Annotated in this window: 46 protein-coding genes and 6 tRNA genes (1 of these 52 running past the window's edge); 14 read left to right on the plus strand and 38 right to left on the minus strand. The window is 36.3% G+C overall.

Features of this window, described 5'->3' with window-relative positions:
- The 4 genes from ACTIEI_RS08915 to ACTIEI_RS08930 form a co-directional block, all read right to left on the minus strand.
- On the minus strand, positions 1-1,292 hold the 5' portion of the coding sequence (locus ACTIEI_RS08915) for an exopolysaccharide transport family protein (protein ID WP_439505947.1). It extends 805 nt beyond the left edge of the window; the window shows 1,292 of its 2,097 coding nt (coding positions 1-1,292); its start codon is at positions 1,290-1,292; its stop codon lies off the left edge, out of view.
- Between the two features lie 63 nt (positions 1,293-1,355).
- Complete coding sequence (locus tag ACTIEI_RS08920) at positions 1,356-2,105, minus strand: TolC family protein (protein ID WP_439505948.1); 750 nt, start codon at positions 2,103-2,105, stop codon at positions 1,356-1,358.
- 104 nt (positions 2,106-2,209) lie between these two features.
- Entirely contained in the window at positions 2,210-3,406 is a 1,197-nt protein-coding gene (locus tag ACTIEI_RS08925) for a sugar transferase (protein ID WP_439505949.1), read from the minus strand.
- 18 nt (positions 3,407-3,424) lie between these two features.
- Positions 3,425-3,820: a response regulator transcription factor gene (locus ACTIEI_RS08930; protein WP_439505950.1), complete on the minus strand. Its 396-nt coding sequence runs from the start codon at positions 3,818-3,820 to the stop codon at positions 3,425-3,427.
- Between the two features lie 101 nt (positions 3,821-3,921).
- Here ACTIEI_RS08930 and ACTIEI_RS08935 point away from each other — a divergent pair, with 101 nt between their 5' ends.
- The 6 genes from ACTIEI_RS08935 (at position 3,922) to ACTIEI_RS08960 (ending at position 11,472) form a co-directional block, all read left to right on the plus strand.
- Positions 3,922-4,728 (plus strand): glycosyltransferase family 2 protein, encoded by an 807-nt coding sequence (locus tag ACTIEI_RS08935; protein ID WP_439505951.1) that lies wholly within the window; start codon positions 3,922-3,924, stop codon positions 4,726-4,728.
- A 32-nt stretch (positions 4,729-4,760) separates the two neighbouring features.
- Entirely contained in the window at positions 4,761-6,281 is a 1,521-nt protein-coding gene (locus ACTIEI_RS08940; protein ID WP_439505952.1) for a zinc-binding dehydrogenase, read from the plus strand.
- Between the two features lie 6 nt (positions 6,282-6,287).
- Positions 6,288-8,093 carry an acyl-CoA dehydrogenase gene (locus ACTIEI_RS08945; RefSeq protein WP_439505953.1) on the plus strand — a complete coding sequence of 602 codons (1,806 nt, stop codon included), beginning with the start codon at positions 6,288-6,290 and terminating at the stop codon, positions 8,091-8,093.
- A 59-nt stretch (positions 8,094-8,152) separates the two neighbouring features.
- Positions 8,153-9,127 carry a Gfo/Idh/MocA family protein gene (locus ACTIEI_RS08950; protein WP_439505954.1) on the plus strand — a complete coding sequence of 325 codons (975 nt, stop codon included), beginning with the start codon at positions 8,153-8,155 and terminating at the stop codon, positions 9,125-9,127.
- Complete coding sequence (locus ACTIEI_RS08955) at positions 9,127-10,551, plus strand: sugar transferase (RefSeq protein WP_439505955.1); 1,425 nt, start codon at positions 9,127-9,129, stop codon at positions 10,549-10,551. The genes ACTIEI_RS08950 and ACTIEI_RS08955 overlap by 1 nt, the downstream gene beginning before the upstream one ends.
- Before the next feature lie 63 nt (positions 10,552-10,614).
- Positions 10,615-11,472: a hypothetical protein gene (locus tag ACTIEI_RS08960; RefSeq protein ID WP_439505956.1), complete on the plus strand. Its 858-nt coding sequence runs from the start codon at positions 10,615-10,617 to the stop codon at positions 11,470-11,472.
- Here the strand turns inward: ACTIEI_RS08960 and ACTIEI_RS08965 are convergent.
- The 25 genes from ACTIEI_RS08965 to rpsU all read right to left on the minus strand — a co-directional run bounded on the left by ACTIEI_RS08965 (position 11,462) and on the right by rpsU (position 34,107).
- A complete protein-coding gene (locus ACTIEI_RS08965; protein WP_439505957.1) occupies positions 11,462-12,148 on the minus strand; it encodes a 2-C-methyl-D-erythritol 4-phosphate cytidylyltransferase in 687 nt (228 codons plus the stop codon). The two genes, ACTIEI_RS08960 and ACTIEI_RS08965, sit on opposite strands and share 11 nt — an antisense overlap.
- 9 nt (positions 12,149-12,157) lie before the next feature.
- On the minus strand, positions 12,158-13,105 hold the full coding sequence (locus ACTIEI_RS08970; protein ID WP_439505958.1) for an isoaspartyl peptidase/L-asparaginase family protein: 948 nt from the start codon (positions 13,103-13,105) through the stop codon (positions 12,158-12,160).
- Positions 13,106-13,215: 110 nt separating this feature from the next.
- Positions 13,216-14,208 carry a bifunctional heptose 7-phosphate kinase/heptose 1-phosphate adenyltransferase gene (locus tag ACTIEI_RS08975; RefSeq protein ID WP_439505959.1) on the minus strand — a complete coding sequence of 331 codons (993 nt, stop codon included), beginning with the start codon at positions 14,206-14,208 and terminating at the stop codon, positions 13,216-13,218.
- A 3-nt stretch (positions 14,209-14,211) separates the two neighbouring features.
- Positions 14,212-15,645 (minus strand): APC family permease, encoded by a 1,434-nt coding sequence (locus tag ACTIEI_RS08980; protein ID WP_439505960.1) that lies wholly within the window; start codon positions 15,643-15,645, stop codon positions 14,212-14,214.
- 58 nt (positions 15,646-15,703) lie between these two features.
- Positions 15,704-16,288: an OmpH family outer membrane protein gene (locus ACTIEI_RS08985; protein ID WP_439505961.1), complete on the minus strand. Its 585-nt coding sequence runs from the start codon at positions 16,286-16,288 to the stop codon at positions 15,704-15,706.
- A 107-nt stretch (positions 16,289-16,395) separates the two neighbouring features.
- The gene (gene rpoC, locus ACTIEI_RS08990) at positions 16,396-20,679 is read right to left on the minus strand and encodes a DNA-directed RNA polymerase subunit beta' (protein WP_439505962.1); all 4,284 of its coding nucleotides are present in this window, start codon (positions 20,677-20,679) and stop codon (positions 16,396-16,398) included.
- Between the two features lie 29 nt (positions 20,680-20,708).
- Positions 20,709-24,512: a DNA-directed RNA polymerase subunit beta gene (gene rpoB / locus ACTIEI_RS08995; protein WP_439505963.1), complete on the minus strand. Its 3,804-nt coding sequence runs from the start codon at positions 24,510-24,512 to the stop codon at positions 20,709-20,711.
- A gap of 270 nt (positions 24,513-24,782) precedes the next feature.
- Positions 24,783-25,157: a 50S ribosomal protein L7/L12 gene (gene rplL, locus ACTIEI_RS09000; protein ID WP_305535031.1), complete on the minus strand. Its 375-nt coding sequence runs from the start codon at positions 25,155-25,157 to the stop codon at positions 24,783-24,785.
- 98 nt (positions 25,158-25,255) lie between these two features.
- Positions 25,256-25,768 (minus strand): 50S ribosomal protein L10, encoded by a 513-nt coding sequence (gene rplJ, locus ACTIEI_RS09005; RefSeq protein WP_439505964.1) that lies wholly within the window; start codon positions 25,766-25,768, stop codon positions 25,256-25,258.
- Positions 25,769-25,821: 53 nt separating this feature from the next.
- On the minus strand, positions 25,822-26,514 hold the full coding sequence (rplA, locus tag ACTIEI_RS09010; protein ID WP_439505965.1) for a 50S ribosomal protein L1: 693 nt from the start codon (positions 26,512-26,514) through the stop codon (positions 25,822-25,824).
- Between the two features lie 26 nt (positions 26,515-26,540).
- Entirely contained in the window at positions 26,541-26,984 is a 444-nt protein-coding gene (gene rplK, locus ACTIEI_RS09015; RefSeq protein ID WP_439505966.1) for a 50S ribosomal protein L11, read from the minus strand.
- Positions 26,985-27,101: 117 nt separating this feature from the next.
- Complete coding sequence (locus ACTIEI_RS09020) at positions 27,102-28,190, minus strand: DegT/DnrJ/EryC1/StrS family aminotransferase (RefSeq protein WP_439505967.1); 1,089 nt, start codon at positions 28,188-28,190, stop codon at positions 27,102-27,104.
- Entirely contained in the window at positions 28,187-28,570 is a 384-nt protein-coding gene (locus tag ACTIEI_RS09025; protein WP_439505968.1) for a sugar 3,4-ketoisomerase, read from the minus strand. The genes ACTIEI_RS09020 and ACTIEI_RS09025 overlap by 4 nt, the downstream gene beginning before the upstream one ends.
- Positions 28,571-28,602: 32 nt before the next feature.
- Positions 28,603-29,451: a beta-1,6-N-acetylglucosaminyltransferase gene (locus ACTIEI_RS09030; RefSeq protein ID WP_439505969.1), complete on the minus strand. Its 849-nt coding sequence runs from the start codon at positions 29,449-29,451 to the stop codon at positions 28,603-28,605.
- 83 nt (positions 29,452-29,534) lie between these two features.
- On the minus strand, positions 29,535-30,134 hold the full coding sequence (gene nusG / locus ACTIEI_RS09035) for a transcription termination/antitermination protein NusG (protein ID WP_439505970.1): 600 nt from the start codon (positions 30,132-30,134) through the stop codon (positions 29,535-29,537).
- Between the two features lie 7 nt (positions 30,135-30,141).
- Entirely contained in the window at positions 30,142-30,336 is a 195-nt protein-coding gene (gene secE / locus ACTIEI_RS09040; RefSeq protein WP_295186117.1) for a preprotein translocase subunit SecE, read from the minus strand.
- Between the two features lie 38 nt (positions 30,337-30,374).
- A tRNA-Trp gene (locus tag ACTIEI_RS09045) sits at positions 30,375-30,445 on the minus strand.
- Between the two features lie 102 nt (positions 30,446-30,547).
- On the minus strand, positions 30,548-31,738 hold the full coding sequence (gene tuf / locus ACTIEI_RS09050) for an elongation factor Tu (RefSeq protein WP_295186118.1): 1,191 nt from the start codon (positions 31,736-31,738) through the stop codon (positions 30,548-30,550).
- Positions 31,739-31,917: 179 nt separating this feature from the next.
- Positions 31,918-31,989 (minus strand) — tRNA-Thr (locus ACTIEI_RS09055).
- Positions 31,990-32,004: 15 nt separating this feature from the next.
- Positions 32,005-32,080, minus strand: a tRNA-Gly gene (locus ACTIEI_RS09060).
- 39 nt (positions 32,081-32,119) lie between these two features.
- A tRNA-Tyr gene (locus ACTIEI_RS09065) sits at positions 32,120-32,202 on the minus strand.
- 50 nt (positions 32,203-32,252) lie between these two features.
- Positions 32,253-32,325 (minus strand) — tRNA-Thr (locus tag ACTIEI_RS09070).
- Positions 32,326-32,506: 181 nt separating this feature from the next.
- Complete coding sequence (gene hpf, locus ACTIEI_RS09075) at positions 32,507-32,806, minus strand: ribosome hibernation-promoting factor, HPF/YfiA family (protein WP_439505971.1); 300 nt, start codon at positions 32,804-32,806, stop codon at positions 32,507-32,509.
- A gap of 146 nt (positions 32,807-32,952) precedes the next feature.
- Complete coding sequence (locus ACTIEI_RS09080; protein WP_439505972.1) at positions 32,953-33,846, minus strand: tyrosine-type recombinase/integrase; 894 nt, start codon at positions 33,844-33,846, stop codon at positions 32,953-32,955.
- A gap of 63 nt (positions 33,847-33,909) precedes the next feature.
- Positions 33,910-34,107 carry a 30S ribosomal protein S21 gene (rpsU, locus tag ACTIEI_RS09085; RefSeq protein ID WP_026752269.1) on the minus strand — a complete coding sequence of 66 codons (198 nt, stop codon included), beginning with the start codon at positions 34,105-34,107 and terminating at the stop codon, positions 33,910-33,912.
- Between the two features lie 231 nt (positions 34,108-34,338).
- Between rpsU and ACTIEI_RS09090 the strand changes: the two genes are divergently transcribed.
- Positions 34,339-34,932, plus strand: a complete 594-nt coding sequence (locus tag ACTIEI_RS09090) for a riboflavin synthase (RefSeq protein WP_439505973.1) — start codon at positions 34,339-34,341, stop codon at positions 34,930-34,932.
- A gap of 2 nt (positions 34,933-34,934) precedes the next feature.
- Here the strand turns inward: ACTIEI_RS09090 and hscA are convergent, their stop codons facing one another.
- Positions 34,935-36,797: a Fe-S protein assembly chaperone HscA gene (hscA, locus tag ACTIEI_RS09095; RefSeq protein WP_439505974.1), complete on the minus strand. Its 1,863-nt coding sequence runs from the start codon at positions 36,795-36,797 to the stop codon at positions 34,935-34,937.
- 72 nt (positions 36,798-36,869) lie between these two features.
- Complete coding sequence (locus tag ACTIEI_RS09100; protein WP_439505975.1) at positions 36,870-37,316, minus strand: RDD family protein; 447 nt, start codon at positions 37,314-37,316, stop codon at positions 36,870-36,872.
- 22 nt (positions 37,317-37,338) lie between these two features.
- Here ACTIEI_RS09100 and tyrS point away from each other — a divergent pair, with 22 nt between their 5' ends.
- Complete coding sequence (tyrS, locus tag ACTIEI_RS09105; protein ID WP_439505976.1) at positions 37,339-38,622, plus strand: tyrosine--tRNA ligase; 1,284 nt, start codon at positions 37,339-37,341, stop codon at positions 38,620-38,622.
- Here the strand turns inward: tyrS and ACTIEI_RS09110 are convergent.
- Positions 38,615-39,292, minus strand: a complete 678-nt coding sequence (locus ACTIEI_RS09110; protein ID WP_439505977.1) for an SGNH/GDSL hydrolase family protein — start codon at positions 39,290-39,292, stop codon at positions 38,615-38,617. The genes tyrS and ACTIEI_RS09110 overlap by 8 nt on opposite strands.
- A 43-nt stretch (positions 39,293-39,335) precedes the next feature.
- Complete coding sequence (locus tag ACTIEI_RS09115) at positions 39,336-40,226, minus strand: cyanophycinase (RefSeq protein WP_439505978.1); 891 nt, start codon at positions 40,224-40,226, stop codon at positions 39,336-39,338.
- 95 nt (positions 40,227-40,321) lie between these two features.
- Here ACTIEI_RS09115 and cphA point away from each other — a divergent pair, with 95 nt between their 5' ends.
- Together cphA and ACTIEI_RS09125 are read left to right on the plus strand one after the other, a co-directional pair.
- The gene (gene cphA / locus ACTIEI_RS09120; RefSeq protein WP_439505979.1) at positions 40,322-42,940 is read left to right on the plus strand and encodes a cyanophycin synthetase; all 2,619 of its coding nucleotides are present in this window, start codon (positions 40,322-40,324) and stop codon (positions 42,938-42,940) included.
- 107 nt (positions 42,941-43,047) lie between these two features.
- A tRNA-Gln gene (locus ACTIEI_RS09125) sits at positions 43,048-43,118 on the plus strand.
- A 403-nt stretch (positions 43,119-43,521) separates the two neighbouring features.
- Here the strand turns inward: ACTIEI_RS09125 and ACTIEI_RS09130 are convergent.
- The 5 genes from ACTIEI_RS09130 to ACTIEI_RS09150 are packed head-to-tail and all read right to left on the minus strand — an operon-like array spanning position 43,522 to position 51,277.
- Positions 43,522-45,672: a chitobiase/beta-hexosaminidase C-terminal domain-containing protein gene (locus ACTIEI_RS09130; protein ID WP_439505980.1), complete on the minus strand. Its 2,151-nt coding sequence runs from the start codon at positions 45,670-45,672 to the stop codon at positions 43,522-43,524.
- A gap of 1 nt (position 45,673) precedes the next feature.
- Positions 45,674-46,462: an FN3 associated domain-containing protein gene (locus tag ACTIEI_RS09135; RefSeq protein ID WP_439505981.1), complete on the minus strand. Its 789-nt coding sequence runs from the start codon at positions 46,460-46,462 to the stop codon at positions 45,674-45,676.
- Positions 46,462-47,499 (minus strand): 6-bladed beta-propeller, encoded by a 1,038-nt coding sequence (locus ACTIEI_RS09140; RefSeq protein ID WP_439505982.1) that lies wholly within the window; start codon positions 47,497-47,499, stop codon positions 46,462-46,464. Before ACTIEI_RS09140 ends, ACTIEI_RS09135 begins: the two co-directional genes overlap by 1 nt.
- An 8-nt stretch (positions 47,500-47,507) precedes the next feature.
- Entirely contained in the window at positions 47,508-48,956 is a 1,449-nt protein-coding gene (locus ACTIEI_RS09145; protein WP_439505983.1) for a DUF1501 domain-containing protein, read from the minus strand.
- A 2-nt stretch (positions 48,957-48,958) separates the two neighbouring features.
- A complete protein-coding gene (locus ACTIEI_RS09150) occupies positions 48,959-51,277 on the minus strand; it encodes a PSD1 and planctomycete cytochrome C domain-containing protein (RefSeq protein ID WP_439505984.1) in 2,319 nt (772 codons plus the stop codon).
- 82 nt (positions 51,278-51,359) lie between these two features.
- Between ACTIEI_RS09150 and ACTIEI_RS09155 the strand changes: the two genes are divergently transcribed.
- The 4 genes from ACTIEI_RS09155 to ACTIEI_RS09170 all read left to right on the plus strand — a co-directional run bounded on the left by ACTIEI_RS09155 (position 51,360) and on the right by ACTIEI_RS09170 (position 57,646).
- The gene (locus tag ACTIEI_RS09155) at positions 51,360-52,274 is read left to right on the plus strand and encodes an MBL fold metallo-hydrolase (RefSeq protein WP_439505985.1); all 915 of its coding nucleotides are present in this window, start codon (positions 51,360-51,362) and stop codon (positions 52,272-52,274) included.
- 259 nt (positions 52,275-52,533) lie between these two features.
- On the plus strand, positions 52,534-52,806 hold the full coding sequence (locus ACTIEI_RS09160; RefSeq protein WP_439505986.1) for a hypothetical protein: 273 nt from the start codon (positions 52,534-52,536) through the stop codon (positions 52,804-52,806).
- Positions 52,807-53,092: 286 nt separating this feature from the next.
- Entirely contained in the window at positions 53,093-53,980 is an 888-nt protein-coding gene (locus ACTIEI_RS09165; protein ID WP_439505987.1) for an ABC transporter ATP-binding protein, read from the plus strand.
- Between the two features lie 21 nt (positions 53,981-54,001).
- On the plus strand, positions 54,002-57,646 hold the full coding sequence (locus tag ACTIEI_RS09170) for a M1 family aminopeptidase (protein WP_439505988.1): 3,645 nt from the start codon (positions 54,002-54,004) through the stop codon (positions 57,644-57,646).
- Positions 57,647-57,671 lie beyond the last annotated feature (25 nt).

The following is a 57,671-nucleotide window of genomic DNA, read 5'->3' on the forward strand; positions in this document are numbered from 1 at the left end:
TTCTTTGAAGGTTGAGCCGGACCAGGCATTGCTAATTCAATTTGCGTTAGCTGAACAGTCATGCTAGACTCTAGTGAAGTCTGATTAAACCTATTTTGGATGTCTAAATATTCTTTCCCAGCAACATCCACCGATCCTTCATAGCTTTGAATTAATGCTTCATGGGGAACAAGCATGTCAAACTTGTCATTCAGTCTTTTTAATTCATCACTTAATGGTAGTATGCTGCTTTTTGCCTGATCTAGCGCTATTTCTAAATTAAAACGTTGCTGTACCAACAACTGCTTGTTAGCCAATGGACTCACAAGCAATCTATCTGTAGATTCTAATATTTGCTTTTCTAAAATCGCTTTTAAAGAATCTTGTGTTTGTTTTATCCTTGGATCAAAATTGCTCTTGACCAATTCATTGGTAACCGTTCGCAATTTCTCTCTTGTAGACAACATAGATTGATTAATGTCTACTACTACACTTTCAAGGTATCTCCTATCCTGTGGACTAAATTTCTTATCAATCCCTTTAATTGCCCCTCCCAAAGATTCTACATCTTTCTCTGCTAACTGTAATTTTGATTCAAAGTCAGCAATTTGGGCATAAAGGCTTTTTGCTTGTTCATTCAAATTCAATACCCTATTTCTGATTTTATAATCACGCAACAGGCGCATTTTAGCAGTCATCGAATCGAATTTCTTTTTCATTAACAAATCCAAAAAAGTGACCGCTTTTTGTTGATTCCCCTTAATATAATTAGCATAGAAAGTGATAAACTCACTATTAATTGTATTCAATACAAATGCGGATAAAAATGGATTTTCAGACTCATATTCAAAATCAATAAAATCACTATTATTAACCCTATAAATAATTACCTTTTTTTGTAAAGTAGCCTCATCATAACCCATTGAAATCAATAATTGATTAATACCAAATTGGTCTTTATCAAATAAAGAAAGTGGTTGTTTAGACTTTATATGGTCTTTAAATACTTCCAACGCATGCGCTCTGGCTTCAGGACCAATTTCATTAAGTAGTTTACTGGGTGGCCTAAATGGTTTATCGCTGGTTAAATCGTGAACGATTAATTGAAAAGATAATTGGTCAAAAATTCGTTTCAACTTAATCATTTCAATTAAGTTACTGAACTGTTGAGATACTTTATTCTCATCTTGACTCTGGTTTTTTTCTAAAAACTGTTTAGACTGATCCACAAGACCTGTAGAGATTCTTGAGCGTGATTTATAAGTATCAGGAAGCTTTCTTACTAAAAAATAGGTTATAAACACTGCTATCATTGGAACAACGACCAGTATAAATTTCCTTTTGTATAGTAATAAAAAAAACTTTTGTAATTCCATTTATTTTATCTCTTCCAGTTTTTTCCCAACCAATTCTTCCAATGTGTTTTTAGCAATCAATACAGCACTTTCTGCGTCAATTAACTTTTGTTTTTGATCACCGTTTTGGACCATTAATTTGGTATAATTTTCAAGCGTTTCCTCTCCTCTTTCATACCTAAATTTTATTTGCTTATACAATGCTTCTATGTCAATCGCATTTTGATTTTGAACCCTCAATACACTTAACGTCTGCATGTACCTAAAATACCTATTCTTTACATCTGTTTCCAAAGTAATGGAATATTGATCTGCTGTTAATTGAGCAATTGCAAGTTCTTCCCGCGACTGTTTGATAACTGTGGGCTTTTGAATGATATTACTGAAATTAATAAATAGCCCAATTTGTATACCCGTTAACGTAGCATTGGTTAAAGTTACAGATGTGCTCGGGCTATAAAAGGCAGATAGCGTAAAGAAATCAAACCAAGAGAGTTTTGCTCTTTGTAAATTATAATTTGCAAAATTGACCCTTCTAAGATTGGCCTTCATTAAGGGATAATTTTGCTTAGCAGTAAAAATTAGTTTTTCTAAAAAAGGATAAGAGAGCTCTGGAATCATTGATTCCTGAGCTTGAACCTGAACCGAATTTCCTAGGATAAAAAGCGATAAAACCCCTACGAACCAGCTTTTTCTGATTCGCTGCAAAACCCCAACCAAACTAAGCTTGAGTAAAACCGGGATATTTATATCTAAACCAATGATTTTCATAAAGATTAAAGATAAATAATATAGTTATAACGAGGGGTATAGATATCCCCACTTTATCCAATAAATGGATAAAAAAAAATAAACACATTCAATTAAGGAAAAAATTATACAGATTCCTTTTGGAGGAGTGCAGGGATTGTTCTAAGAATGAGTTTTATATCATACCAAAAACTATGATTTTCGGCGTATTTATTATCTAACATTAACCTTTCCTCTTCAGACATTTCTCCTTTTCCCCTTTTCTCTACTTGCCATAATCCAGTAATTCCAGCAGGAGCCATAAAACGCATGGCATATTTATCGGTAGTTAACTTTTCAGCTTCATATAATGGGAGCGGTCGATTACCTACTATACTCATATCCCCTATGATTACATTCCACAATTGAGGTAATTCATCTATACTACTATTTCGTATAAACTTCCCAACCTTGGTGATTCTAGGATCATCCTTTAACTTAAAAAATGCAGATCCGGCTTTTGCCTTTCTATTTTCACTATACTGCTTTTCGCACCATTGAATAGTATCTGAATAAATGGGGAATTTACAGCCTGTCCCTGCAGCTTTACATTCATCACAAAGATACTCTTCTTCAATGTTGGAAGTAGTCGCTTCTTCTGAAGTAGGTGCATATTGGTTTAAATGTTTCAAGTCTTTCAAACGCTTATCTGCGTTGACATACATAGACCTAAACTTATAGAATTTAAACGTTCTATAACCAGACCCAACCCTTAAAGCATAATAAAAAATAGGTCCCCTAGACTCCAACTTCAATAAAATACAAATGGTAAGCAGTAAAGGAGATAAAAAAATCAAGGCCATTCCTGCAAAAAATATATCAAATACACGTTTGATGAAAGGGGTCTTGTATTTATGAAAATCAGAAACAGTATTTGCGTGTTTAAGATCATCCCATTTTTCAATTAAAAGGGGGAGTCTTATTTCTAAATTTTCCTTTTTTATCGGTAATTTGAATACATCAGACACCCCTGCTTTCAGTGTCATACGTATTGTGCTTTCACTTAATTGTTGACTCACTAAAAAAAAGGGAACAGCAATATTTTTCTTATTCACAAGTGTCTCTAACAAAGAAATTCCCCCAGTACCTAATACTTCACTTTGAGATACAATTGCCACTAAATTGAACTTGCTTTTCTCCCATTCGGAAAAGAAAAGTAACGGATTTGAAAACCGCCTTAATTGGCGTCCACCCAAATTTGCTTGAGAAAAAATTCCATAAATAAAGTCATCACAATTGAGCAATACAATCGTTTGTTCTTGGGCAGGTAATTTCGTATTCATTGGACCTATTTGATGAATTTATTTTCGAATTCTACGTAAAACCACTCTAAGTCTGGCTTCTAATTCTTTGGGATTAAATGGTTTAACTAGATAGTCATCCGCTCCTGCTTCTAAACACTGTATGATCATTTCAGAGCTTTCTTCCCCTGACAGTATGATGATGGGAATGGTATTAAAAAAATCACTTGCTCTAAGCTGTTTAGTTAGTTCTAATCCCCCCATAACTGGCGTATTCAAATCTGAGATAATTAAATCGGGGATATTACCTTGTTGCAAAAAAGCCAACGCGTCTACCCCATCTTTAAAGATTTCTACTTGGTATTGAGCGCTTAAATATTTTTTTAAAATCAACTGCATGGTCATCTCATCTTCAACAACCACGATTTTTAATGTATCTGAATTAGAGAACGCCATATTTTAAAATTTTGCTAATGTAAGAAATCTAAATACATTTAAATATATAACCAATGAAATAATATTGAATTTAATCATTTTGATGTTAATGTTCTAAAAATATGAGACCCATTTCAATACCCACTTATATTAATCAATTGTACAATACTAACCCAAGGGAAATTGCCACTACTGCTTTGATTAGAGAAAGGTACACCAAAATATCCCATGACGAGCCAGCTGTTTCAATTGTAATGCCTGCTTACAACGAGGAAGCAAATATTTTACAAACTTTACTCTCTTTGAGTAATAATATTACTAATTGGCCCGTAGAGATCATAGTGGTAAATAATAATTCAAAAGACAAAACCGAAGAAATGGTAATTGCTGCGGGTATACCTTGTATAAAAGAATTAAAACAAGGTATTACAAATGCAAGAAACGCTGGGCTAGCGGTTGCAAAAGGTAAGTATATTTTAAACGCTGACGCAGATACAATTTATCCTAAAGATTGGATTGAAGAAATGGTAAAACCATTGGCAGAAAATGATAAAGTTTGTTCCGTTTATGGAAGATTTTCCTTTATCCCGATTGGAACTACAGGTAGGTTTACGTACTTTTTTTATGAATATTTTGCTGATTTCATGCGTTGGATTAATAAAATATTTAGAGATGAAGCAATGAATGCATACGGATTTAACTCAGGCTTTAGAAGGGAGCAGGGTCTCAGTGTTGAAGGATTTAATCACCCTCCAGGAACTAACGAAGACGGATGGCTTGCTTTAAAGTTGAGGGAAAAAGGATATGGAAAATTATACTATATAACCAATATTAAAGCCCTGGTTTGGACAACTGATAGACGAATTCAAATTGACGGAGGCATATTGAAAGGAACATTCAAAAGATTAAAAAGAATGATAGGGCTTTAAAATGGCTGAATGGTTGTAATTTAACCATCCATATGAAAGCAATAATTTGTACCCAATACGGTAATCCAAACTTACTAGAATTTGCTGAAATCAGTTTGCCCCCTCTTGAAAGAGACCAGGTTTCTATTGATGTTTATTACTGTGGTGTTAATTTCCCGGATACTTTAATTATACAAAACAAATATCAATTTAAACCTACTTTACCTTTTTCCCCTGGAGGAGAAATCGCAGGAATTGTAAAGGCAATTGGATCTGATGTGACTCATTGCAAAGTAGGCGATCGTGTTATGGCATTATGTGGTTGGGGAGGGATGGCTGAAGTAGTCCATGTTAAAGCAAACACTGTTTTTGTAATACCAGAAAAGATAAGCTTACTTGATTCATCAATTTGTATGTATAGTTATGGTACTGCCTATTATGCGTTAAATAATAAAGCATTATTAAAAGAAGGACAAACCTTACTAGTATTGGGTGCAAGTGGTGGTGTTGGTTCTGCTGCAATTCAATTGGCCAAATTAATGGGAGCCAAAGTAATTGCAGCTGCATCATCAGACGAAAAATTAACTTATTGCCAATCAATAGGAGCCGATATACTTATTAATTATTCAACAGAGAATTTAAAATCAAGAATTAAAGAAATTACCCAAAACAAAGGTGTTGATATTGTATTTGATCCAATCGGAGGAAGCTTGGCAGAGGATGCGCTAAAGTCTATCGCATGGAATGGCCAATATTTAATCATTGGGTTTTCGTCGGGAGAAATTCCACCTATCCCCTTTAACATCCCTTTGTTAAAGGGCTGCAGCATTCATGGTGTGTTTTGGGGGGCATTTTCCGAAAAAGAACCCCAAAAAAACAAGCAAAATTTTATCCAAATAATTCAATGGATGATGAGTAGAAAGTTAACCCAACATATTCATCATTTATATGCACTCGAAGATGCGCCAAAAGCAATTTCCGATATGCTAAATCGACAAACGAAAGGGAAAGCCGTTATTCAAATCAAAGAAGAATTAATCACTCCTCCCTTAAAAGCAGTGCATACAAACCCTACTAATAACATTAATATAGAATTAAACTCTTCACCGCATTTTGAAAAGCTAATCATCAACGGCAAAGAAAGTGTTGTTAATTTTATTGGGAAACCGATTGGTCCTGGAAACTGGCTTACCGTCACACAAAAGATGATTAATGATTTTGCTGCAACAACGCAAGATTTACAATGGGTACATATTGATGAATTAAAAGCTAAAGAATATTTACCACAAGGAAGAACCCTAGCACATGGGTATCTTACAATGTCACTAGTATCCTTTTTATTAACAGAATTATTTGAACTAAAGAATGTAGTTTCTTACTATAACTATGGTTTAAATAAAGCTAGGTTTGTTCATCCAGTAAGAGTAAATGATCAAATAAGACTAAGCGCAAAAATTGACAATTTTGAAAATTTACTCAATGGCTCTGTGAAATTATTTATACAATGCAGCATAGAAATTAAAGGAGTTGAAAAACCTGCCTATGTTGCTGAAATCATAAGCGTAATAAATTAATTAATTATGGCCAATTACACTAATATGGAATTATTGAAATTCCTTTTATTTGAAGTACATCCAATGAACAGTTTATTCAACTATGAGCGATTTGCCCACTTAAATGAGGAACAGGCGTGGATGATGATTGAATCTGCTAAATTATTAGCTGATCAGGAAATGGCCCCTTTCTTTAGAGAAATGGATGAAACCCCAGTCAAATATGATGGCAAAGGCAATGTTCAAACACATCCAGCTCTCAAAAAAATCATTTCTGCAGCTGCTGAACAAGGTTGGATTGGGGGAAGTGCATTATTTGAACACGGTGGAATGCAATTACCAGAAATGATTTTTGGAACAGCACATCATCTATTCCAAGCAGCTAATAATAGTATACAAGGCTATCTTGGATTATCAACTGGAGCAGCAGGATTGATAACTAGCTTTGGATCTATTGATCAATTAGAAAAATTTGTTCCCAAAATTTACTCAGGTGAGTGGCAAGGTACTATGGCCCTAACAGAACCACAGGCTGGCAGCTCTTTAACCGATATTACCACTTCAGCCAGATTAATAAATAATAATGAATACTCCATAAGAGGACAAAAAATATTTATTTCAGGAGGTCAACACGAAGCTTGTTCAAATTTTATTCACCTAACATTGGCTAGAATAGAAGGAGCACCTGCAGGTATTAAAGGGATTTCCCTTTTTATAATTCCCAAATTTAGACCTGCAGCAGATGGCTCTCTTGAATACAATGATGTCTATTGTGCTGGAGATTTTCAAAAAATGGGGCAACGGGGTTATGCAACAACCCACTTATCATTTGGAGATAATAATAATTGTATAGGTTATCTTGTTGGAGAACCTAACAAAGGATTAAGCTACATGTTTCAAATGATGAATGGGGCCAGAATAAGCGTAGGACTTTGTGCTGCGTCTGTTGCCATGGCAGCGTTTCAGTGCTCATTACAATATTGTAAAGAGAGACCCCAAGGAAGATTGCCAAGTGAAAAAGATCCAACCAAACCTCCTGTTAATATTATACAGCACGCTGATATTCAAAGAATGTTATTAACACAAAAAGCCATAGCCGAGGGATCGATTGCTTTAGGTATTGAGTGCAATAAATTATATGATTTATCACATGCTTGTAATAAAGAAGAACGGGCAAACTATTTATTACTCCTAGAAATACTAACCCCAATTATTAAAGCATACCCATCTGAACAAGGTAGTAGATCCGCTGCTCTGGCCATACAAACTTTAGGAGGTTATGGATTTACAACAGATTTTCCGGTACAACAACACTATAGAGATTTAAAAATCATGTCTTTGTATGAAGGCACCACAGGTATTCAAGCAATTGATTTGCTAGGCAGAAAAGTGCTTATGGAAAATGGCAAAGCATTACAGTTATTAGCAGATGAAATAAACAAAACGATTAGTGCAGCTAACTCTTACAATGAATTAAAATCAGAAGCTGAAATACTAAATAACGAACTTTCTAGAATTGCATGGATATTAAAACACTACACCCCATATGCCTTGGAAGGCAATATGGAAAAATACCTTGCAGATGCTACTGTATTCTTAGAAATGATGAGTTATACGGTTATTGGTTGGCAATGGCTTAAAATGGCCCTAAAAGCTTCTGAAAAGTTGAAAATGACGGGAATGGCCCCCAATCAAAAATCGTTTTACGAAGGGAAAATACATACCTGCCAATTTTTCTTTAAATATGAAATGCCGCATGCTTCAGCTTGTGCCACAACTTTATTAACCGATTCAACATTAACTTCAGTCAGCAATTTTGAGTTATTCGATTGATTATTTGCAGATTGGTTTTTGAATTATTTATATTTACCCATTATTAGATACATAACGTTATGCTTAAAGTAGGTGTTTTTGGAGTGGGTCATTTAGGTAAGTTTCACCTAAATAACTGGAAAGAAATTGAAGGCGTTAAATTAGTTGGCTTTTTTGACCCAAACAATGATCATGCTAAGGAAGTTACAGAACAATACGGTCTTAAAAGATTTATGGACGAGGACAAGTTGATGGACGCTTGTGATATTATTGATGTGATTACTCCAACCAATCAACATTATGAAATATGCATGAAAGCCATTAGGAAGGGTAAACATGTATTTGTTGAAAAACCCATAACACATACGCTTCAAGAAGGGAAAGACCTCGTAAATATGGTTAGAGAGGCAAATGTTAAATTACAAGTTGGACATGTTGAACGCTTTAACCCAGCTTATTTAGCAGTAAAAGACCTGAATTTAAATCCAATGTTCATTGAAGTACATAGATTAGCACAATTCAATCCAAGAGGAACAGAAGTTAGTGTAATCTTAGATTTAATGATTCACGATATTGACATTATACTCAGTTTAGTAAAAAGTGATGTAAAAAGTATTGCTGCAAGCGGAGTTGCAGTTATGACAGAAACTCCTGATATAGCTAACGTTAGAATTGAGTTTAATAATGGTTGTGTAGCAAATTTGACTAGCAGTAGAATTAGCATGAAAAAAATGCGAAAAATAAGGCTCTTTCAAAAAGATGCTTATATAGGAATTGATTTCTTAGAAAGGAAAACAGAAATCATTAAACTAAAACAGCCTGATGACCAAAATGTATTCTCATTTGACATAGATACAGCCAATGGAAAAAAGACAATTGCTATTGCCACACCTACAATTGAGCCTTTGAATGCAATTAAATTAGAGCTAATGTCTTTTGTTGACGCTATTGTAAATAATAAACCAACACAAGTAAGTGAAATAGACGGTTATCTTGCAATGGAAGTAGCACATCAAATCCTTGATAAAATAAATAATACCAGTATATTGGTTTAATGAACAATCAAATCAATATGCAAAATAGAAGAAGAAATATAAGTTTATATATAGTTAGCGATTTTATTTTCTCTTTTGTAGCACTTGTTCTATTCTATCTAATTTATCCTTCTCAAAATAATACTACATTAGCCATTCTTAACACTTCCATCAAAGGGATTGAAGTCGTTTTGAACTTTTGTTTAGTTCCGCTATTTTGGATTTTTTTTTACTTTATTACGGGCAGTTATAACAGATCATTGTATGACAAATCTCGATTAAGCGAATTAACGGCAACACTACTACATTCACTATTAGGTACATTATTATTATACTTTTTCCCGCGGTTCAGCCATATTATTCACGCTAATCATTTTTTTATTTATTTCATTTTTCAATTTATATTGATTGCAGGAGCAAGAACTTTATTACTTTTTCAAACCAAAAAAACACTTAAAAGAGGAGATGTGTTTTTTAGAACGTTAATAGTGGGAAATAATGCCAACGCAACAAAAGTTTTTGAATCACTTAATAGAAATTTCAAGTATTTAGGGTTTAAAACAATTGGGTTTGTATCTGTTTACGAAGATGATTCAAGAAATGGGTTAGCTAAATGGATCCCTTATCTCGGTCCAAGTCAACAAATTAAAAAAATAGTTGAAGAACATTTAATAGAAAGAGTAATTATTTCAATAGATAAAAAAGACAAACATTTAATAGAAGAAATTGTAAGTGGTTTAACAGAGAAAGATATTGACATCAAGCTTGTACCAGATACCATAGATATTTTAGCAGGCTCTGTTAAAACAAGTAATGTTTTAGGAGCCATGTTGATGGATATACAAACCGCTGCTATGTCTCCTGAGGAACAGCATGTAAAAAGATTAATGGACATAACAGTGTCATTTTTAGGATTGATTTTATTAAGTCCTTTAATGATTTATTTAGCGATAAGGACAGCACTTAGTTCTAAAGGTGGGGCCATTTATCAACAAGAAAGAATTGGATTTAGAGGTACTCCTTTTACAATTTATAAATTCAGGAGTATGTATACCAATGCCGAAGAAAATGGACCAGCACTATCTAGCGATAATGATATTAGAATTACACCTTGGGGGAAATTCATGCGTAAATGGAGATTAGATGAACTACCACAATTATGGAATATATTGAAAGGAGAAATGAGTTTAGTTGGACCCAGGCCAGAACGTAAAAATTATATAGATCTTCTACTAAATAAAACTCCCTATTATAGGTATCTGCTTAAAGCCAAGCCAGGACTAACTTCTTGGGGAATGGTGCAGTTTGGCTATGCATCAAGTATTGAAGAGATGATTGAACGAATGAAATACGATTTAATTTATATTGAAAATGCATCGATTTTACTAGACTTTAAGATCATGATGCATACCTTAAGAATTATACTTTCAGGAAAAGGGAAATAGCGGATGAGTTATAAAATTGAAATCATTTCATCTACAAATATCCATTTATCCAAATGGAATCAAATGGTAGCTGAATCTCCAAACGGATTAATATATGCTCAAAGTCAATATTTAGATGCGTTAACAGACCATTGGGATGCATTAATTATTAATGATTATGAAACAATTATGCCGATTCCTTGGAAAATAAAAGCTGGCATTAAATACGCTTACACCCCACCTTTTATTCAACAGCTTGGATTTATTGGAGCTCCAATTAATTTGAAACTTGAGAGTGTTATTAAAAGGATTTATTCAACATATAGATATGGTAGTATTTTATTGAATACCGGAAATAGTATGGCAGCAAAAATTACTAGAGCTACAGCTAAGTCCAATTTATTACTAAACCTTGATCAACCCTTTCAAACAATTAAAAAATTGTTTAGAAAAGATCATTTACAAAATGTTTCAAAAGCTTTAAAAGCTGGGCTTATATATACAGAACAAATTTCTATAGATAAAGCCGTGCTTTATTATGAGGCTATTAATGGGGCAAAAACTCCAAATATAAACCGCGTCCATTATCATAAAATGATTGACTACTGCAATAAAACTTTACAAACGAATTATCCATGTTTCACCCGTGCAGTTGTAAATCAAGAAGGGGATTTATTATCTACAGCCCTCTTTTTAAGAGATAATAAAAGGATATACAATATCATGAATAGCACAAGTAACGAAGGCAGAATAGCCGAGTCTAATCACTTATTATTTCATCAAATTATTCAAGAGTTTTCAGAACAGCAGTTAATTCTTGATTTTGAAGGATCTTCAATCCCAGGAATAAAACATTTCTATGAAGGCTTTGGATGTAGCGAAGAAGTTTATTATTTATGGCATTATAATAAACTACCTTTTCCATTATCGATTATTCCTTAGTCTTATTCATTCGCTCGTTTAAAATTGCATTCGCAATTAAAAGATCATTTGGTCTTGTAATTTTCAAGTTACTGTACTCCCCTTCTATTAAATAAACTTTTTCACCAGCTGCTTCTACAACCGTTGCTTCATCTGTAAAACAATCCTGATAAGGTTGTTCGAAAGCTTTTTTTAGTGAATCAGATAAAAATGTTTGAGGGGTCTGAATGATTTTAACTCGATCCCTATCAATTGGTGCATTTTCATTTCCAGTAACAATCCGAATGCTGTCAATTGAAGCAACAGCAGGAATAGCAGAACCTAAATGTATAGTCTGATTATAACACCTGATAATTAACTCTGCAGTCACCAAACATCTTACTCCATCGTGAACAAAAACAACTGCTTGTTCAGTGATAGATCGAATGCCATTTTGAACAGAATGAAAACGGGATATTCCACCCACCACTATCTTAGTTTGTGCTACTATATTCATATCCTTGATTAATTGCTCCGCAGTTGAAATATAATCACTAGGAACAACCAATACAAACTGAATATCATAGTAGGCTTCCATGAATGCATTAAGCGTATAATACAATAAAGGCCTATTATTTAACAACAGAAACTGTTTGGGAATATTGCTTCCCATTCTTGAACCTAAACCACCCGCTGTTATAACCGCTATTTTTTGCACAATCGTAAATTATTTATAAATAGCAACATTATTCAATCCATTACTCGTTTTCACACCACGATACATTCCTGCACTATTGAAAACCATTGCAGTATTTCCCTTTGCGTCTACACCAATCATCCCCCCTTCACCATGAATAGCCATCAATTTATCATGAACAACTATATTCATTGCTTCTTCTAATGAATATCCTTTGTATTCCATTAAACAACTTACATCATAAGATGCAACAGAACGAATAAACATTTCTCCATGACCAGTGCAGCTTATTGCACAGGTATTGTTGTTTGCATAAGTGCCGGCTCCAATTAAAGGGCTATCACCAATTCTTCCATATTTTTTATTAGTCATTCCGCCAGTAGAAGTGGCTGCTGCAATATTTCCCATGCCATCTAATGCAACGGCACCAACTGTACCAAATTTTTTGTCTCGCATCAACTCTTCTAACTGATGATTGGTATGATCTAAAGAATAATTATCAGAGTCTCGAATAGCTTTCCATTGGTCGTACCTGAACTGTGAGAAAAAGTATTCATCAGGTTCTAATTTAATTCCTTGTTTAATAGCAAAATCATTCGCTCCCTTGCCACTTAAAAAAACGTGATTGCTATGCAACATAACTTCTGTTGCCAGCTCAATTGGATTTCTAACATTTCTAACTCCGCAAACAGCTCCAGCAGCCAAATTAGAACCATCCATAATTGCCGCATCCATTTCTTGAACTCCTTTTTTGGTAAACACCGAACCTCTGCCTGCATTGAAAAGTACATTATCCTCTAAAACAATGATAGCCGCTTTAACAGCGTTTACCGCAGTGCCCCCTTTTTCTAAAACTGCATAACTCGTATCTAAAGCTTCTTGCAAAACATCAGAATATGCTTGCTCCAAAGATGGGGTCATATCTTCTTTTAAGATGGTACCTGCACCTCCATGAATCACTATAGAAAAATTAGTCATTGTATTTTATTTAGACACGAAAGTAAAAATTAAGGAGGCAAAAAGATTTTAAATTATAGCATCAGACATTAGATAGTATTAAAGATTCAATACTAATTTATAACGAATCACTAATTATGGGTTAACAATTCCTTGCATTCAGCTAACAAGCGAGATGGATTAATTGCAACTGTACCAACTTCCTCGCAAACCAATCCACCAGCAATATTGGCCATTTCGGCAGCCAGATGTATATTTTCAGTAGCTGCATAAACCAAAGAAGCAACGGCAATAACAGTATCTCCTGCCCCACTTACGTCCGAAATATTTCTGACATGGGTAGGAATAATAGCTGCTACCTGATCTTGTTGATAAAAAACTCCTTTTTCGGACAACGTAATTAGTGAAATAGAATGCCCTAATACTTCTTTTAATACTTGATGGATATGCTCCATTCGATCCAAACTTGTATTCGCTACCTCTATATTAAGTCCTTCTTTCACTTCTTTTAGATTAGGCTTAAATAAAGTGACGTCTTTATACGACAAGAAATTTTTCTTCTTTGGATCAACCGCTGTAAAAATCTCATGCTTATTGCAATAGGCAGTAATCTCCTGTATGATCCTTTGCGTTAATACCCCTTTATTATAATCTTCAAAAATTACAATTGCTGGTTTATGATTCAGTATAAATTGAGTTACCTGATGCAGCAACTGATTTTCCAAGTCTTCATTGATGTCTTCAACCATTTCAGCATCCAAGCGCATCATTTGTTGATTTCTACCCATGATGCGCATTTTGTTAGTTGTAATGCGATTATTTGAACGAATGATATGGTTGGTGTTTATACCATTTTGTTTCATTAATTCAATCAACTGGTCTCCATCTTGGTCTTGACCCAATATTGAAATGATGGTCGTAGCTGCTCCTAATGAAGCGGTATTCAATGCCACATTAGCAGCACCCCCTACACGGTATTCTTTTTTATTTAAAGCCACTACAGGAACAGGGGCTTCAGGTGAAATACGATCTACACTACCCCACCAATAAGTGTCTAACATAACATCCCCAATAATTAATACGGGTGTGTGTTTAAACTGCTCAAACAACTGATCAAAATTCATCTACTATTTTTTGGCATTACGAACAGCAATATAATACAAAGGTATACCGAGTAATGTAATGATTAAACCTGGCCAAGTAAATTGTGGCTTGTAAATAATTAATAGGACACAAAAACTAATTCCCATTAACATATATATGGCGGGCAAAATGGGGTAGCCAATGGCTTTATATGGTCTTGGCATATCAGGGCGAGTTTTTCTTAGTATAAAAATTCCCGCGATTGTTAAAACATAAAAGATGACTACTATGAAAGAAACCATGTCTAGTAAGTCCCCATATCTTCCGCTCAAACACAATAATGAAGCAACTACGCATTGAGCCCATAAAGCCCATTCAGGAACAGCGTTTTTATTCAACTCTCCTGCCTTCTTAAAAAATAAGCCATCTTGAGCCATGGTATAATAAACTCTTGCACCTGCCAGAATTAAACCATTGTTGCAACCAAAAGTAGAAATCATAATCATGGCTGCTATGATATAGGTACCAATACCCCCAAAAATAATATTTGAAGCGGTAACAGCTACTCTATCAGATTCGGCAAAAGCAATTTGATCTAATGGTAGAACACTCAAATACATCAAATTGGCAGAAACATAAATCAGCGTTACAATTAATGTCCCCAAAAACAAACTAAGTCCAATATTTTTTTGGGGATTTTTGATTTCGCCTGCTATGAAAGTAACATTATTCCATGCATCACTACTAAAAATTGACCCCACCATCGAAGCTGCTATTGCACCCAGTGCTCCAGCCCCTAATACAGGTATAATGATACTAGCAGATAGCTCTCCAGTTCCCTTTGTCATAGATTTCATGGTCCAAGCATCCGACCAATTAGCATTCCACACTTCGGCGTTGGCGCCTAAAATGAACCCAAATACAATCAATCCAAATAGAGAAACCAATTTTGTAACGGTAAAAACAGTTTGGATCATTTTACCCCCCTGCACCCCTTTTGTATTTATATAGGTGAGTAAAACGATGATAAAAATGGATACAAATTGTGCTGGATAAATTTTGAATGGTCCCAATAAAAACAATACATCTACTTCATTCATTTCTAATATTGGGAAGAAATAAGCGGCGAATTTACAGAATGCAACACCCACTGCTGCTATAGTTCCTGTTTGAATTACTGAAAAAAAACTCCAACCATATAAAAAGCCAGTAAGTTTATTATACGATTCCTTTAAGTATACATATTGACCTCCAGCTTTAGGAAACATTGCACTCAATTCTCCATAACTTAACGCAGCAGTCAATGTCATAAATCCAGTTAATAACCACACTACAATTAACCACCCAGCACTACCCACATTACGGGTAATATCTGCACTGACGATAAATATTCCAGACCCAATCATACTACCTGCTACTACCATTGTAGCATCTAATAAGCCTAATGTGGGTTTAAAAGAAGGAGAAGTTGCTGCCATAAAAAATCCCGCCCATTTTAAAGGGGCGGGAATGAAGATAATAAATATGATTGAACCATTATGGCTTCTTAGGATACAACTTATTTAATCCTTTCACTAAGTCATCAGTAATATTGAAAGCACTATCTTTCAAATACATGTCGGGTGTACTTGAAAAAATATAAGCGTATCCCTTGTCTTTATTGTATTCTTTAAGATAATCTTCAATTTTTTTCTTTACGTCTTGTAATTTCTTAAAACTTTCATCCTGCATTTCCTGCGCCATCATTTGCTCTTTGCCCTGATAAGTACGTTCCATTTGTACTAACTCCTGTTGCTTGCTGGCTAATTCGGCTTGAGAAAGATTTTGACCTACACGCTGCAATTCTTGGTATTTATTGGTAAATACATTTTTTAACTCATTCAACTGTTTCGCGTTTGCTTGATCTTTAACTTGTAATGAAGCTCTAATCTCTTTGAAATATTCAAAATTATTTTGAATAGAATCAGATTCAAAATAGGCAACCTTAAACCCACCGTTAGCAGCACTTACCGTGCTTTCAGTTGAAGCAGCAGCTGATTTGCTACCAGAAAAATGCAAATAAAATAATACAGCAACACCAATGGCTGTTGCAAGTGTTAGACCAGTTATAAAATTTTTCATTTGAGTAAAGTTTTCTTAAATAAGTCGATTTTAAATTACAAAGGGGTATTCAGTAAAAAAGTAGGAAGCACCTGCTTCCTACTTTTCTTTATTTTACAGTCTCTTGATTACTCTTCATCATCAAAGCTCATAGCTTCTCTTGTAGTAGCCAATACTTCATATTCTTCTTTACTTCCTACGATCATGTTCTCGAATTCTTTTTGTCCAGAACCAGCAGGAATTAAATGACCAGTGATAACGTTTTCTTTAAGTCCGAGCATCGCATCCGTTTTTCCTTGAATTGCAGCCTGACTCAATACTTTAGTTGTTTCCTGGAATGAAGCAGCAGAGATCCAGCTTTGTACTCCTAAAGAAGCTTTAGTGATACCTAGCAATACTGGTCTTGCAGTTGCAGGCTTAGCATCTCTAACTTCAACTAGTTGTCTATCAGAACGACGTAAGATGGAATTTTCTTCTCTTAGCTCACGTAAAGTAATAATTTGACCAGCTTTCATCTTTGTGCTTTCACCAGCATTGGTTACCACTTTCTTATCGTAGATTCTGTCGTTCTCTTCAATAAAGTCGAAACGATCTTCTAAATCCTCCTCTAAGAATTTGGTATCACCAGCGTCTACAATTTCTACTTTTTTCATCATCTGACGCACAATCACTTCTACGTGCTTGTCATTGATTTTAACCCCTTGTAAACGGTAAACTTCCTGAATCTCGTTTACTACGTACTCTTGTACAGCAAATGGTCCTTTGATAGCCAAAATATCTGCAGGAGCAGTTTGTCCGTCAGACATTGGCGTACCCGCTTTAACAAAGTCTCCATCTTGTACAAGAATCTGACGTGTTAATGGAACCAAGTATTTCTTAACCATTCCATCACGAGACTCAACAATAATCTCACGATTACCACGCTTCACGTTACCGAATGATACAACACCATCAATTTCACACACAATCGCAGGATTTCCAGGATTACGAGCTTCAAACAATTCAGTTACACGAGGAAGACCTCCAGTGATATCTCTTAGTTTTCCTAAGATACGAGGAATCTTCACCAATACCTGACCTGCTTTTACTTCATCTCCTTCTTCTACGCCGATATGTGATCCAACTGGTAAGTTGTATTGCTTTATATCTTTTCCTTCTACAATGATCGTTGGGATTTTAGTCTTATCCTTAGTCTCAATTACCACTTTCTCACGGTGACCAGTTTGTTCATCAGACTCATCACGGTAAGTGATACCATCTAAAATGTTTTCAAACTTAATAGTTCCTAGAGTTTCCGCCACAATTACGTTGTTAAACGGATCCCATGTACAAATAACATCTCCTTTTTTAACTTGAGCACCATCTTTTACATTTAAGGTAGCACCATAAGGAACGTTATTGGTAATCATCAAACGATCATTTTTCACGTCCATGATTCTTACTTCCCCAGTACGTCCAATAACAATTTTGGTTTTTGTGCCATCATTACTAGTGGTATCAACTGTTCTAAGCCCATCAAATTGAATAGTACCATCAAACTTCGCTTGTAAGGTAGATTCAATTGAAGCAGATCCTGCAACACCACCCACGTGGAAGGTACGTAATGTTAACTGTGTACCTGGTTCACCAATTGATTGTGCAGCAATAATACCTACTGCATCACCGCGCTGTGCTAAGTAACCTGTTGCCAAGTTTTTACCATAACACTTCACACATACTCCACGCTTACTTTCGCAGGTAAGTACAGAACGAATTTCAACGGTTTCAATACCTACTTCTTCAATTAATTTAGCCACATCAGAAGAGATTTCTTCACCAGCTAAAATGATTAATTCTTCGGTAATAGGGTGGTAAACATTATGTAACGATGTACGACCTTCAATTCTATCTGCTAATGGTTCTATCACATCTTCGTTGTCTTTTAATGCACTAGTAGCAATACCACGAAGTGTTCCACAATCTTCTTCAGAAATAACCACGTCCTGAGATACGTCTACTAAACGACGAGTTAAGTAACCCGCATCCGCCGTTTTAAGTGCCGTATCCGCCAACCCTTTACGCGCACCGTGTGTAGAGATAAAGTAATCTAATACGTTCAATCCTCCTTTAAAGTTAGAAAGAATCGGGTTCTCAATTACTTCAGAACCAGAACTACCACTCTTACGAGGTTTAGCCATTAGACCACGAATACCTACCAACTGCTTAACCTGTGTTTTACTACCACGAGCACCCGAATCCAACATCATGAATACAGAGTTGAACCCTTGGTTATCGATGGTCATTTCACGGATCAAAGACTCGGTGATTTTCATATCCACTCTACCCCAAATATCAATTACTTGGTTATATCGCTCATTATTGGTAATTAAACCCATATTGTAGCTTTCCCAAACTTCTTCTACTTCAGTTTTAGCGCTTTCTAATAATTCATTTCTGATTTCAGGAACAATTAAGTCGTTTACGCTAAAGCTTAATCCACCACGGAATGCCATACGGAAACCGAGTGTCTTAATATCATCTAAGAATTTAGCTGTTTTAGGAACGTCAGTGATTTTGATGATATCCCCAATGATTTCTCTTAAGCTCTTCTTCGTTAATAATGCATTTACAAATCCAACTTCCTGAGGAACATGTTGGTTAAACAATACACGACCAACGGTAGTATCAATTAACTTCTTAACTAATACACCTTTCTCACGAACATTTGTTTTAACCTTAATATTCGCATGTAAATCAACTCGGCCTTCATTGTAAGCAATAATCACTTCATCCATGCTATAGAAAGCCATTCCTTGACCTTTGATGGTTTCGGTTTCTGTAGACTTTCTACCCTTAGTGATGTAATACAATCCAAGTACCATGTCCTGAGAAGGAAGGGTAATAGGAGTACCATTCTGCGGGTTCAAAATATTGTGAGAAGAAAGCATTAACAATTGTGCTTCCAAAATAGCAGCATTGCTTAGTGGAACGTGCACCGCCATCTGGTCACCATCAAAATCCGCGTTGAACGAAGAGGTAACCAATGGGTGTAATTGAATTGCTTTACCTTCAACTAATTTAGGCTGGAATGCCTGAATAGAAAGACGGTGAAGTGTTGGGGCACGGTTTAACATAACCGGATGACCCTTTAATATATTTTCGAGGATATCCCAAATAACCGCTTCTTTGCGATCAACTAATTTCTTAGCAGACTTAACGGTTTTAACGATACCTCTTTCTATTAATTTGCGAATAACAAATGGCTTGAATAGTTCCGCAGCCATATCTTTAGGCAACCCACACTCATGTATTTTCAATTCTGGACCTACCACAATTACAGAACGACCAGAGTAGTCAACACGCTTACCCAATAAGTTCTGACGGAAACGTCCTTGTTTTCCTTTTAATACATCAGATAAAGATTTCAATGCACGTCCACCTTCTGCTTTAACCGCATTAGATTTACGAGAGTTATCAAACAAAGAGTCAATTGCTTCTTGCAACATTCTCTTCTCGTTACGTAAGATTACTTCAGGTGCTTTGATTTCTAACAAACGCTTTAAACGGTTGTTACGAATAATTACACGACGATATAAATCGTTCAAATCAGAAGAAGCAAAACGGCCTCCATCCAACGGAACCAATGGACGTAATTCTGGTGGAATTACAGGTATATACTGCATTACCATCCACTCAGGGCGATTGGTAATTCTAGTGCTAGCATCACGGAAAGACTCTACTACACTCAAGCGCTTTAAAGCATCAGCCTTACGTTGTTGAGAAGTTTCAGTAGCAGCAGCATTACGCAATGAAAAACTTAGTTCATCCAAATCAATTCTTTCTAAAAGAGCATGAACTGCTTCAGCTCCCATTTTAGCAATGAATTTTTGTGGATCTTCATCAGGCAAGAACTGGTTGTCTTTTGGTAAACCATCAATTAAATCTAGGTATTCTTCTTCAGTAAGAAGATCACCCATATTTAGGTTTTCCTTGATACCACCCTGTATTACTACATAGCGCTCGTAGTAAATAATGGTCTCTAATTTCTTAGAGCTCATTCCAAGTAAGTAACCAATTTTGTTTGGTAAACTCTTGAAATACCAAATATGAACTACAGGTACTACTAGCTTAATATGACCCATGCGTTCACGACGCACTTTCTTTTCAGTTACTTCAACACCACAACGATCACATACGATGCCTTTGTAACGGATACGCTTGTATTTTCCACAAGCACACTCATAATCCTTTACAGGCCCGAAGATTCTTTCGCAGAATAAGCCATCACGTTCAGGCTTATAGGTGCGGTAGTTAATGGTTTCAGGTTTCAGTACTTCGCCAAAGCTTCTTTCCAGAATACTGTCTGGAGATGCCAGACTAATGGTGATCTGTGAAAAAGTTGGACGCTGTTTGTTTTCTCTTTTGATTGCCATATCGCGGTTGAGAATTTGAATTGTTTTTGTTAATCGAACTTAAGATCTAAACCAAGACCTCTTAGTTCATGCACCAATACGTTGAATGATTCAGGAACACCTGCTCTAGGAATATTCTCTCCTTTAACGATGGCCTCATAAGTCTTCGCACGACCGATGATATCATCAGATTTAAGGGTCAATAATTCTTGCAGAATATTTGCGGCACCATATGCTTCCAATGCCCAAACCTCCATCTCACCAAAACGCTGGCCACCAAACTGTGCCTTACCACCCAACGGTTGTTGTGTAATTAAGCTGTATGGTCCAATTGAACGAGCGTGCATTTTATCATCCACCATATGGTGTAGTTTAATCATATAGATTACCCCTACCGTTGCTTTCTGGTGGAAGCGCTCTCCTGTTTCACCATCATACAAGTAAGTATGACCGTTTCTTGGAATGCCTGCATCTTTACAATACTGTTCAATTTGATCAGTAGAAGCACCGTCAAAAATTGGAGTTGCAAAACGCACACCCAAACGTTTACCGGTCCATCCTAATATGGTTTCATAAATCTGGCCCAAGTTCATACGAGAAGGTACCCCTAATGGATTCAACACGATATCAACTGGTGTTCCATCTTCCATAAATGGCATATCTTCTGCACGTACAATTTTAGCAACAATACCTTTGTTACCATGACGTCCAGCCATCTTATCCCCTACTTTCAACTTACGCTTAACAGCTAAGTAAACCTTAGCTAGTTTTAATACACCAGCAGGTAATTCATCTCCGATAGAGATATTGAATTTCTCACGCTTGTATCTGCCAAGTTCTTCGTTAAACTTAATGCTATAGTTGTGTAATAAAGTATTGATTTGATCATCTGTTTTAGCATCACCAGTCCAACCCAAAGGATTCACGTTTTGGTAATCGATCGTGCTTAAATTCTTTTGATTAAACTTAGCTCCCTTACCAATTAACATTTCACCAAAGTTGTTGCTAACGCCAGTAGAAGCTTTATCTTTTAATAAGACTTGTAATTTTTCCAATAACAATTCCTTAATAGCTTCAACATTTTGTTGATGAACTTTTTCTACTTTTTCAAGCAATGCTTTTTCACGAATCTTACCATTCTTATCCTTCTTTGCACGCTGGAATAATTTCTTATCAATAACAACACCTTCCGTACCGTTTGGTGCTTTTAAAGAAGCATCTTTTGCATCACCAGCCTTGTCACCAAAAATGGCACGCAATAGTTTTTCTTCAGGGGTTGGATCAGACTCGCCTTTTGGCGTAATCTTTCCAATTAAAATATCACCCTCTTTAATTGTTGCACCAATACGAATGATACCGTTTTCATCCAAATCTTTTGTAGCTTCTTCAGAAACGTTTGGAATATCTGGAGTCAATTCTTCTTCACCTAATTTTGTATCACGAACTTCTAATTCGTATTCGTCAATATGAACTGAGGTAAATAAGTCTTCTCTAACAACTTTTTCACTAATTACGATCGCATCTTCAAAGTTGTACCCTTTCCATGGCATGAATGCCACTTGTAGGTTACGACCTAAAGCTAATTCGCCATCTTTTGTAGCATATCCTTCTGTTAAGAAATCACCCTTTTTAACCACTTGGCCTTTCTTAACCGCAGGATTAAGGTTAATACAAGTAGCTTGGTTTGTTTTGATGAACTTAGTTAATTTATAAACTTGTAAATCATCATTAAAGCTCACTAAACGATCTAAATCATTTCTATCATAACGGACATGAATTTCATTTGCATCAACAAATTCAACAACACCATTACCTTCCGCATGAATTTGGATACGTGCATCACGAGCCGCTTTTCCTTCTAAACCAGTACCAACAATTGGCACTTCAGGTACAATCAAAGGAACAGCCTGACGTTGCATGTTAGATCCCATCAAGGCACGGTTGGCGTCATCATGCTCTAAGAATGGAATTAGAGATGCACTCAAACCAACAATTTGGTTAGGTGCAACGTCCATATATTCTACTTCTTCTTTATCAAGGATGGGGAAATCTCCAGTTTGACGAGAAACAACTTTATCGTCAGCAAATTCGCCCTTCGCATTTAGAGGAGCATTACTTTGCGCGATTTTAGCTGAGTCTTCCTCTTCCGCACTTAGGAAAGTTAATTCATTCATGTTTACTACACCACTTTCCACTTTACGATAAGGAGTCTCAATAAAGCCCATATCATTAATAGCAGCGTGTACACATAAAGTAGAAATCAATCCAATATTTGGACCTTCTGGTGTTTCAATGGTACATAAACGACCGTAATGAGAATAGTGTACGTCACGAACCTCAAAACCAGCACGCTCTCTACTCAAACCACCTGGCCCTAGAGCAGAAATACGACGCTTATGTGTGATCTCACTTAAAGGATTGGTTTGATCTAAGAATTGAGACAATTGAGAAGTACCAAAGAAAGAGTTGATTACAGAACTTAAAGTTCTAGCATTAATCAAATCTACTGGCGTAAATACTTCATTGTCACGAACGTTCATACGCTCACGGATGGTACGAGCCATTCTGGCCAAACCAACTCCGAATTGAGCATATAATTGCTCACCAACTGTACGAACACGACGATTGCTCAAGTGATCAATATCGTCAATCTCCGCTTTTGCATTGGTTAAACGAACCAAGTATTTGATAATCTCAATGATATCTTGCTTGGTTAATACCTTTTTAGTTAAAGGATATTCAAGACCTAGTTTACGGTTGATTTTGTAACGACCAACTTCTCCTAAATCATAACGCTTATCGCTAAAGAATAATTTATCAATAATACCACGAGCAGTTTCATTATCAGGAGCATCAGCACCACGCAATTGGCGATAGATATGCTGAACCGCTTCTAATTCACTATTAGAAGTATCTTTATTTAATGTGTTGTAGATAATTGCGTAATCACCACCCACGTCCTCTTTCTGAATAAATACACTCTTCACTTCCATTTCAATAATGGTAGCAATCGCTTCTTCATCCAGAACAGTATCACGTTCCATAACGATTTCGTTACGTTCAATGCTCACCACTTCACCAGTATCTTCATCAACGAAATCTTCCACCCATGTTCTTAATACACGAGCAGCTAATTTCTTACCTACCTGATTAGCCAATGATTTTTTATCTGCTTTTACTTCGTCAGCCATTCCGAATAACTCTAGAATGTCTTTGTCTGTTTCAAAGCCAATAGAACGTAACAATGTAGTAACCGGGAATTTTTTCTTCCGGTCAATGTACGCATACATTACGTTGTTGATATCGGTAGCAAACTCCATCCATGCACCCTTGAAAGGGATTACACGAGCAGAGTAAATCTTGGTACCGTTAGGGTGAACAGACTGTCCAAAGAACACGCCTGGAGAACGGTGTAGCTGAGAAACAACTACTCGTTCAGCACCGTTAATTACAAAAGTACCACGTGGAGTCATGTAAGGGATATTTCCTAAGAATACATCCTGTACAATGGTTTGGAAATCTACGTGTTCCTCATCGTTACAACTTAAACGCAATTTAGCTTTTAAGGGTACGGCATAAGTTAACCCACGCTCCATACACTCTTCAATAGTGTAACGAGGCGGATCAATAAAATAATCCAGGAATTCCAGCACAAAGATGTTACGCGTGTCTGTAATAGGAAAATTTTCCTTAAACACACGAAACAATCCCTCAACGTTACGTTTGTCGGGAGTAGTCTCTAACTGAAAAAACTCTTTAAAAGATTCTAACTGGATGTCGAGCAGGTCAGGGGCATCAGCCAAATGTTTAGTTTTACCGAAGCCGACCCTGTTGTTCAATGTTGTAGTAGACATATGTATGTAAAACCGGTTTTTGATACGAAAAAAATTGGGGAGAACTGCAACATTCTCTTAACGTACAATCGGCTCATTCATCACCTAAACACAATGATAAAAATGTCCACCCGCTAAATTGCCCAAAATTAAGGATGGCAAAGTTAAGGAATGTAATAGAAACGCAAAAACAAATTTTACGCCAAACTACCATTTGGGGATAAATTAACTAAAAAAAAACCTTCCCACTCATTTTACCGAGGGGAAGGTCTTTAATATAGTGGAAGTTGATTACTTAATTTCTACTTCAGCACCAGCTTCTTTCAACTTAGCAGCTAGATCGTCTGCTTCAGCCTTAGAAACGCCTTCTTTAATTGGCTTTGGAGCACCATCAACTAGGTCTTTAGCTTCTTTCAAGCCTAAACCAGTTAATTCTTTAACGATTTTAACTACGCCTAATTTGCTAGCACCGCCAGAAACTAAGATTACATCAAAAGCTGTTTTTTCTTCAACAGCAGCTGCGCCACCGCCGTCTCCAGCTGAAACCACTACTGCAGCAGCAGCTGGCTCAATACCGTAATCAGCTTTTAATACATCAGCTAATTCTTGAACTTCTTTTACTGTTAAGCCTACTAATTGTTCGGCTAATGCTTTTACGTCTGCCATGTTTTTACTTTTTAAACCGCTTTCAAAGCAATTGCTCCAGCGGATGGTTATAAAAATTGCCACATTTTAACCTCAGTGGCATTGGGATTAAACATTGATTATTCAGCAGCAGCTTCTGCTTGCTTTTCATGATGGTGCAACAATCCAGCCAATACGCGCTTAGCAGGAGATTGTAACAATCCAATAACTTCTCCTATCAACTCATTCTTAGTTTTGATTTGAGTTAATGCTTTCAGGTTATTGTCTCCACTGTAAATATCACCATTGATAAAAGCAGCTTTTAACACAGGCTTTTCTCCATTGCTCTTTTTACGGAAAGAACTGATAATTAGAGCTGGCTCCTTTGGGTTCTCAGAGAACATCAAAGCAGTTACATTATGTAAAGAATCGAATACACCAGCATATTTTTCTGCATCTAAAGATTCCAATGCTTTACGAATAAGGGTGTTCTTTGCAACTTTCATTTCAACATTCTTGTCAAAACAAGTTCTTCTTAAATTAGAAACTTGCTCAACAGTCAATGATTCAGTATCGGTGATATAGAAGTTGTTGTACTGAGAGAACTTCTCCTTCAGTACTTCAATTACTTCGTTTTTTTGATTTTTGTTCATAACTAATTTTTTTAAAAACCCGGGTCATTTCCCACAATGCAGGATCGCCAGGATTAGTTCATTAATGATTTGGTGTCTAAAGCAATACCAGGACTCATGGTGCTAGCCATGCTTGCTGCTTTAAGGTATGTACCTTTTGCAGAAGAAGGCTTCAACTTGATGATTGCATTGATTAGTTCAGTACTATTTTCAGTTAATTTCTCAGGAGAGAAAGAGACACGTCCAATAGAAGCATGTACAATACCAGTTTTATCAACTTTGAATGCAATCTTACCACCTTTCACTTCATTAACTGCAGCAGCAACATCATTTGTTACTGTACCAGTTTTAGGGTTAGGCATTAAGTTACGTGGCCCTAGTACTTTACCTAGTTTACCAATTTTTGGCATAACAGCAGGTGTAGCAATGATTACATCAATATCTACCCAGCCGCTTTCAATTTTAGCAATGAACTCATCTAAACCAACATAATCAGCACCAGCTTCATTAGCAGCTGCTTCTTTGTCTGGAGTACATAAAACCAATACTTTCTTGGTTTTACCAGTACCATGAGGTAATGAAACAGTACCACGCACTTGTTGGTCTGCTTTCTTAGGATCAACGCCTAAGCGGATATGTAAATCAACAGAACTGTCGAACTTAGTACAGTTAATTTCTTTTACGAGTGAAGCAGCTTCTTTTAGGGAATAAACTTTTGATTTATCCACCTTCGTGTTCGCTACTTTTCTTTTTTTAGTAATTGACATTTGAATTAGTTAAGTAGGTGAATAAATTAATTTTCCCAAGGAGCTTTTCCATCAACAGTAATACCCATACTGCGAGCAGTACCAGCAACCATGGTCATAGCGCTGTTCAATGTGAACGCGTTAAGGTCAGCCATCTTGTCTTTAGCAATAACTTCAACTTGTTCCCAAGTAACTTTACCTACTTTTTGACGATTGCTTTCCTTAGAACCTTTCTGAATCTTAGCAGCTTCCATTAACTGTACAGCAGCTGGAGCAGTTTTGATTACGAAATCGAAAGATTTGTCTGTATAAACGGTGATTAAAACAGGAACAACTTTTCCCATTTTGTCTTGAGTTCTAGCATTAAACTGCTTACAGAACTCCATAATGTTCACACCCTTAGAACCGAGTGCGGGGCCCACTGGAGGCGCAGGATTGGCTTGACCACCTTTCACCTGCAGCTTCACAAAGCCAGAGATTTCTTTTGCCATTTTATTTGATTTAATTGGTTATAGCGTCCCGATTTAATCGAGACTCCCAAATTCAATCGCTCTTTTAAAAAGAACTTTTGGGGCGGCAAAGGTAGTAAATAAAATTATTCTACCAAACTAAAATGCATTTAAAGCATCAATAACCAGTTGAATGTCCAATTCAGTATGACAAACAGAGCAAGGCAAGCTTAAAGTAGTTTCATGAATTGCTTCTGCAATTGGAAAGTTTAAGTGCCCTAATAAAGCAGTCATCGCTTTTTGTTTATTAGGAGGAACTGGATAATGAATTTCGGTTCCAATTCCTAATTTTTGCAAATACTCTTTCAATGCAGCCCGCTTTGGGTGTCGTATATTGAAAATATGATATACATCGTGATAATCAGGGTGTACTATCGGCAAAATAAAATCATCCTTGAGTTGCTCCAAATACATGGAAGCTAGTTTTCGTTTATGATTATTTATTTTATCAAGATAAGGCAATTTTATTTCAAGAAACATTGCCTGAATCTCATCTAAGCGACTATTGTAACCAACTACTTCATTATAGTATTTACCATGAGACCCATAATTTCGGATCATCTTTAATTCTTCACAGAGTTCAGGGCTATTGGTAAGTACAGCTCCCCCATCGCCTAGTGCCCCTAAATTTTTACTGGGGTAAAAACTAAATCCACTCATAATTCCAAACGTGCCCGACATTCTTCCTTTGTATTTTGCACCGTGTGCTTGTGCACAATCTTCTATAATATGTAATCGATAATTATCTGCAATGGATAAAATAGGATCCATATCGCAACATTTACCATACAAATGCACTACCATAATAGCTTTTGTTTTTGGCGTAATGGCGGCTTCAATTTTTGTTGGATCAATATTATAAGTAACAATATCTGGCTCAACTAATACAGGCTTATGCCCAGCATGAATAATAGCAATAATGGAAGCGATATAGGTATTTGAAGGAACAATTATTTCAGAACCTTTGGGTAAATGCAAGGCCCATATAGCAAGTATCAAAGCGTCTAATCCATTGGCAACACCCACGCAATAATTCATCTGGTTGTACTGTGCGTAGTTTTCCTGGAACTTCTTTACTTCGTCGCCTAAAATATACCAACCTTTTTCTAAAAATTGATTGAATCTACTTTGAAAAAGTAATGTGTAAGGGGCGTTTACTTTAGACAAATTATCGTAAGGTATCATCATACTTTTTCTGGATAAGGCTCATAGATATAATCGGAAGAATCAAAAGTAGTTGAAGCAAAAACGAGCAAAACCGCATCGGGAGTAAAATCATACATCTTATGCCAATCCTTAGTTTCGAGAATCAAGCATTTAGAAGGATTATCTAATTGATATTCAGTAATGGTCTCTCCATCATTGTTCCAAACTTTACAGGCCCCATGAATGCATATTGCAGCCTGAACAGTTTCATGATGTCGATGCCCTCCCCGAGCAGTCTCATCTACATTATATATATAGAAAACACGCTTTATTTTAAAGGGGAGCAAACGCTCCGCATTATCTAAAACCGTCAATTCTCCACGGGTATCTTTGAAATTCACTAAATTAAGTAAGTATGCCATGTAGCCACAATATATATAATAATTTATTTGAGTTATTGATTTGATAAAAATTCGTCAATTTTATCAAATAGCTCTGGTGATTTTAACATATCAAACTTTCTCGCATATAAACGATCTGAAGCAATGATATCATGAAAATCAGAAATATCAAATGTTTTTGGACTAGGTGTTTGTGGGGGGTGTTTGTAATAATGGCAGTTTTCATTAATAACTTGAGTTGCAAAAGAAGAATTCAACAAAACTGTTTGAAATAAAAATTCATCAGGAGCCCAAGTAAACTTAAAAAAACGCTTCATTGTAGGGTCACGATCAACCGTTGTCAAAACATATTCAGCAGCCTCAGGTGATATTACCCAAAACATGGAACTACCATAAAATTTCATCCCTTTTGGTTGATCAGTACGTTTAATTAATTTATTAATTAATCTTTCTAAAAAATATTGTCCTTTAAACTTGAAATCAGTTAAATGATACCTATTTACTCGGCTCAAACCTTCTTCCCATTCACCAGAAAATGCCCTATATTTTAAAAGCAATTTTCCCTTCTTCCCTTCAAAAAAAGTTTGCATTTGAGAAACTGTCTTAATAGGATAATCTTGACCACTCATCAGACTGATAAAATCATAAGACCTTCCTGTATTCAAAATCTCTTGTAAACCATTCAATTCAGCCTGAATGGTACTAAATGCAGCCCATTGAACATCTACCCTATTCTGAATTAAGTATACATTGGAGATTTTGGCTACCTCAGCATGAGACTCAATAGGAAATTTAGCATCTACGTGAATATAGAAATCAAAATTGGGATGTTGCATCCTATTTATCATTCTCGCAGTTTGTGCGGGATTGGTATAGGTTATAATTAAATGTGCAACTCTCATAATATAATGAAGTCAAATGTATTAAATATAAATTAAAAAGCCACTTCGATTGAAGTGGCTTTACAAAAAAATTATATAAGTGGTTAAGATAACTTTTCAACTTGCATGTAACTTAACTCAACCGGTGTAGACCTACCAAAGATTTTTACTGTTACTTTCAGTTTTTTCTTTTCGTCGTTAACTTCTTCAATCACACCATTAAAATCATTGAAAGGACCTTCGATGATTTTGATAGTTTCACCAACAATGAAAGGCTCACTCATGGTAACTCCCATGTCGTTCATTTCATCTACCTTTCCTAACATCTTATTTACTTCAGATTTACGAAGTGAAATAATCATCCCCTTAGAACCTTTTCCATCAGTCAAGAAATGCATCACATTGCTGATATTACTGATATGCTGAACCATATCATCATTCAACTTGCCATCTAACACTTCCATCATAACGTAACCAGGGAAATAGTTTTTCTCGCGCATTACTTTTTTACCGTTCTGCACTTTATAAACTTTCTCCATTGGAAGGAATATCTGCTTGATAATATCTTGCCAACCATTTCTGATAATATCTTTATCAAGGTATTCTTTTACTTTTCTCTCCTTGCCACTCACCACTCTCAACACGTACCATTTGGTTTCTTGCTGAGTCGCTTCATTGACTTGAACTGTTTCTACTGCTTCCATGATACGGTTACTTAAATAATGAGTACACTAACTTTAATAACTGGTTGCTGGAAAAATCCATCACCCAAACCATTGCAGTGATAATTACGGTTGCTACCAAAACGATTACAGTGCTTTGCTGTAATTGCATCCAGGTAGGCCAGGTTACTTTTTCCAGTAACTCTTGGTAGCTTTCTTTAAAATATAACGCTATTTTGTTCATTTCCGTGTTTGATCGTTTGTTCAGTGAACGATTTTTTGCACGGGCACTAGGATTCGAACCCAGATCAAAGGTTTTGGAGACCCGTATGCTACCGTTGCACCATGCCCGTTTTTAGACTTCTTTTTACAAACAAAGTACCTAGCAGATGCTAAGTACTTTGTTTTGTAAAGATATACTTTTTTGCTTTACACCCCTAGAGGCAAAATGCAATTTATTTGATGATTTCAGTAACCTGACCAGCACCTACTGTACGGCCACCTTCACGAATCGCAAACTTCAATCCTTTTTCCATTGCGATAGGTTGGATCAACTTAACAGTTAAACCGATGTTATCACCAGGCATAACCATTTCAGTTCCTTCAGGTAAAGTACACTCACCAGTTACGTCTGTAGTTCTGAAGTAGAACTGAGGACGATATTTGTTGAAGAATGGAGTGTGACGTCCACCTTCTTCTTTGCTTAGTACGTAAACTTCACCTTTGAAATCTGTGTGAGGAGTAATAGAACCTGGCTTACAGATAACCATTCCACGACGGATATCTTTCTTTTCAATACCACGTAATAATAAACCTGCGTTGTCACCAGCTTGACCTTCGTCCAATAATTTCTTGAACATTTCAACACCAGTTACAGTAGAAGATAATGGAGATTCCATTAAACCTACGATTTCAACCGCTTCACCTACTTTGATAATACCACGCTCAATACGACCAGTAGCAACAGTACCACGACCAGTAATTGAGAATACGTCTTCTACAGACATCAAGAAAGGCATATCAATTGGACGAGGAGGTAATGGAATATAAGTATCAACCGCTTCCATTAATTCGTCAATTTTACCAACCCACTTTGGATCTTCAGCTAGTGCACCAGTTGCAGAACCTTGTATGATTGGAGTATTATCTCCGTCAAATCCATAAGAAGTTAATAACTCACGGATTTCCATTTCAACTAATTCAAGTAATTCAGGATCATCAACAAGGTCAACCTTGTTCATAAATACCACGATACGAGGTACACCTACCTGACGAGCTAATAAGATATGCTCTTTGGTTTGAGGCATTGGACCATCTGTAGCAGCCACAACTAAAATAGCACCGTCCATTTGAGCAGCACCAGTAATCATATTCTTCACATAGTCAGCGTGACCAGGACAGTCAACGTGTGCATAGTGACGATTTTCAGTCTGATACTCTACGTGAGCAGTATTGATGGTAATACCACGCTCTCTTTCTTCAGGAGCACCGTCAATTTCATCATATTTCTTTGCAACGTTCCCCATACCTTTTTTAGACAAGGTAATAGTGATAGCTGCAGTTAAAGTAGTTTTACCATGGTCAACGTGACCAATGGTACCTACGTTTACGTGAGGTTTTTCCCTCTTAAAGGTCTCTTTTGCCATTTGTATCGGTTTTTTAGTTGTGTTTTAAAAATTTATGTTTTTGTCTTTCCCTAAAGACAATAATTTTTTATCCTATCTCACTTATCCCGTTATTTCCTGACTTATCCAGTTTAACGGGATATCACCAGGGAATTAAATTTGAGTCCTCTTTGCGCACCGAGCTTTTTGGCTGAGCACTGAGCCGTTAGTGAGAATCGAACTCACGACCTCTTCCCTACCAAGGAAGTGCTCTACCACTGAGCTACAACGGCAGACTCAAAAAAAAATGGAGCGGAAGACGAGGGTCGAACTCGCGACCTATAGCTTGGAAGGCTATCGCTCTACCAATTGAGCTACTTCCGCTTAACCATAAAAAAAGAACTACAATCTTACGATTGTTTGTGGGCAGAGTAGGGTTCGAACCTACGTACACGTGAGTGAACAGATTTACAGTCTGTCGCCTTTAACCACTCGGCCATCTGCCCGTGTTATACCATTTGCCAAATTCAGCTAGGCTGAATCCTGCTCAAATTTGAGCCGAAGATGGGACTCGAACCCGCGACCTGCTGATTACAAATCAGCTGCTCTACCAACTGAGCTACTTCGGCAAACAAAGAACTTCCCTTTTTTTTGGGATGGCAAAGGTAATGGAAATCTTTATTTGGCAAAATTTTGAAATGATTTTTTTCAATGATTTTGAAAGGAATTTATCAACACTCGATAAAAGTGCCTAAAATACTGTGTTTTCGAGGGATAAAAATAAAAAAGGCTCCCACTGGGAGCCTTTGATTAGGCGGCTAATTTTTCTTTTTTTCGTTTAATTTGATTGATTAATGCATCTAATGCACTTTCAAATGACTCTTCAAAGGACTTAGAAGATGCTTTGGTGAAAAATTCATGTTTAGGAACATGCACTTTAATTTCAGCAACTTTGTCTTTGATGTTGTGAACCACATTATCCAGTTTCAAGAAAACATCCACTTTAAGAATCTTGTCGTGAAACGTTGGCAATTTGGCCAATTTTCTGTTTACGAACTCAACTAGTTTTTCATCTGCATCAAAGTGGACTGTTTGAATGTTAACGTTCATGGTGTTAAACATTTAATCGGTGAAACAATTAATTAAAAAGAACTACCTGTTTGAGTAAAAGGGATTACATCAACAGAACATTAAATTAATAAAAATTAGGAGAAAAAACAATAAATAGCCGATTTTTTTACGCCGATTTAACAGAGTTAGGCTTTGGGGTGAGCTTTTTTATAAACTGCTTTCAATTGTTCAATGGTATTATGAGTATAAACTTGAGTGGCAGCCAAACTACTATGACCTAAAAGCGCTTTTACTGCGTTAATATCAGCCCCATTATTCATTAAATGGGTAGCAAAGCTATGTCGCAATACATGCGGACTTTTTTTCTCAATAGTAGTAACTTCCTTTAATCTGGCATTTACAAATGCATATACACTTCGTGGATTAAGCCGCTTCCCTTTTTCATTGACAAATAATTCATCCACCCCTGAAAGTAAGGGACGATCATTTTTATATGCAACCAATTGCTCGATTAATGAAGCTGCTATAGGTAGAAAGCGTTCTTTATTCCCCTTACCGAGCACTTTCAATTGACCATTGGCAGAATCAATTTGCGACTGTTTCAAATGAATTAACTCACTCAAACGCATACCAGTACTGTAAAAAAGTAATAATACCAATCGTTCCGTCCTACCCTTCCAATCATCAGAAAAAGGCAAATAAGCAAAAAGCTGCTCCATGTCTTTTTTTTCTACATACACTGGCAATCGCTTGCTGGTTCTAGGAGAAACAATAGAACCCATAGGGCTTTGATTGATTGCACCTATTTTCAAGCAGAATTTAAAAAAAGACTTTAAGGAGGAAATCTTTCTATTGATAGATCTTGAACTAATCTTTTCTTCTTTCATTTCAGCCAACCAAGAGCGGATAAAAGTGGCTGTAATAGCACTTAAAGCAGGACCCTCAAATTGACTAATTAAAAATTGAAAAAACTGCTCTAAATCGTTTTGATACGCAGTTATTGTATGCGCAGAATACCTTCGTTCAAACCTCAAATGGTTTAAAAATTCTTGTAATGGAGGATATTGATGTATGGGCATAAAAAAAGTAGTCAAGACTCTAACGAATCTAAACTACTTAATCGTATGATGAATGGGAAAAAATTATCCCTCAATCTTTCCGCTAGCGATCTGCTGCTTGTAGATAGCTTTCAACACTTGACCACGACGTACAACAGACGGTTTGGTAAATGCTTGACGCTCTCTCAACTGTAACAAAGTCTTACTTTTCTCGAATTTCTTCTTGTACTTTTTAAGTGCCTTGTCGATGTTTTCGCAGTCTTTAGAATCGATAATTAACATAGCTTATATACCTCCTCAGGTTATTTTTAGGCGGCGAAGATAAGCAGGTAGAATTAATTAGCAAAATAATTTCCTGTTTTTGATTTTCTTTTATGGTTTAGGGTTAACGGCATGCCCTACTTTTTTTCATTCAATCAATCTTTGGTATTTATTCATCACAACAATTTAACTTAGACAACTGTTGCATCAATAACTTGAAGTTGAATATCGTAAATAAAAATTTAATATTAAATGTTCACAGGAATCATAGAAACCATTGGCACAGTTGAATCGGTTGTTATTACAGGCAGCAATTATACTTTTCAAATTACCTCGAGCATCACCAATGAATTAAAAGTAGACCAAAGCGTTTCTCATGATGGGGTATGCCTCACTGTTGAAGCCATCAATAACAGTACTTATCAAGTAACGGCGATTGCAGAAACGATTCAAAAAACCAACTTACAGCTTTGGAAGCCTGGCACTAAAGTGAATATAGAAAGGTGTATGGTAATGAATGGACGGCTCGACGGGCATATTGTACAAGGTCATGTAGATTGTACTGCTACCTGTGTAGAAAAGGAAGATTTAGCAGGCAGTTGGGAATATCGTTTTGTTTTCCCAGAACAATTTGCTCCATTAGTTATAGAAAAAGGATCAATTAGCGTAAACGGCACTAGCCTTACTTGCTTTAATATCACCAATAACAGTTTTACCGTAGCAATTATTCCTTATACCTACCATCATACCAGTATTCAGCAGGTACAAGTTAGTTCGGTAGTAAATATTGAGTTCGATTTATTGGGAAAATACGTACAGCGAAGTATTGAATTACGGAAGAACTAACCTTATTGCTTAATATCTTTCCCTTTCAAAGCTCCACTCACCGCTTGATCCATGGCTCTTTCTGCAAAAGGCCTGCTGATTTCGTTGAGTTCTTCTATTTTGGTTTGAATCAGATTTTTATCGTTCATGGTTAAAGCCATCTGCAAATTTTGCATGGCACCAGCTGTTGCAATTAGTTCCTCTTTGGTTAATAAGCCAGCATTCTTTGCAATGAATTTTTCTGTAACAGATAAAATTTGCTCCGCTTCTGTTCTGGCTTCTACCAAGGCCCTGGTAATCATATCGTCTTTCGCATGCGTGATACTATCCATCAACATTTGCTCTACTTCAGCATCGGTTAAACCATACTGAGGCTTCACTTCAATGGTTTGTTCTACTCCACTCCTTAACTCCTTTGCTCTAACAGATAAAATGCCGTCTGCATTAATCAAAAAACTCACTTCAACTTTCGGCATCCCTGCAGGCATACCGGGTATCCCCTTAAAATTGAACTCTGCTAATTTTCGATTGTGCTGAACCAAATCTCGCTCTCCTTGAAAAACGGAAATACGCATAGAACCCTGACCATCTATTTGCGTGGTGTATTGTCTAGCAGCTCGATTGGGGATTTTAGCGTTTCTTGGAATTAACACGTCCATTAATCCACCCATGGTTTCAATACCCAAACTGAGTGGGGTAATATCTAATAATAAAAAGTCTTTGTTATTTCCTGCCAAAATATCTGCTTGAACAGCGGCACCAATAGCGACTACTTCATCTGGATTAACCGAATCATTCACAGGCCTATTAAAATAAGCACTCACTTTTTCTTTAACCAAAGGAACACGGGTGCTGCCTCCAACCATAATTACTGAATCTATCTCAGCAACCTGCAAACCCGCATCCGATAAGGCTTTGCTACAGCATTCAATTGTTTTGATCACTAATGGAAGCAAGCATTGATTTAATTCAGTTTTGCTGATTGAAACCTGATATCCACTCCATTCGGCTTTAAAATCATCTTGTACACTTAATGTTTTCTTTGCCTCTTCTGCTAATAAACGCAGCGATTGCAAAACTGCTTTATCATTTTGAACAGCGTTAAAAGGAACCCCAATTTGATTCAACCAAAATTCCATGATGGCCCGATCAAAATCGTCTCCACCCAAGTAGGTATCCCCATTGGTACTGAGGACTTCAAAAATTCCATTGGTAATTTTTAAAATAGAAACATCAAAAGTGCCCCCACCTAAATCATATACTGCAATGGTTTTCTCTTCTTCTTTATTTAATCCTAAGCCATAAGCCAAACTAGCAGCTGTAGGCTCATTCACAATTCTTAACACATCTAATCCTGCCAACTTACCAGCATCTCTAGTGGCTTGGCGCTGCGCATCATTAAAATAGGCTGGAACGGTAATTACCGCTTTAGTAACCGGTGTTTTCAAAATATGTTCGGCTCGTGATTTTAGCTCTTTTAAAATGAAAGAACTAAGCTCGATAGGCGAATAAAAGCGATCTCCAATTTGCACTTTCACCAAACTATCGGCATCATCATCGATTACTTTGTAAGTAAAAAAACCAGCATTTTCTTTTACGTCTTTGTAGCTTTTTCCCATCAAACGCTTGGCACTAAAAATGGTATTGGATGGATCAGACTCTAAATACAATTTGGCTTGTTCACCTACTTCGGCATTTCCAAATGCATCAAAATGCACTACGCTGGGCACTAAACTGCTACTATTGAATTCTTTTAAAGCTACTGGCTGCTTATTTTCTGGGTGGATTATAGCCACTAAGCTATTGGTAGTACCTAAATCAATCCCTACAATCACTTCTGCCTGTTGCAAGCTCCCTGTTGCTATATTAATGCCAATCTTAGCCATAGTATTACTTTCTAATTAAAACGCAAAAGTACTACAATTGACTAGCGGAGTTGTTGCGATTTACGAAATCAATTAATGGACAGGATCTTGAACCACCGTGGTGGAACTGGCAAAATCGTGCAAAGGACCGCCCAAGAATGGACCAAAAAAAAGGTCTACAATAGAAAGTCTTAACATACTTCTCAATAAAATCATGTACCAAGAAGCTTTATGACCATTTTTGGCTACTACCCTTGAATGGGTAAACCATTTGCCCGGTGTTTTAGCAAAAAGCATTTCAAAAAAACTATAATAAACAAACATGGTAGGAAAAAAGAACCAACCAAAATGCAGCGGGGTATACCTCCAATAAACCACATAAAAATTGTACCACCTAAAAACCAACATTGCCAAAATGGTTAATAAAATGGTGTCTATAAAAAAATTAAGTGCCCGAGTGCCGTCGCCTACTTTAAGCATGAATACAATTTTACGAAGCAAATTTAAGGCATTGATTCCATGCGGGTATCTTTTGTACATTTGCCACTCAAATTTGCAAGCAATGAATTTAGTTGAAGAATTACGCTGGAGAGGAATGCTTCAGGATATTATGCCAGGAACCGAAGAATTGTTAAACAAAGAAATGGTGTCGGGCTATATAGGATTTGACCCTACGTCGGATAGCTTACATATAGGAAGTTTGGTGCCCATTTTATTATTGGTTCATTTACAAAAAGCAGGGCATAAACCTTATGCTTTAGTGGGTGGCGCTACTGGAATGATTGGAGATCCTAGTTTTAAAAGTGAAGAAAGAAATTTATTGAGCGAAGAAACTTTGCAACACAATTTAGCGGGCATTAAAAAACAATTGAGTAAATTTTTAGACTTTACAGGAGACGCTCCTAATAAAGCGGAGATGGTTAACAACTATGACTGGTTCAAAGATTTTAGTTTTTTACATTTTATCAGAGATGTAGGTAAGCATATTACGGTGAATTACATGATGAGTAAAGACAGCGTAAGAAAAAGATTGGATGGCAATACTGGTATGAGTTTCACAGAGTTTACCTACCAATTAATTCAGGGATATGATTTTTATTGGTTGTACCAAAACAAGAATTGCAAATTGCAAATGGGCGGTAGTGATCAATGGGGAAATATTGTTACTGGTACCGAAATCATTAGAAGAAAAGCGGGTGGAGAAGCATTCGCATTTACTTGTCCATTGTTAACAAAAGCTGATGGCGGTAAATTCGGGAAAACAGAAAGAGGCAATGTTTGGCTAGACCCAGAAAAAACATCTCCTTATCAGTTTTACCAATTTTGGTTAAATGCCAGTGATGAAGATGCCACCAAGTGGATTAAAATCTTTACCCTACTGCCTAAGGAAGAAATAGACCAATTAATTGCAGAACATGCAACTGCCCCACATGCAAGGGCTTTGCAGAAAAAATTAGCAGAAGAAATTACCTGTTTTGTGCATAGTAGAGCAGATTATGAATTTGCTGTAAAAGCTTCTGAAATTTTGTTTGGAAATGCTTCTACCGAACTATTGACTTCGCTCAATGAAAAACAATTATTGCAAGTAATGGAAGGGGTTCCAACTGCAGAAATTTCCCGTGCACAACTAAACGAAGGATACGACCTTATTAGTTTATTGGCAGATGCGGGTATAACACCCAGTAAGGGAGAAGCTAAGAAACTATTAGCCGCAGGTGGAGTAGCCATCAACAAAGAAAAATTAACCGCCGATAAAACAGCGGTATCGGTTCAAGACTTATTGCAAGACAAATATATTTTGGTGCAAAAAGGAAAGAAAAACTATTTCCTTCTAAAAGTTATTTAATGACTTTTAGTGCTTTCCAAATGGTTTGAGCAACTAATAAATTTCCCTTTGCATTTAAATGCACTCGATCAGTAGTTAACAACCCTTTCTCTTCATTGGAAGGGTTGTTTGCTATAAGGTATTGTTGAAATACTGCCCTCAAATCTACTATTGGCAATTGATTTTTTTGTGCATATTTGCGCACCCAATTACTATACATATTCAACTCTCCATCGAGTTCATTGGAATTATCATTTCGCTCTCCTATAACCGTTGGAGTGCATACCATCACTTGTATATTGGCTGCTTGTAATTTCTTAACAATTATATCGTAAAACTCTGCAAACTTGTTATAATCTGTTCCTGTTCCAAACATGCGCTTATGCCATACATCGTTAATGCCCACATAAATTACTACTATATCTGGCTGTTTACTCAACACGTCTTTTTCTAATCGCAAAAACAAATCGGTTACTTTATTCCCGCCAATGCCTGCCCCTACTAATTCAAATTCATTGGATATATTTTCAGATTGAATCAGGTCTTCCATCAATCGAATATACCCGCCCTTATCGGCACCCATTTGGGTAATTGAATCCCCAAAGAAGACTACTTTTTTCTTTTTATTGAAGGCAAAACTCATGAGTAAGATTGAAGTAAAAAACAGTAATAGACTAATCCATTTTTTCATGGGAAATATTTTAATTCATTTTAATTGTGCGATGAAAAATCAACTAATAAATATCTGTCATCACAGGAGTAGTATGCTCCCCCATTAATTCAACAAAAGTTCTTTCTTTTACTTTAAACCCATTTCCCTTTGCACAAAAATGAACGTGTAAATTTTCAATACTCAGCGGGTTCCCTTCTGGGATATCTGCCAAGTTACTATGTCGTACATCATGACCATCTACAATAATCACAGGGCCACTTCCTATCGCTTCCATATTATTGCCTTGGGTAATTAACATACCTGTATCTTCTCCTAAACCAATTCCAATACAAGATGGATTAGCAGATACCGCTTGAGCCAATCTGGCAAATCTTCCCCTTTTTTCGAAATGTGAATCAAAAATGACATTATCCATAAAACCCAATCCAGTCGTAATTTTTACTTCTCCTTTTAAATGGGCACGAGTGGCATTCCCTTCATAAATCATGGTACTGCTCATGGCCATTGCACCTGCCGAAGTACCCGCTATTACAAAATTTTCTTTCTGGTACCTTTCTTGAATAATGGCTAAAAAACGAGTACCTCCAAAAATAGTAGTCAATCTTAATTGATTGCCCCCACTAAACATCACACAATCACAAGCCTGAATTCTTTCGATGTATTCTTGCTTTTGCGCGTCTTCCCTATTTCTGATATGAATGATATGCACGTTCGTGCATCCAATTTTACCAAATGCATCTAAATAATTTTCACCTACTTCATAAGGAATGGTAGAAGCCGTAGTGACTACTTCAATACTGGCGTCCGATCCCCCCGCTTCTGCTACAATTCTCCTAAGAATCCCTAATTCAAAAAAATTAAGGTTGTTCCTAAAAATGGCTCCCTTCTCTAAATCTGACCCTTTATCTTCTGCGCCACCGATGGCGATTAACTTACCTTTTGGAATTAACATGCTTTACATTTATCGTTCGGCAAAAATAAGCCTTTTGATTTCCCCCACCTTATACAAAAAATTCAATATATTCAATGTTTCCCAAATTACGGTATATGAAAATTGAAGAATTAAAGATTTTAAGAGGCCCCAATTATTGGAGTATCCGCCGAACCAAGCTCATTCAAATGAAATTAGATTTGGAAGAGATGGAGCAACGACCTACCAATACCATTGAAGGATTTGGCGATCGATTAGCGGCTTTATTCCCTAGTATGTACGCGCATCGCTGCAGTGTAGGCGAGCCTGGCGGCTTTTTTAAACGAGTGGCAGAAGGCACTTGGATGGGGCATGTAATTGAACATATAGCGCTGGAGTTGCAAACTTTAGCAGGCATGAATACCGGATTTGGAAGAACAAGAGGAACCGGTGAACCAGGAAAATATTTTGTAGTGATTAGTTATCTGGAAGAAGATGCCGGCATTTATGCTGCTAAAGCTGCGGTAAGAATTGCAGAAGCATTAACGGATGGTATAACTTATGATTTAACGAATGACATTCAACAATTAAGGGAAATTAGAGAAGACACTCGCCTAGGGCCTTCTACGGGTTGTATTGTTGAAGAAGCAGCCAAAAGAGGGATTCCGCATTTAAGATTGAACAAACATAGTTTGGTACAATTAGGTTATGGCGTGAATCAAAAAAGAATTCGTGCAACTATTGCTTCTACTACGGGTAATATTGCTGTGGATATTGCTTGCGATAAAGAGGAAACCAAAAATTTATTAGGCGCTGCTGAAATTCCAGTTCCAAGAGGAACTGTTGTTAGAACCATTGCAGGCTTAGAAGAAGCGGTTGAAAAATTTGGCTATCCATTAGTAATTAAACCAATTGATGGTAATCATGGAAAAGGAAATACGACCAATATCACTACTTGGGAGCAAGCCACGAAAGCATTTGAGAGTGCTAAGCAATATGGCCGTTCGGTTATTGTAGAAAAATTTATCACTGGATTTGATTTTAGGATTTTAGTAATCAATTACAAATTCATTTGTGCTGCACTTAGAACACCAGCTTCAGTTGTTGGGGATGGAGTGAATACCATTCAATGGCTAATAGACGAAACCAATAAAGATCCTCGTAGAGGCTATGGTCATGAAAAGGTATTGACTCAAATTACCGTAGACGATAGCACCATGAAAATGTTGGATGAAAAAGGATATACCCTTGAAACCATTCCGCCCGTTGGAGAACTAGTGCTTTTAAAAACCACCGCAAATTTATCTACTGGAGGAACATCAACTGATGTAACCGATGAAGTGCATCCAGAGAATATCGTCATGTGCGAACGCATTGCCAAAATCATTGGCTTAGATATTTGCGGCATTGATATTATGGCACAAGATTTACAAACACCCGTATCATCCAATGGGGGTGCAATTTTAGAAGTAAATGCTGCTCCTGGTTTTAGAATGCATATAGATCCTACAGAAGGATTAGGTAGAAATGTGGCAGAGCCAGTTATTGATATGCTCTTCCCCGACAGAAGTAATGGAAGAATTCCAATTATAGCCATTACGGGTACCAATGGTAAAACCACTACTACGCGATTAACGGCACATATATCTAAAACAGCTGGTAAAAAAGTGGGCTATACCACCAGCGATGGGGTTTACATACAAAATCAGTTGTTAATGAAGGGGGATTGTACCGGTCCTATTTCGGCACAGTTTGTTTTAAAGGACCCCACCGTAGATTTTGCTGTATTGGAATGTGCCAGAGGCGGTATTTTAAAGAATGGATTGGCATTTGAACATTGTGATGTAGGCATCGTAACCAATGTAGCCAGTGACCATATTGGCCTCGGCGGGATTAATAGTGTAGAACAAATGGCACGCGTAAAAGCAGTCGTTCCTGAAACCGTTTATCCGCATGGATATGCCGTATTAAATGCAGAAGACGACTTGGTGTATGCGATGAAAAAAGACCTGAAATGCAATGTGGCATTGTTTAGCATGGATGAAAACAATCCACGCATTCAAGAACATTGCAAAAAAGGTGGCTTGGCAACCGTTTATGAAAATGGTTATATCAGCATATTAAAAGGAACTTGGAAAATCAGGGTCTGTCATGTAAAAGATATCCCCCTAACTTTTGAAGGAAAAGCAGTCCACAATGTTGCCAACTGCTTATCGAGTGTTATGGCTACTTATTTATTTAAGAGCATTACCATTGAAGACATTAGAACGGGCTTACAAACCTTTATCTCGAGCAGTATAACGACCCCTGGTCGGTTGAATTTTTTCCATTTCAAGCATTTTACTTTCTTAGCTGATTTTGCGCATAATCCGCATGGCTTGAAATTATTATGCCAATTTGTAGAACAACTAGACTATCCTTATAAAGTGGGTGTCATCAGCGGAACAGGGGACAGAAGGGACGAAGACATCCGTGAATTGGGCAGCATATCCGCCTCGTATTTTGACGAAATCATTATCCGTTGCGATAAAAATCTGCGTGGTAGAACGGCAGAAGAAATCATTGCATTATTGCAGGAAGGGGTTAATTCAGTGAACCCCAATATTCCCCAAACTGTTATAGCAAATGAGAATTTGGCATTGGAGCATATATATGCCAATTACAAACCAGGCGCTTTGTATACCATCATGTGTGATGTGGTAGCAGGGGCTTTGGATAAGATTAAAGAATTGAAAGACAGGGAGTCCGCTAGCTAGTGATAGCAGTGTTTTCGAAAGAAAATGAGCATTTTTTAATTAAAAAATTTGGAACAATTGACTCCTAGTCCTATTTTTGCAGCCCATTCCAAAAGAATGGGTCGGATTGCCTGATAGTATAAGGGTAGTACAACTGATTTTGGTTCAGTATGTCTTGGTTCGAATCCAGGTCGGGCAACAAGAAACCCGCAGCGAAAGCTGCGGGTTTTGTTTTTTAAGCGAGCGACATGAGCTTGCTCAATGGAGCGAGTGAAAAAACAAAACGAGCGCCGCGTTTACGCGGTGCGTGGTTTCTTGGGTAATGCAAAGCGGGGTTGGATGGCCGAAGGCAATCCAAATCAACAAGCTAATCAATTTCCTCACATCTATTAATTCACTCAAAAGAAATCGTATATTTATAGAATGAGGGATAATAGAACACTTATTATAATAGTTTCTGCTGTATTGATGGTAGGATATTTTAGCTACTCATTTTATACGCTCAATACAGAAGATTTCAATTCATCATTCATTCCAAAGATTGCATTCGCTATCTGGTTTTTAATTATGGTCGTGGGATTAAGTAAGAAAAAAGCTAAGAGTTAATTCACATACACCTCATCCACAAAGACCCAACCCCTGTCTCCCTTTCCTGGATGCCATTTAGGCAAAACAGCAATAGGAACAGCAATCAATTTTATATACTTTAATCTAGTGGGAACAAAATTGATTTCATACCCCTTTAGGTATCCCTTCGAAACTGTTGTTGGTTGTGGCGGCGTTAGACGACCTAATAATTTTAACTGACTCAACTCATTACCACCCCAAACTTCAATTGATGTTGGTGGCATAATATAACTACCGATATCTATTAAAGTACTAAGGGTTACACTTTTAATGTTCACGAATGAGTTAAATAACAACAAAGATTCCATCCGATTTAGCTTATATCCCAACCATTTCCGACTTTTAAAATTGTTCACCTCTCCTTTAGCCAAGTCAATTAAAGTACTTGCACCATCTCCCCTATAATTATCATCTGCACGTAAAATATTCACTGCCGAATCGGGCTTAAATTTGGAACTGAAAAAATAGGTTTCTATCGTATTGCTGCTTATCCAACCTTTTTTAAAAGCTTTTGCCTTAACCGTAGTATTACCTGACAATATGATATCTCCTGAATATTCTTTAGCATTGATACTATCGGGCTCTGTTCCATCCAATGTGTATCGAATAGACGCCCCACTGATATAGTGTTTTAGTTTCAGCTTGATTGGAGTTGTTATTACTTGTTCCTCGTTTAACAATATAGGCGGGGTTAATTTTATAATGGAACTATCGTCTGTAAAACCCTTTTCAATGAATACATTTTTCCAACTCCGTTTTAAATCAATGATTTCATTGTCTGTAAGCTTCGTATTCCATACATATAACGCATGTAAGTTTTTCAATCCAGCTATGGTCATCAAATCTTCTTTACTCACTTTGGTTCCAGAGAGTGATAATTGTTTTAAGAATTTTAATTGATTAAGTTGGTCTAAGTTTTTACCCGAAATCTGAGTAAAAGATAGATTCAGCTTTTGCAGGTTAGCGAATTGAGCAATGATGCTTAATGCATCATCTTTAAGGGGCATTTTATTTAAATTCAAACTCACCACTTGGTTTTTAATCTCAAGCAATTCATTTAATTGATCTAAAGAAAAAGCAGCAGGGCTAAAAAAATCAACTTGCAAAGCAGGTGAAGATTTTGACAGTGGTGTAATTACCCTGTAGTCCGTATTTAATTTTTTTAGTGACGATGTAGAAGCGGGTTCAAAATCGAATTCATCAATTACTGATTTAGAAAATTTTTCTTGCCCAATTATCCTCAATTCATCATTTGCAGCTAGGTTGATTAGTTTGGTTTTAAAATTGGCTCCTTTTTTAATCCATGCTTCTAAAATTTGAATCTCTGTTTCAGTTAACTGAGGTTTACCAATGGGTGGCATATGTTTTTTATTTTCTAAAGGCAAATGAACCCTACTCATTAACAAGCCCAAATCTGGAGCAGCACTATCCCATAATTTACCATTCTTTCCTCCTTTGAGTAAAAGGGCTTCCGTATCCATTCTTAATTCTCCTTTCGATTTTTTATCATTGTGGCAACTATAGCATTTGGTTTGCAAAATGGGTTGTACCAAATGAGTATATATTTCAGCTTCAGACAATAACACCTCTTGTTGAGCTGAGACAGATTCAATGGGGGCCAATAAAAAATTAGGACCATGGGTAATTGTTCCACCCTGATGACCAGTAAATAGAATAATGCCTGTGCTTAAACCAGCGATTGAATAATGTAACCAAGGATTTTTTTGTACCCATTCATTGTTCCCATACCATATAGTGGTGATTATTGCAATAGCTATTCCTGACCATTTATGTAATTGTAATGCATTAACATCATACCCTTTCTCTTTAGATAAGAACAAACCCATCAATGCCGTAAGACTGGCAGTAAACGCGGTTAGCAACAACAACCAACGATCAATATGAACGACCCATTCATTCTCCATCATTTTCTTTACTACAACAAAATGCCAAAAAATGAATACTAAGACTAGTGTAATGGGGAAATGTAAAAACAATGGATGCATACGACCTATTACTTGCAACCATGCAGGGATTACTAGATTACTTTCAAAAATCAATAAGAAAACCAGCAGAATATTGATTCCAAAAACAAGGTTAAAAATATTTCGTTGAAGAGCCATCATACTAATACACTTTTATTTCGTCTATAAACATCCAAGCATGTGAACCTTTTGCTGGATGCCAATCGGGGATTTTCTTTTTAACCACAATATTTATCAAGAACTTATCTGTGATTACTTTATTCATTGCATTTACCATCTTAAAATTACAATTAGCCCCATTAACCTGAGCTTTCGATTCAATTGACTCTTTTCCAAAAAACTGATAAGTATTTAATTGTTGATTATACCATTGTATGGATATTTCTTCAGGAAGAAATATCCAAGCATTTTCATTCTGCAAAAAATTAAACAGCAGTTTCCCTACCCGTTCTGATTTCGATAATGACAATTGAATTTTTACTGTATCACAATTATATCCCAGCCATGTATTTGTGCCAATATCTACATTTCCTCCTTTCAAATCAAATAGCGCTAAAGGTCCCGCTGCTGCATATTTTGGATGTGGTTCAGTTTGGTGAATCATGGAAATTTTTTTCCCTTCTTTAATAAAAGTGGCAGTGGCGATATCAGATGCTATATAACCATTTCCAAAAACTTTTGCTTTAATGGTTGTTAAGTTATCTCGAACCAATATTGGCTTTTTGTAAGTTGGATCAGCAATAGCGGGTGCTTCTTGATTAAGCGTATAATGAATGGCAGTATTGGGATATGCAAATGCCAATTCTACCTGCGTCTTCTTCGAAAAGAAAATAGAATGATACTTAATGATTGGTGGGGTTAACTGTAAACTATCTTGCGCAAATAAGCCACAAGGAAATAATAAGATTACGCTACGGATCAATTTAACCATTAGAGTACAGGGATTAATTTGTAAGGATAAACATGCCCAGCATTCCACTGTGCTACATATACATTCTCTTCGTCATCAATACAAACATCGTGGGGATATTTAAAAGCTTTGACCGTTTGGTACATATCGGTTAAGACTTGTCCTTGGTAGGTTGGTGTACTTCCTGCAAGATTGGAGATTACTTTATTATCCTTATCTAAAATAGTTACAAATCCAGATTCTTGTCCTTGACGATGCTGACTCTGTAGTACAGCCGCATACAAATAATCTCCTTTAATTACAGGCCTACATACCCATGCCCCGGGCAATGCAATGGTATCAATGTATTGCCCATCTAAAGTGTATCGCTTAAAAGCATTCTCTTCTCTAGAAGTAACGATGAGTAATGGATTATTTTTATCCCTATCATCATAACAAATACCATGAGCATTTTTCAAATGTTTTGGCGCTGCACCTCTACCGCCCCAATGCCGAATATATTCCCCTTTTGCATTGTATTGTATGATATAATCTTTGCCATAACCATCTGCAATATAAATATCACCATTGGGCGAAATGCATGTTTCGGTAGGAATAAACTCCGTTTCATTCTGATAGATACCTACTTCTTTAGGATACCCTATCGTCAGTAATACCCTTCCGTCTATTGTTGTCTTAATTACTTGATGCCTGTTGTTATCAGCTATGAATAAACAGTCTTGTCCATTTTCATTAAAAAGCGTTAAGCCATGTGCACCAGGGTATTCACTCCCCCAAGTTGTTACCAACTTCCCTTTTTTATCATAAATAATGATATTATTCTTGGTTTCATTCGTTAATAAAATAATCCTTCCCAACTTATCCTGAACCATTTCATGACAATCTTTTACGGGGTATTGATTAAAATCGAGTTGCCCCCATTGGGTATCAAGTCGATAACGCTTTTGGTTATGCCCAAAAATAATGTCCGATTTTTTAGATGCCGACAATAGAGATGGATAGCCAGCAATGCCAGCGGTTAAAACAGCCGATTGTAAAAGAAAGGTTTTTCTATTCATACAATTATTTATGCAATGATGCCATCCACTACTTTACCAGCCACATCAGTTAAGCGATACCTTCTACCCAAATGCTTATAAGTCAATTCTTCATGATTTAATCCCATCAAGTGCAATACTGTGGCATGAAAATCATTCACATGGACTTTATCTTGAATGATATTATATCCAAATTCATCCGTTTCACCATAAACACCTGGCTTAACTCCCCCACCAGCCATCCAAATGGTAAAACACCTTGGGTGATGATCTCTACCGTAATTTTCTTTTGACAATGGCCCTTGACAATAATTGGTTCTTCCAAATTCACCTCCCCAAATCACCAATGTTTCATCAAGTAAACCTCGTTGTTTTAAATCAGTAATTAATGCAGCACTTGCTTGATCCACATCTTTACATTGACCTTTAATTTCACCAGGTAAATTATTATGCCCATCCCATCCTTGATGATATAATTGAACAAATCTTACCCCATTTTCTGATAACTTTCTTGCCAATAAACAATTGGCTGCATAAGTGCCAGGCACCAAACATTCGGGCCCATACAATTTTACAATACTTTCCGGCTCTTTACTCATATCCGTAATTTCGGGCACGGCCGTTTGCATCCGAAATGCCATTTCATATTGCTGAATCTTGGTATTGATTTCGGGGTCACCAAACTCTTTAAATGATTCAGCATTCAGTGCATTAATTTTATCGAGCATTTTTCTACGATCATCTTTGCTAATGCTTTCCGGATTATTTAAATATAAAACGGGATTATCACCACTGCTAAATTGAACCCCCTGATGAATCGAATCTAAAAATCCATTGGTCCACAATTTCGAATATACCCCTTGTCCATTACCACTCCCCTTTGAGAGCAACACACAAAATGCAGGTAAATTTTTATTTTCACTCCCTAATCCATAGCTCAACCAAGAACCCATACTAGGACGGTTACCCACTTGAGCACCAGTTTGAAAAAAAGTTAAAGCAGGATCGTGATTAATGGCTTCTGTGTACATAGATTTTACGATACACAAATCATCTGATACAGAAGCAATATGCGGCAACAATTCACTGAACCATGCTCCATTTTTACCATGTTGCTTAAAATTAAAAACCGTACCTGCTAAAGGGAATTTTTTTTGGTCTGCAGTCATCCCTGTTAAACGTTGACCCATACGTATTGATTCAGGCAAATCCTGACCAAACATCTCTTGTAATTTGGGCTTATAATCAAATAAGTCTAATTGAGAAGGTGCGCCATTTTGAAACAGATAAATGATTCGCTTTGCTTTGGGAGCAAAATGCGGAAGTCCTGCCATTAAAGCTTCTTCATCTGATTTTCCATTAAACAAATCGGGAATTAATAAAGAACCCAGTGCAACACTTCCAATACCTAAACTAAGTTTAGACAAGAACTTTCTTCGGTTAAAACTTAAACTATGTTCTAATAATTCTTTATTCATGTTTAGCTTTTTGTGATGCATTCTTCCATATTATAAATGGCATTAATCGTTTTCATTAATGCAGCAAAACTATTTTTATCTGAAATTGACTTGAATGCATATTCGCCCACTTTTATTGTGACAGAAGCATCTAATTTACCTTGCTTAAATAAATCAACTTGTTCTTTATAATAGGAAGAAAGAATTTCCAATTCCTTAGTTGTAGCATTTCTACAAATGATTGTTCTAAATGCTTTTTTATATTTTTCAGCAGTACTGCTATTTTCTGTCATTAAATGTTGAGCCAAAACCCTAGATGCTTCTAATACAAGCGGATCATTCATCATAATCAATGCTTGTAATGGAGTATTTGTTTTTGTTCTTTTTACTTCACACTGATCTCTGTTACTTGCATCAAATAAAGTCATACTCGGGGGCGGCAAGGTTAGTTTAATGAATGTATACATTCCTCTTCTATACAAATCCATTCCTTTGTCTTGTTGATAAGTTGATAATGCACCCCGACCTGAAGTGGCTCCTTCCCATAACCCTTTAGGCTGATAAGGTTTAACGCTGGGACCGCCGATTGTTTTGACCAATAATCCACTAGTACTTAAAACAATATCTCTAATTGATTCAGCAGATACTCTATTTCTAGGGCCTCTCGAGAGGTAAATATTATCGGGGTCTAACTTTTGTTTTTCCGCAGTTGTTTTAACAGACTGTCGATAGGTAGCAGATAAAACGATTTTCTTTACGAGATTCTTGATATTCCAACCATTTTCCATGAAATCAACGGCTAACCAATCCAATAATTCAGGGTGAGAAGGTAATTCTCCTTGCATACCAAAATCACCTGATGTTTTTACAATGCCCTTACCAAAAATTTCTTGCCAAAGTAAGTTTACAAAAACCCTTGCAGTCAACGGATTGTTCTTATCCGTTGTCCACTTAGCTAACCCCATTCTATTTCGTTCAAATTTTTTATCATCAAACTTCATTACTGCAGGAACAGCAGAAGCTACCAATGGAGTACCAGTAGGTTGATCATACACTCCTCTATTTAATAAATAGGTTTTCCGAAGAGTATCTTCGGCCATTACTGAAATAGTAATCTCCCCAGTATCTTTTTTATTGATAAAAGATAAAAACTGCTTGATTTCACCATCAGTCAATTTTAATATAGGATACTTTGCTGGCTTGGAAATACTCACATCCCCTTCGTAGCCTTTTTCTTTGGTGTTATTAAAAAATGCTAGAAATGAGTAATAATCTTTTTGAGAGAATGGATCGTATTTATGGTCATGACACTGAGCACATTCTAAAGTAATCGCCTGAATACCTTTTGTGAAAGTTTTTGTTTTGTCGAACAAATATTCCATTCGGTACTCTTCTGGAATTACCCCACCTTCTTCGGTGTACTTATGGTTGCGAAAAAAACCAGTTGCTAAAATTTGTTCTTTTGTAGCATTCGGCAACATATCTCCTGCAACTTGCCAAGTAATAAATTGATCATAAGGCATGTTCTTGTTGAACGCATGAATCACCCAATCACGCCATGGCCATTGTGTTCGAATATTGTCATCTTGATATCCATAACTATCCGCATATCGAGCAATGTCTAACCAAGGCAGGGCCATTTTCTCGCCATACTGCGGAGTACTGATTAACGCATCCACCATTTTTTCATACGCTTTATCCGATTGATCATTTAAGAATTGATCCATCAAAGTAATAGAAGGCGGGAGACCAGTAATATCTAAAGACAAACGTTTTAATAATCTTTCTTTATCAGCCTCTTCGTTCGGCTTTAGCCCCATTGGTTCTAAGGCAGCAGCAATAAAAAAATCAATTTCATTTTTTGCCCAATCAGAAGCCTTGATTTTAGGCAACTCCTTTTTTTGTGGAGGAATAAATGCCCAATGCTTTTCGTATACTGCACCTTGTTGAATCCATTTTTTTATGAGTGCAATTTCATTTTCAGAGAGGGCCCCTAAATGCGATTCAGGAGATGGCATCATGTAAGCGGTATCATTAGATATGATGCGCTTATACAATTCAGATTCTTCAGGCTTACCGGCTACAATCGCAAACGCACCCTTGGTTTCCGTAAGTGGAGCAAATGCGTGTTCAGCAATATCCAGCCTTAAATTAGCAGCTCGCTTATTTGCATCAGGACCGTGACAAGAAAAACATTTATCGGAGAGTATGGGGCGGATATGAAAATTATAGCTTACCAGTTCTGGCAAGTCAGCTTTACTCCCCCCCTCAAAACTAAAACATGAAATGAAGCCTGTTACAATAGCAATAAATAGCGCAATGACAATCGAGGTTTTTTTCATACTGGCCTAATCTGCTTTGAAATTATAAAAAAAAGGTCATTTAACAGCGATTGATTCCTGCTCAATCAATTATATTTAAAGCATGAAAATGACCGCCCTTATTGGTATCCTGATTGTATTCCAATCTTTACAGGCCCAAACAAGTATTATTGTTTTAGGAACCATTCAAGATGCGGGATCCCCACAAATTGGCTGTACCAAAGATTGTTGTAAAAACCTTTTTAATCAACCAGACCATTCAAGGCAAGTGGTTTCATTGGGATTATATAATTCCACTAAAAAAATCAGCTATTTATTTGAAGCCACTCCCGACATCAGCAAGCAATTGAGGATGTTAAAGGAATATAGTAAAACAGCTACAGACATACCCAACGGGGTATTTTTAACTCATGCACATATTGGTCATTATACCGGACTAATGTTCCTAGGAAAAGAAGCAATGAGTGCAAAACAATTGCCTGTTTATGCAATGCCCAAAATGAAGTCATTTCTAGAACAGAACGGACCATGGAGTCAATTGGTGAGTCAACAAAATATACAGATTCAAACATTATCTGATAATCAAGCTATCCGTTTAGGCGATAGTATTTCTGTTACCCCTTTACTAGTGCCACATCGCGATGAGTATTCAGAGACGGTTGGTTATATCATTAGTGGGCCAAGCAAAAAATTACTATTTATCCCTGATATTGATAAATGGGAAAAATGGTCTCAAAATATTAATCACCTCATTGAAAAAGTTGATTATGCGTTAATTGATGCAACTTTTTTTGACGCAGCCGAAATCAACAATCGCCCCATTAGTGAAATTCCGCATCCATTTGTGGTAGAGAGTATGGATCGTTTTAAATCGATGCCATTAAAGGACAAACAGAAAATTCATTTCATTCATTTCAATCATACCAATCCACTAATCAATAACAAAAGTATAGCAACAGAAAAAGTCATTAAAGCTGGATTTAACATCGCCCAGCGGGGACAACGTTTTGTTTTGTAATTCCCATTTTCATAAATCGTTTTCCCGATTGCTACTTGTGAGACCATATTAAAATGGATTCTTTGCATAAAATATATATTATGCAAAGCTTATTAAAAGATCAAACAGCAGAGAAACACAGAATTGCAGAGAGAAAGCCCTTTAATATGCGAATGTTTAAAGGAGAATTGAATCGATCTCAGCTGATATCCAAGAATTAGAGACCGCTGGTGCATTAAGAAACGGTGAGCTAACTGCTACAACCACTTACAAAAATTATTTGAATGGATTAACTGCATCAGAACAATTGCCTCATATTTATTTACATTATTTGGCCATTGCATACGGTGGACAAATAATGAAAACTAAAGTCCCTTCAAAAGGTTTGTTTTATGATTTCCACAACTTTGAAGCGTGTATATTATCTATCAGACAAATACAACAAGACAGTTGGGTGAATGAGGTCAACAAAGGCTATGATGCCATCATTAACATATTTGATGCACTTGAAGCAACCATATTGAAAACAACAAAAATCATTGAACATGCTTAACTGGTTACAAGATATCGGTATCATTGGATTTTGGTTTTTCTTCATCAAAGGCATGATTTGGTTGCTTGTTTTTGCACTTTTATATGCAGGCTTAATTAATAAAACAACTTTTGAAAAGATCAAATCAAAATTGAGGTTTTACAAAAAGTCAAAAGCCTAAATCACACAATACACATTGCATGAATTGAAGTCGTTTAAAAGATTGCTTGCCCAGCTCACAACAAGTAATAATAATTTCTTATATTACTAGGGTTATTCCTATTTTTTAACGTTTTCAATTCATGTTATGCAACTTGTTATTTCTAATCTTTCAAAAAGATATCCGAATGGCGTACAAGCACTTAATAATGTAAGTTTTACCATTAAAGAGGGCATGTTCGGTCTTTTAGGTCCTAATGGTGCAGGTAAATCCTCCTTAATGAGGACTATTTCAACGCTACAAGAAGCGGATAGTGGCAGTATCTTTTTAGATGAGTTAGATGTATTGAAAGAAAAAGAAACCGTTCGAAAAATCTTGGGCTATCTCCCCCAAGATTTTGGTGTTTATCCGAAGATTAGTTCGGAACAAATGTTAGATCATATTGCCTGTTTAAAGGGTATTAGCAATGCAAAAGAAAGAAAAGAAACAGTAGACAATTTATTGAATAGGGTTAACCTTTACACAGATCGAAAAAAGAATCTAGGCACTTATTCTGGTGGAATGAAACAACGTTTTGGTATTGCTCAAGCCTTATTAGGCAATCCAAAATTGATCATAGTGGATGAGCCTACAGCAGGTTTAGATCCCGCAGAAAGAAATCGATTTTATAATTTATTGAGTGAGATTGGTAATAATACGATTGTGATTCTATCGACACATATTGTGGAAGATGTTAGAACACTCTGCAATGACTTTGCCATCATTTGTAAAGGTGAGTTGTTAAGACATGATCAACCTGATGATGCAGTGAATGAATTAGAAGGAAAGATATATACCAGGTCCGCAGATAAGGCCACAGTTCAACAATTAAAAGAACAGTATCAAGTTATTAGTGTACAAATGAAAAGCGGTAGTTTAAGTGTCCGCATATTCAGCGAAACGGATCCTGGAAACGGTTTCAGGTCTGTACCCCCTGCTTTGGAAGATGTTTACTTTCATCAGATAGCATCTAAAATGGATATGGCAACAATATAAACTAACTCAAAAACTTTTCATATGTTTTGGCAAATTTTCAAATTTGAGTTGGTCTATCGCTCTAAAAGACCAGCTTCTTATATTTATTTTTTCATCTTCTTTTTGCTAGGATTTATTTCCATAGCAACTGGCTCTTCCCCCGCATCAGAAAAAGTATTCCATAATGCCCCTTGGACAATTGCGGATGGAACCATCACTTTTAGTTTACTCATGATGTTGGTATGCTCTGCTATAATGGGTGTTCCCTTGTATAGAGATGTTGAACACCAAACCAGACAATACTTTTTCAGTTACCCCATTACAAAAGGCGGTTATTTTTGGGGGAGATTTCTGGGTTCATTTTTTTATGTACTAGTTGTTGGTACTGCGTTTAACTGGGGCTGTTATTTGGGAGCCTACTTAGGACCTATAATGGGACAAGTACCCGCCGAAAGAATTGGAGATTATGGTCTCTGGAATTATTTAGAACCCGCATTTTTATACGGATTCAGTAATTTGTTAATCTCTTCTTCGATATTTTTTGCACTTGTTGCAGTTACCAGGAATGTAAAAGTGGTATACAGTGCAAGTATATTATTATTAATTGGCTATTTCTTATCCAACTTTTTAGTTCGTGATTTAGAAAAAAGAGAACTGGTAAAATTACTCGATCCTTTTCTTATCAATACATTTCAATTAGAAACAAGATATCTTACCCCATTTGAGAAAAACAATTTGAGTTTGCCATTTACCAAAGTATTTGTGTTTAACAGATTAATTTGGATGGGCATTTCAATATTGATTACAGCTATTGCATATTGGCGATTTAGCTTTTCTGCATTTCTAAATGCAGATACAACAAAAGAAACGAAGAAAAAGGAATCAACAGAAAAAGCACCAATTAGTCAACCCTTAAAAAGAGTTACACAAGATTTTTCTCAAGGATATATGCGGAGAGTTTGGTGGAGACTTACTAAAATTGAGTTTTTAAACATCATTCGGGATAATTATTTCAAAGCAATTTTACTTGGGGGATTAATTTTTTTAATTCTTGATTTCTGGATTGGCAATTTGTTGTACAGTGTCCCTGATAGACCTTTGACCATTTTTTTAATGGATTATAAAAGCTATGATTACAATTTATTCATTTTTATCATTTTACTATTTTACTCAGGCGAAACCATTCATCGAGAAAAAACAACTCGCTATAATATCATCAATGATGCCATGCCAGTATCGAATGTGGTTTTCTTGTTTTCCAAGTTTTGTAGCATGGTTGGTATCGCCATTATCTTAGTTACTATTCCAATGGTGCTTGGTGTAATCATTCAGTTATTGAAAGGACATACCGATTTTAATTTTTCAGTATATTTTATAGAATTGTATGTTTTGACTTTGCCAGGATTTATACAAATGATTCTATTGTCATTTGCAGTGCATCTATTAGTGAATAATAAGTTTGGGGGGCATGGTGTTTCTATGATTATCTGGGTTTGCTTATTCTTATTAAGATCATTTGGCGAAATGGATTATAACTTATTCTTTTATTTCTATACACCGAATTATCGCTGGAGTGATATGAATGGAATTGGGCATTTTCTTGAACCGCAGTTATGGTTTAATTTCTACTGGATTAGTCTGGGTTGTCTATTAACAGTAATAGCATTCTTGTTTTACCAGAGAGGAATTGCAGGTGGATTTAAAGAAAGATGGAGGGTTGCATCCAGCAGATTTAATGGCACCCCAAGAAATCTGATTGTCCTATTCTTTTTATGCTGGATAGGAACTGGATCATACATCTATTATAATGTAAGCTATTTGAATAACTATACCAGTAATTCAAAATCAGAAAGCAATTTAGCTTTGTATGAAACGACCCTAAAGAAATACGAAAAAAAGTTACAGCCAAAAGTAACACAGGTATTGATGCATGCAGATATTTTTCCTGAAGAAAGAAAAGTAACAATTTATGCTAAGCTTTCGCTTAAAAACAAACATGCTGCTGCCATAGATTCTTTGCATTTACAAGCAGATGAGAATGTTCAATACAGAATTCTGTATAATGGAAAACCTTTGAAATATCAGTCGCCATTGCTATTTAAGTATAGTGCTTTTAACTTCTTAAAGAAAGGAAAAGATACTGCAAATTATAGAGTGTATGGCCTTCCAAGACCCATGCTTCCTGGTGACACTGCATTACTTGAAGTATACTCTGTAATTGAAAACAAAGGATTCCCTAATAGTGGATTATCGAGAGAGATTCTTCAAAACGGTACATTTTATTCAGGAGGTATTCCCTCTTTCGGCTATGACCCTAATAGAGAGTTGAACAGTGACGAAGACAGAAAGAAATATAAATTAGCTAAAAAAGAAGATGAGTTCCCAGACCAAAATGATCCAGAAGGAAAAGCTACTATGTTGTTTAATGATGATGCAGACTTAATCCACTTTGAAGCTACTGTGAGTACATCCAAAGATCAAATAGCTATTGCACCTGGTTACTTGCAAAAAACTTGGGAGAAGAATGGTAGAAAATATTTTCAATATGTTCAAGACACCCCTATCGATTACTTCTTCAGTATTTTATCCGCCAAATATGATGTATTAAAAGATTCAGTGACTATATCAAATGGCGAAAAGATAAATATTGAAATCTTTCACGACCCCAAACACAAATTCAATTTAGACAGATTCAAAGCAGCTTATAAAGATGGCTTAGAATATTTCTCTAAGAGTTATGGTGATTTTCAATTTAGACAAATGCGTTTAATGGAATTCCCGCGATATGCAGGATTTGCCCAAAGCTTTCCAAATACAGTGCCCTTCGCAGAGAGTTTTGGATGGGTTGCGGATTTTAGTGATCCCAATTCTTTTGATTATGTTTACTATGTAACGGCTCATGAATTGGCCCATCAATGGTGGGGACATCAAGTTGTTCCAAATAAAACTAGAGGTTCAAATTTAATTTCTGAGGCATTAGCAGAATATACCGCATTGATCTTGACCGAGCGTAAGTATGGGAAAGACAATATGAAAAGATTCCTAAAGGATGAATTAGATGGTTACTTAACTGGACGAGCGAATGAATCAAAAAAGGAAAACACTTTCATCAACTGCAATCGATCTTATCAATGGTATCAAAAAGGCAGCTTAATATTATATGGTTTACAAGATTTAATTGGTGTAGATCAATTAAATAAAGCCCTGCATGAATTCAGAGATAGCTTTGCCTTAAAAGAAAATCCACCTTTTGCTGGCAGTACAGACTTATATGCGTTTATAGATAAACACACACCTGATTCTGTAAAATACTACCTAGTAGATACTTGGAAGAAAATTACTTTATATGACAATAAAGCCATCAGCGCGAAATCAGTTAGCGCTGGCAAAGATTTATATGATGTAACCATTCAGATAAATACCAATAAGTATTATGCAGATAGTGCCGGAAAAGAAACGCTTACAAAAATGAATGACTATATAGACATTGGTGTATTTGCTGCTGAATCAACAGACAAAAATGGAAGAAAAAAAGTGAACCCCATATTCTTGCAGAAATATAAGTTAACACCGGGTCAAAAAACTATCAAAATAAGAGTGAAAGGGAAACCTGTAAAAGCAGGTATTGACCCTTATAATAAACTCATTGATAGAATACCGGATGACAACACAGTGGATATTGAATAAGCAAATTCATACGAATCACATCAAT

Source organism: Sediminibacterium sp. (assembly GCF_051860225.1).
Taxonomy (GTDB): domain Bacteria; phylum Bacteroidota; class Bacteroidia; order Chitinophagales; family Chitinophagaceae; genus Sediminibacterium.

What these genes read in the sequence shown, in the direction of transcription:
- rplK (WP_439505966.1), bottom strand. Translation starts at nt 26,984, where the DNA reads ATGGCAAAAGAAATCTCTGGCTTTGTGAAGCTGCAGGTGAAAGGTGGT.
- ACTIEI_RS09140 (WP_439505982.1), bottom strand. Translation starts at nt 47,499, where the DNA reads ATGAATAGAAAAACCTTTCTTTTACAATCGGCTGTTTTAACCGCTGGC.
- rpoC (WP_439505962.1), bottom strand. Translation starts at nt 20,679, where the DNA reads ATGGCAATCAAAAGAGAAAACAAACAGCGTCCAACTTTTTCACAGATC.
- ACTIEI_RS09115 (WP_439505978.1), bottom strand. Translation starts at nt 40,226, where the DNA reads ATGTTAATTCCAAAAGGTAAGTTAATCGCCATCGGTGGCGCAGAAGAT.
- tuf (WP_295186118.1), bottom strand. Translation starts at nt 31,738, where the DNA reads ATGGCAAAAGAGACCTTTAAGAGGGAAAAACCTCACGTAAACGTAGGT.
- rpsU (WP_026752269.1), bottom strand. Translation starts at nt 34,107, where the DNA reads ATGTTAATTATCGATTCTAAAGACTGCGAAAACATCGACAAGGCACTT.
- rplA (WP_439505965.1), bottom strand. Translation starts at nt 26,514, where the DNA reads ATGTCAATTACTAAAAAAAGAAAAGTAGCGAACACGAAGGTGGATAAA.
- ACTIEI_RS09170 (WP_439505988.1), top strand. Translation starts at nt 54,002, where the DNA reads ATGTTTTGGCAAATTTTCAAATTTGAGTTGGTCTATCGCTCTAAAAGA.
- ACTIEI_RS08940 (WP_439505952.1), top strand. Translation starts at nt 4,761, where the DNA reads ATGAAAGCAATAATTTGTACCCAATACGGTAATCCAAACTTACTAGAA.
- ACTIEI_RS09110 (WP_439505977.1), bottom strand. Translation starts at nt 39,292, where the DNA reads ATGAAAAAATGGATTAGTCTATTACTGTTTTTTACTTCAATCTTACTC.
- secE (WP_295186117.1), bottom strand. Translation starts at nt 30,336, where the DNA reads ATGAACAAAATAGCGTTATATTTTAAAGAAAGCTACCAAGAGTTACTG.
- ACTIEI_RS08970 (WP_439505958.1), bottom strand. Translation starts at nt 13,105, where the DNA reads ATGACTAATTTTTCTATAGTGATTCATGGAGGTGCAGGTACCATCTTA.
- ACTIEI_RS08935 (WP_439505951.1), top strand. Translation starts at nt 3,922, where the DNA reads ATGAGACCCATTTCAATACCCACTTATATTAATCAATTGTACAATACT.
- rplJ (WP_439505964.1), bottom strand. Translation starts at nt 25,768, where the DNA reads ATGAACAAAAATCAAAAAAACGAAGTAATTGAAGTACTGAAGGAGAAG.
- ACTIEI_RS09080 (WP_439505972.1), bottom strand. Translation starts at nt 33,846, where the DNA reads ATGCCCATACATCAATATCCTCCATTACAAGAATTTTTAAACCATTTG.
- ACTIEI_RS08945 (WP_439505953.1), top strand. Translation starts at nt 6,288, where the DNA reads ATGGCCAATTACACTAATATGGAATTATTGAAATTCCTTTTATTTGAA.
- ACTIEI_RS08975 (WP_439505959.1), bottom strand. Translation starts at nt 14,208, where the DNA reads ATGAATTTTGATCAGTTGTTTGAGCAGTTTAAACACACACCCGTATTA.
- ACTIEI_RS09100 (WP_439505975.1), bottom strand. Translation starts at nt 37,316, where the DNA reads ATGTACAAAAGATACCCGCATGGAATCAATGCCTTAAATTTGCTTCGT.
- ACTIEI_RS09145 (WP_439505983.1), bottom strand. Translation starts at nt 48,956, where the DNA reads ATGAATAAAGAATTATTAGAACATAGTTTAAGTTTTAACCGAAGAAAG.
- ACTIEI_RS09150 (WP_439505984.1), bottom strand. Translation starts at nt 51,277, where the DNA reads ATGAAAAAAACCTCGATTGTCATTGCGCTATTTATTGCTATTGTAACA.
- rpoB (WP_439505963.1), bottom strand. Translation starts at nt 24,512, where the DNA reads ATGTCTACTACAACATTGAACAACAGGGTCGGCTTCGGTAAAACTAAA.
- ACTIEI_RS08920 (WP_439505948.1), bottom strand. Translation starts at nt 2,105, where the DNA reads ATGAAAATCATTGGTTTAGATATAAATATCCCGGTTTTACTCAAGCTT.
- ACTIEI_RS08955 (WP_439505955.1), top strand. Translation starts at nt 9,127, where the DNA reads ATGAACAATCAAATCAATATGCAAAATAGAAGAAGAAATATAAGTTTA.
- ACTIEI_RS09155 (WP_439505985.1), top strand. Translation starts at nt 51,360, where the DNA reads ATGAAAATGACCGCCCTTATTGGTATCCTGATTGTATTCCAATCTTTA.
- cphA (WP_439505979.1), top strand. Translation starts at nt 40,322, where the DNA reads ATGAAAATTGAAGAATTAAAGATTTTAAGAGGCCCCAATTATTGGAGT.
- ACTIEI_RS09025 (WP_439505968.1), bottom strand. Translation starts at nt 28,570, where the DNA reads ATGGCATACTTACTTAATTTAGTGAATTTCAAAGATACCCGTGGAGAA.
- tyrS (WP_439505976.1), top strand. Translation starts at nt 37,339, where the DNA reads ATGAATTTAGTTGAAGAATTACGCTGGAGAGGAATGCTTCAGGATATT.
- ACTIEI_RS09130 (WP_439505980.1), bottom strand. Translation starts at nt 45,672, where the DNA reads ATGATGGCTCTTCAACGAAATATTTTTAACCTTGTTTTTGGAATCAAT.
- nusG (WP_439505970.1), bottom strand. Translation starts at nt 30,134, where the DNA reads ATGGAAGCAGTAGAAACAGTTCAAGTCAATGAAGCGACTCAGCAAGAA.
- rplL (WP_305535031.1), bottom strand. Translation starts at nt 25,157, where the DNA reads ATGGCAGACGTAAAAGCATTAGCCGAACAATTAGTAGGCTTAACAGTA.
- ACTIEI_RS09020 (WP_439505967.1), bottom strand. Translation starts at nt 28,190, where the DNA reads ATGATGATACCTTACGATAATTTGTCTAAAGTAAACGCCCCTTACACA.
- hpf (WP_439505971.1), bottom strand. Translation starts at nt 32,806, where the DNA reads ATGAACGTTAACATTCAAACAGTCCACTTTGATGCAGATGAAAAACTA.
- ACTIEI_RS09165 (WP_439505987.1), top strand. Translation starts at nt 53,093, where the DNA reads ATGCAACTTGTTATTTCTAATCTTTCAAAAAGATATCCGAATGGCGTA.
- ACTIEI_RS08985 (WP_439505961.1), bottom strand. Translation starts at nt 16,288, where the DNA reads ATGAAAAATTTTATAACTGGTCTAACACTTGCAACAGCCATTGGTGTT.
- ACTIEI_RS08950 (WP_439505954.1), top strand. Translation starts at nt 8,153, where the DNA reads ATGCTTAAAGTAGGTGTTTTTGGAGTGGGTCATTTAGGTAAGTTTCAC.
- ACTIEI_RS09135 (WP_439505981.1), bottom strand. Translation starts at nt 46,462, where the DNA reads ATGGTTAAATTGATCCGTAGCGTAATCTTATTATTTCCTTGTGGCTTA.
- hscA (WP_439505974.1), bottom strand. Translation starts at nt 36,797, where the DNA reads ATGGCTAAGATTGGCATTAATATAGCAACAGGGAGCTTGCAACAGGCA.
- ACTIEI_RS08925 (WP_439505949.1), bottom strand. Translation starts at nt 3,406, where the DNA reads ATGAATACGAAATTACCTGCCCAAGAACAAACGATTGTATTGCTCAAT.
- ACTIEI_RS09090 (WP_439505973.1), top strand. Translation starts at nt 34,339, where the DNA reads ATGTTCACAGGAATCATAGAAACCATTGGCACAGTTGAATCGGTTGTT.
- ACTIEI_RS08930 (WP_439505950.1), bottom strand. Translation starts at nt 3,820, where the DNA reads ATGGCGTTCTCTAATTCAGATACATTAAAAATCGTGGTTGTTGAAGAT.
- ACTIEI_RS08980 (WP_439505960.1), bottom strand. Translation starts at nt 15,645, where the DNA reads ATGGCAGCAACTTCTCCTTCTTTTAAACCCACATTAGGCTTATTAGAT.
- ACTIEI_RS08960 (WP_439505956.1), top strand. Translation starts at nt 10,615, where the DNA reads ATGGTAGCTGAATCTCCAAACGGATTAATATATGCTCAAAGTCAATAT.
- ACTIEI_RS09030 (WP_439505969.1), bottom strand. Translation starts at nt 29,451, where the DNA reads ATGAGAGTTGCACATTTAATTATAACCTATACCAATCCCGCACAAACT.